Below are 47762 nucleotides of genomic sequence, written 5' to 3'. Positions count from 1 at the left end.
ACTCAGAAGTGAAACCTCTTAGCGCTGATGGTAGTGTGGCACTTGCCATGTGAGAGTAAGTCATCGCCAGCTTTTAAATCTAAACACCCCCAACCTAACCGTTGGGGGTGTTTTTTATTGCGCGGAAGGAAATGTGTGGTGGGAAATAGATTAAAATAAAGAAAATCTTCGACAAATCTTAATTTATGACTAATGTATATATTATTGGCTCTGGTAAATTAGCGAATGAATTACTCAAAGGACTGGATTTTAATCAAGAATATAAAGTCTTCGCTTGGGCTGATCGAAATAATAATGAAGCTGAGATAGCGATTGTCGTACATGCTGGTTCTGGCAGAGAGCTAAATGAGGCAGTTCCTTATTGTAAACAAACAGGTTCTACGCTTATTGAGCTATCAACGGATATTGATTACAAGCAAGATTATTTGGATATCCCAGTCGTTTTATGCCCAAATACCAATATATTAATGCTTAAATTTATGAATATGATTGAAAAAATTGGGAAAAATTTCAGCCAATATCAAGTAAGTATCATTGAATCTCATCAAGCAAATAAAACCTCTGTACCTGGAACAGCGGTGGCGATGGCCAAGTCACTCAGTATGCAGGATGATGCAATTGAATCCGTACGTGATGTGAAAAGACAGCAATTTGAGCTTGGGATTCCTGAACAAAATCTAGCTCGACATGCATATCATCGTATTCAAATATCAGATGATAAATCGTGTTCAATTGTTTTGGAAACAAAGGTTTTAGGTGATTCACCATATGTAGATGGGGTGAAAGACATTATTTGCGCTGTAGGGAATAATCACTTAGAAAAACGGTTATATGATGTCATGGAGCTCATTGATAATCATTGGATTTAGATAAGGTCTGAAGAGGCTATTTGAGTAATACGACATCCCAAGACGTTTATCAATGAATTAAGGTATTTTTCAAAGACAAAATCTAGCATGCTATAACAAATCGTTTTGCCAATATTTTATGCAAGAAAGACCCTATATTCGAGCTGTGAAGTTTAAAGCACCTGAGTCCTTGGATTGGGCCAGTTATCCTTATGTCGTTCCTGCTGTTAATGATCTAGAAAGTATTGAGTTCCATCCAGAGGTAACCTTCTTTGTTGGAGAAAATGGTTCAGGAAAATCAACCATTCTTGAAGCTTTAGCACTTGCTTTGGGTTTTTCAGAAGAAGGCGGAACGCGGAATGTACAATTAAATACTGCAACAACGGCTTCTGATTTGCATCAGGCGATTCGAACGATAAAAAGTTATAAGAAGCCTCAAGATTATTACTTTTTGCGTGCAGAGAGCTTCTATAACGTTGCAACCTATATGAAGCAAGTGGACTATTTGGTGGAGTATGGGGGAGATATACACTTACGCTCGCATGGAGAGGCTTTCTTAAAATTATTAACAATGAAATTAAAAGGTAAAGGTTTATATCTTTTAGATGAACCAGAAGCAGCTTTGTCTCCAACAATGTTGATGACAACTTTGTCGGTTGTGGATCGTTTATGTCAGGAGCAATCTCAATTTATTATTGCCACCCATTCTCCTATTTTATTGGCTTATCCAAATGCCAAAATTTATCAGTTTTCCGATTCAGGGATTAAAGAAATATCTTATGAAGAAACAGAGCATTTTCGGGTAACAAAGGATTTTTTAAATAATTATCAAAAGAGAATCCAGCAGTTGTTAGGGAAAGAATAGACAAAAAGAAGCCCCATCATCCTGACGGGGCTTCTTCATATTCAGTTTATGTCGTTGATATCCTATTAACGACCACATCCTGTGTCTGTTCTTATTCTCAATGAGACTTCCTGTCTCTCTATGCTTCATATATTAGCGATCAAGCCAGAAATGGAACAGACGTAAATCGACCTAATCAACGTACGCTTAGGCGTACAACTAAGCGATATGATATTTCTGTAATTTGGCAACGAGAGCCGCTAATCCTTTCACTTCAAACTCATTGGCTTCAAAGTTCTCGTCTTTATTACGTTTAAAGATGTCGCGAATTTCAATCACTGCATTCGGATCAACAATACCTAAGCTAGAGGTCACTTGGCGGATTTGACTGATTGAACGGGAGCCATTGGTAGAGCCATAACCGATAAAAGCTGCTGGTTTGCCTTGCCATTCTTTCCCGACATAATCCAAGGCATTCTTCAGTGCTGGACTATAACCGTGGTTATATTCAGGGCTAATGAAGATAAAGGCTTGTGCCTGTGCGATTTTATCCGCCCACTGCTGTTGTTTCGGCTGATCATAAATGCCTGTCGCAGGTGGATGAGAACCTGCAAATAGCGGTAAGTCCCATTCCTTAAGATCAACAACTTCGGTTTGAATATCTTTTAATGCGAGTTCAGTTGTCGCTTGCTGTACCCAATTAGCGACTTTGATCGCTGTGCGACCTTCCCGAACACTACCAACAATAATATAAATCAGCATATTTAAATTCCTGTGTGTTATTGCTTTGATTTTAAAAATGAATGCTTTTAAATGATCTTATACTTTTTTTCGGATATAAAAAAAGCTCTCATTTGAGAGCTTTTTTGTTACATCAATTTGATGCCTTGCTGACCAGCTGGGGTGACTTTGAATATTTCCACTTCAAAGGTGATATTTTTGCCTGCCAGAGGATGATTAAAATCAATCTCGGTAATGTCATCATTGACCGATTTTACGATGCCGAACAAAGTTGCTTTGGCCTTGTCTTCAAATTCAATCATATGACCAACAATTGGGCGTTGTTCAAATTTGACGGTGTCGAAGGTCTGAATATTTTCAGGATTCCACGGACCAAAAGCATCTTCAGGTGGTAAATGTACGGTGCGACGATCGCCTGCACGTAAACCAAATAATGCCTTCTCAAAATGTGGTAGTAAGTTACCATCGCCAATCACAAGGCTAACGGGTTCTTCACGACCACGGGTGTTATCAATTTCAACACCATTTTCAATAGAGACAGAAAAGTGCAATTCGACTTTTGAGCCATCCTGAATACGAATTTCTTCGTTTGGTTGAATAATTTCAGTCATGTTATGCATCCGCGTTTTGGTTACGTTTCTTCTCAAGGAAGAAAGTATCGATCAGCAGCAAAATAGTCCCTAAGGTAATGGCGCTATCAGCAAGATTGAAGGCTGGAAAATGGCTGTTTTGATAATAAACATGAATAAAGTCGACCACATAGCCTAAGCTAACACGGTCAATCAGATTGCCAATTGCTCCACCAAGAATCAACGCAATTGCCATTGGTAATACAATCATTTTCTTAGGCATACGCATTAGCCAGAAAACAAAAATCACCGAAACGAAGCCTGCTAATGAGGTAAAGAAGTAGCGTTGCCAGCCACCTGCATCAGACAAAAAGCTGAATGCTGCGCCATAATTATGCAGCAGTGTCCAATTTAAAAAAGGCAGAACAGGAACAGGGTCCGCATAGTTTAAATGCGAACTTGCAATCCATTTGGTCCATTGGTCCAGCACAATGGCAAGGACTGAAAGTCCAAGCCACATTAAGTTGTGCGGGTAAAATTGGAATAAGCCTTTTTTTGTTGGGCTTGTTTGCACAGAATTATGCATATTTTCTCACTTCGCCACTGCCAGTGACATTGATAATACAACGAGCGCATAAACCAGCATGACCAACGTGTGTATTTACATCAGGCAATACATGCCAGCAACGTACACACTTTTCACCGTCTGCCGCCGAAACTTGCACACGCAGACCTTCGAGGTCTGTGCTTTCGCCTTGTTCAGCATAAGGGTGAACGATGACTTGAGAGGTAATCAAGACAAAACGTAATTCATCAGCCAATTGGTTTAACAATGTTTGTAATGCTTCATCTGCCCAAAGTTCAACTTTAGCAGATAGGTTACTACCAATGAGTTTAGCGTTACGTGCTGCTTCAATCTGTTTATTTACTGCTGATTTTACGCTAATCAATGTTTGCCAATCTGCTTCAGACAGTAAGTTTGCTGTTGATGCAGTTGGGATATCATACCATTCAGCGGTAAATACATATTTTCCAGTTTGTTCTGGAATCAATGGCCAAGCTTCTTGTGCGGTAAAGCTGAGGATAGGTGACATCCAGCGAACAAAAGCTTGCACGATATGATACAGCGCAGTTTGCGCAGAATGACGTGCCTGTGAATCTGCTTTAGTGGTGTACTGACGATCTTTGATGATGTCGAGGTAGAAACCACCCAAGTCATTAATACAGAAGCTTGTTAGCGCATTCGTGACGATATGGAAGTTCATCTCTTCATAAGCTTGCTGAATGGTTTTTTGAACCTCAGCAGCGCGTTGCAAGATGTATTGATCCAATGCAATCAATTGGTCGACTGGTAACGCATCTGTTGATGGTTTGAAGCCATTCAAGTTTGCCAACAAGAAACGTAAGGTATTACGAATACGACGATAACCATCTGACGCGCGGCTAAAGATTTCTTTACCAGCTGTCATTTCGTAACGGTAGTCGGCAGATGCAATCCAGAAACGTAAGCCATCAGCGCCCATATCTTTGATAATGTCTTGTGGGGTAATGATGTTGCCTAATGATTTAGACATCTTACGGCCTTTCTCATCGACCACAAAACCGTGGGTGAGTAAGCCTTTATATGGCGCACGTTCATTGATCGCGATCGAAGTTAACAACGACGATTGGAACCAGCCACGGTGTTGATCTGAACCTTCAAGATATAAGTCTGCTGGATCTTGTAGATCATCACGTTCACGAAGCACAGCGTAGTGTGTAGTTCCAGAGTCAAACCAAACATCTAAGGTATCGCGTACCGCATTATATTGTTCTGCATCGGCACCGATGAACTCACTCGCTTCACGGTTATACCAACCATCAATACCTTCTTGTTCGATCAGTTTAGCCACTTCTTCGATCAATTCAGGCGTACGTGGGTGTAATGCATTGGTATCTTTGTGTACAAAGAATGGGATTGGTACACCCCAAGTACGTTGACGTGAGATACACCAGTCTGGACGACCTTCAATCATCGACTGAATACGGCTTTGTCCCCAATCAGGCACAAATTCGATCTCATTTTCAATTGCATTCAAGGCATTTTGACGCAGACCATTGGCATCCATGCTGATAAACCATTGTGGTGTCGCACGGAAGATAATCGGGGTTTTATGACGCCAGCAGTGCGGATAGCTATGTTTGATTGGCTGATGCGCCCATAGACGGCCAACTGCACCCAATGCCTCAATGATTTGAGGATTGGCTTTATAAATATGTTCCCCTGCAAAAATTGGCGATGTTGGTAAATAAACACCATTGCCACCGACAGGGTTTTCAACTTTTAATTGGTACAGCAAACCGACTTTATAATCGTCTACACCATGGCCGGGTGCGGTATGCACTGCACCTGTACCACTGGTTGCAATCACGTGCTCGCCTAAAATCACAGGGACTTGACGATCTGCCAACAGTGGATGTTGCAAAAGAAGGTTCTCAATTGCAGCACCTTTGAAATCAGCGAGTACAACTGGATTTTCCAGTTTGTAACGTTCGATTGCTGATTCAACCAAGTCTTTGGCCAGAATAAAGTTTTGCGTACCACGCTCGGTAGTCACTTGAACCAATTGATAGTCGATATCAGCGTGGAGCGCGACCGCTTGGTTAGCAGGCAAAGTCCATGGTGTAGTGGTCCAGATCACGATATCCGTGGCATCTTGAACATCAACATTCAAACGTGTGCTGAGATCTTTAAGGTCAACAACCGTGAAGCCAACATCAATCGCATCAGATTTTTTATCTTCGTATTCAACTTCTGCTTCAGCCAGTGATGAACCACAGTCCATACACCAGTTCACTGGTTTTAGACCCGGCTCAATATGACCTGCTTTGGCAATGGCACCCAAGGCACGGACGATGTCAGCTTCTTGCTTGAAGTTCATGGTGAGGTATGGATTGTCCCAATCACCAAAAACGCCCATACGCACAAAGTCTTTTTTCTGTAATTCGACTTGCGTATACGCATATTCACGGCAAGCCTTACGGAAAGTTGAGGCATCAACTTTAACGCCTACTTTACCGACTTTTTCTTCGACCTTCAGTTCGATTGGTAGGCCGTGACAGTCCCAACCCGGTACATACGGTGCATCGAAGCCATCTAAAACGCGGCTTTTAATAATGATGTCTTTTAAGACTTTATTGACGGCATGACCTAAATGGATTTGACCATTGGCATATGGAGGGCCGTCATGCAGTACATATTTTTTCTTGCCAATACGCGATTCACGAATCTGCTGATAAATGTTGTCGGCATACCACTCTTCTAACCATTTGGCTTCACGCACAGCCAAGTTTGCCTTCATGGCAAATTCAGTCGCTGGCAAATTGAGTGTGGCTTTATAATCCACTGCATTTTCAGGAGTTTGCTTATCGCTCATGCAAGTTTTCTTCCAGTTTGATCAGTTTGTAAACTGACATGTTTTACATTTTAAATTTAAAAAGGAAATTCAGCTGTGCTAGTACGATAGTCTCGTAACTTTTGCACATCATCATCAATTCCGGCTTTGAGGGCTTCAAGCGAAGGGTAATTCAGTTCACCATGCAAATAGTGAAGAAAGGTTACCCGCATCAATAAGCCATACAGATTAGCAGAAACATCAGGGAAATGTACCTCTAATCGCCATTCTGGCTGGTCTTGTTTGATGGCTGGGCGTGTCCCCACATGACCTGCACCAAACAAACTGTCAGCTTGATAGCCTGTAATCCCGTTGAGGGCAGGATCTGAATGTTTTACTTTGGCAGTCAATGATGCATTTTCACAGACCACATCTACCGCATAAATCCCATTTAAACACGGTTTGTGACGGTTTAAACGCACATTAATGGTTGGAAAATCAAGGGTGCGACCAATCTGATCGCCATATTGCACTCGGCCTGTGATGCTATAAGGACGACCCAATAGTTTGGCCGCTAATGCCAGATCACCCTGTTGAAGGACCTGACGAATACGAGTTGAACTGACACGTTCACCATTTAAAGCTACCGTATTTAAATTGATGACATCAAAACCGTAGTCGCGTAAGAATTCACTGTTGCCTTGGCGGTCTTTACCAAAATGAAAATCATCACCCAGCACCAAGCTTTGCGCATTGAGTTTTAATTTGAGTAGGTCGGCAAATTCAGTGGCATTTAAACTTCTAAAATATTGGTCAAATTTCGCAACTGCAATATAGTCCACACCGAGCTCAGTTAAATATTCTACTTTTTCTCTGAGCGAGCTGATGCGAGGAGGTGCATCATAACCTTTAAAGAATTCAAGTGGTTGTGGCTCAAAAATCATCACCAATGTTTTTAAGTCTTGCGCTTCAGCCAACGTTTTGAGTTGAGCAATCATCGCTTGATGGCCAAGATGGACACCATCAAAATTGCCAATCGTTACCGCAGTTGGGGGTAACTGAAAATCTGGCGATAATGCGTTGAGACGAAGCAACTTCATGGGCGTTAAATACAGTGATTTTGCAAAGGCTATATATTGCCATATTCTCAGCGTTTCGTCTTGTTGTTGTGTTTTTACACAGAAAAATTTCAATATTTAAAGTCTTTATATCAATTAAATTGATTCGATAAATAAAAATAAATCAATTTTTCTTATTTATAAATTAACCTAAAATAGCTTCATAGTCGCTTGATATTGAGAAAGAGATGAAAAAGCCGTTTTATCAGCTAGAGCAGAGCACCGATGTGATTCGCCATTTTACCCCGAATTGGTTTACTGCAACCATGGGAACGGGTGTGGTGGCGATGATTTTAGCACAGTTGCCTTTTGCCTCATCTGTCTTATTTATGCTTGCGACCAAATTATGGCAATTTAATATTTTGTTATTTAGTACTTTTAGTGTGCTATATATCTTACGCTGGATTTTATTTCCAACCGAAGCCAAGCAGATTTTTACTCACTCCAACATGAGCTTATTCCTCGGTGCGATTCCAATGGGCTTAGCGACGATTGCTAATGGTTTTCTCAGTTTCGGTACCCATTTATATGGCGATATTGCCATTCAGATTGCCACTTACCTTTGGTATATCGATGTGGTTCTTGCGGTAGTGATTGCGTGGGTGGTGCCATTTTGTATGTTTAGCTGCCAAGATCATCAATTACAACGGATGACTGCGGTATGGTTACTCCCGATCGTAGCGTGTGAGGTCGCTGCCAGCTCTGCGGGGCTGCTATTACAGCATTTAGCAGCCGATCAACATGCATTGACGATTTTGATCACAGGCTATGTATTGTGGGGTATTTCTGTACTACCTGCTTTTGCGATCTTAACGATTTTAATGTTACGTTTAGCTTTACACCAGTTACCTGAAAAAGAAGTCGCGATTTCTAGCTGGTTATGTTTAGGACCGATTGGAACAGGGGCATTAGCGTTATTATTACTGGGTGAACAAGCTCCACGTATTATGCAGGCGATGGGCTTTGAAGGCTTAGCGACATTACTTCCAGCCTTGGGTATTGTGGCAAGTTTGGTGCTATTAGGTTTTGGCTTATGGTGGTTTGGGATTGCGATCTTGACCACACTGCGTCATATGCGTACTGGCATTCCATTTAATTTAGGATGGTGGGGGCTAACTTTCCCATTCGGTGTATTTATCTTGGCGATCTTCAACTTGGCGCATCAATTACATATCGATTTCTTACAGTATGCGGCTGTGTTTTTAAGTCTGTTGTTGGTTGGCCTATGGGCATTGGTGATGAAGAAAACGTTGGCAGGGGCGTATAGCGGTCAATTATTTTTCTCTCCTTGTTTGGTCGCCTTACAGCAGAAGATGCAATAATATCGAGGTGTGCCGAAGCACACCTTTTTTGTGTCTCTATTTTGATTTGAACGAGTCTTTTTATGAATGCTGATATTGCTCTGATTATGGCTTTGCCGAATGAATCCAAAGGGCTGTTTGAACAAGCTGGAATTAATGTTCATTACAGTGGCATCGGCAAAATTAATGCAGCATTCAAGGCTTTTGAAGTGATTCAAAAAACGGGGTGCAAAACACTAATCAATTTAGGCAGTGCAGGCAGTTCACATTTTGATGCGCATAGTTTGGTTGAGGTGATTACTTTTGTGCAGCGTGATATGGATGTATCGCCTTTAGGTTTTGCCGTAGGCGTGACCCCAATGGATGATGAGATTCCTGCGGAGATCCATACTCAGCCACATTTTGAGATTTTACCTAAAGGGGTCTGTGGAACGGGTGATTCTTTTGAAACAGGGATTCCTAAAGTCAGTTGTAACCTCGTGGATATGGAAGCCTATGCCTTAGCTAAAGTGTGCCAAAAGCTTGGGGTGCGTTTGATTTCAGTTAAATATATTACAGATGGTGCCAATGATACGGCACATCTGGATTGGGAAGAAAATCTGCTGCTTGGTGCACAAAAATTATTGGCGCTGTATCAAGCCCATTTTTAAATGCAAAGGTCTAACGTTGTAGTTAGTATGGATAAACATTGTTTTGTTTATAAGATATTGAAAATAAATAATGGTTTTGTGGTGAATTCGCAAGAGGACCATTATGTTAAATACCTCTAAGTTTTTTATCTTTATAAAGTATTATTAATAATTTAAAGAATTAAATGTAACTCTAATTTAAAGGCAGAAAATGAAAATTTTCAAACTTATCGTTATTGCTTGTGGACTGGTCTTTTCTATGGGAAGCTTAGCAAATCCAACGCTCTCAAATGATTTATTAAGAAAAGCTGAAAATGGTGATGCGCTAGCACAATATAACCTTGGATGGGTATATGCAAATGGCCAAGGAGTTATACAGAATTATGAGAAAGCATTTGAATGGTATAAAAAATCAGCTGTTCAGGGAATTGCTGCTGCACAATATAATCTTGGATTGCTGTATCAGAATGGCCAAGGTGTAGAAAAAGATGATAAAAAAGCATTTGAATTATACAGTTTAGTAGCTAATCAAGGATTTGCAATGGCACAAAATGCTCTTGGATTTATGTACTATAGCGGTCAGGGTGTAGCCAAAAATGATAAAAAGGCATTTGAGTGGTATGAAAAATCAGCTATACAGGGAGATGATGTTGCACAGACTAACCTTGCGTTGATGTATGACAACGGTGAAGGTGTTGTACAAAATTATGAAAAAGCATTTGAATGGTACGGCAAAGCGGCTAATCAAGGTAATGCTCAGGCACAATATAATCTTGGATCGATGTATCAGAATGGCCAGGGTGTAGTACAAGATGATAAGAAGGCTTTTGAGTGGTATAGCAAAGCCGCTAATAATGGGCATTCACAAGCGAAATTGGTGCTTTCAGGACTTTAAAGTTTCCTAAAATTAATATAATACAGCTTGAACGAAATTATTAATTTTTTATATTTAATATCATAATCTTTATTAATGTTGGTTCAGTTTTCTGCATATTGGAATGGTTTGTCCGTAATTTTTCACATTCTATAATTTTATTTAGGTAAACTTAATAAAATTCTCAAGCACTTAATAGAAAAAAGCGACTCACAAAGTCGCTTTTTAAGTGTACGTCAATCGCTAAAATTAAGGCTTTTAGAAGAAAATTTAGCGTGGTAATACGCCGTATAACATCATATGCACAGTATGCTCAACCGTGCGTTGAAACATGCTACGGTTACGCAAAGTTTTGCCTGTGACCATTTCCATTTGCGTCGAAAAATCAGCGTAATTTTGAGTGATCGCCCAAATGTTGATAATCAACAATTCTGGGTCAATCTCTGCCGACAATTTACCTTGTTCTTGCCAAGTTTGAATCACTTTGGTTTTACGCTTAAATAGCTTTTTCAAAGGGCCTTTTAAGATTGGCAAAATATGCGGCGCACCTTGAATAATCTCAAGAGCAAATAAACGTGATGCTTTAGGTTGATCACGTGAGCTTTCAATTTTTTGAATTAAATAGTGGGTCAGGGCTTCAGTAGGCTCAAGCTCAGACTCTAGGGTTTGCAAGGGTGCAAGCCACTTTTGTAATACCGTGGTGAGCACTTCGACATAAAGCGACTCTTTATTTTCATAGTAGTAGAAAATATTCGATTTATGCATATTTGCCAGTTGCGCAATCTCATCCAGACTGGCACCACTAAACCCATAGACGGAAAAAACATCTAGGGCAGCATTCAGCAGTTGATTGCGCTTTTGTGTACTTTTTTTCTGTTCCATCTGCGAGCTTGATTCAAAAAATGTCATTGACATTGTAAGATAAATTGTCGGATTTGTGCACAATAACAAATTTTTTTTATCGAAAAAAATAGACTTTTTGGGCCAGTGTTGAGGATGTATTTGATAATTATTGAAATCTAAAAAAGCTTATACATATTTTGTAAATAATTCATTTTCAATTGATTAAATCAGACAGGTAATTTTTGCTTAGTTTTATGTTTTTTCAATACTTGCTCAAGCGGCTTTAGGTGGCTAAAACCGCATCGAGGACTTGTTGCTCGAGTTGAGCGAATGCAATACTTTTTTTACGTGGACGTGGCAGATTCACCTGAAAATTATGGGCGATATGCCCTTGATCCAAAAGAATAATCCGATCAGCCAATTGCACCGCTTCACTGACATCATGTGTGACCAGAATCGCGGTAAAGCCTTGCTCTTTCCAAAGCCGTTCAATCAAGCTCTGCATTTCTAAACGGGTCAATGCATCTAAAGCACCGAGGGGTTCATCTAACAACAAAATACGGGGTGTATGGGAAAGCGCCCGCGCAAGCGCTGCGCGTTGGCGTTGACCGCCAGAAAGCTGAGCAGGCCATTGTGTCGCCTTGTCTTTTAAACCGACTTTCTCCAGCAACGCTTCTGCAAGCAGATGCTGATTTTTAGGCAAACCAAGCTGAACATTGTGTAAAACACTTTTCCAAGGCAATAAACGTGGATCTTGAAACATGACACGGATATCATCGTTGGTAATCCCTTCACGAAAATTGCGGGCAGACTGGAATTTGATTTCGCCATAACTGGCTTTTTCGAGTTGGGCAATCAAACGGAGCAGGGTACTTTTACCACAACCACTACGGCCAACAATCGCCACAAATTCACCCGCTTGGATATTCAGATCAAGGTCTTCAAGGACTTTGACCTCACCATAAAATTTATACAGCTGCTCAATCAGAATATGAGCGCCATTGTCTGATGTGGTTACGGCTTCTGGTTCGGCAACTGGCTGAATCAGGTTGTTATCGTAGAAGTTTAAATTTAAGTTACTCATCTTGATGTCCTTATTATTTTTGATAACCTGCATGCCAACGCAGTAGATAACGTTCCAACACTTGAGCCAATACATCTGCTAGTTTTCCGAGCAAGGCATACAGTAAAATACCCACCAAAACGATATCTGTTTGCAAAAACTCACGTGCATTCATGGTCATATAGCCAATCCCCGCTTGTGCAGAGATTGTTTCTGCTACGATCAACAATACCCAAACCAGACCTAAAGAGAAACGTAGCCCAACTAAAATTGAGGGCATTGCACCGGGTAAAATAATATCTCTATATAACTGCCAACGATTCAGTCCGTAACTTTTTCCCATTTCAATCAATTGTGGGTCGACCGAGCGGATACCATGATAGGTATTGATATACATTGGAAAAAACACACCGACGGCCACTAAAAATAACTTGGCAGTTTCATCAATCCCAAACCATAAAATCACCAGTGGAATCAGTGCTAGTGCAGGGATGTTACGGATCATTTGCAAGGTGGTATCGAGCAAGGTTGAGGCAATACGGGATGAACCATTTAATAGTCCCAAAACTAATCCTAAGCCACCACCAATCAATAAGCCGAGTAAGGCGCGACCAGCACTGACTTTGACATGCTGCCAAAGTTCACCACTGATGAGTAAGTGCCAGAAGGCACTCACGACAGCAGTTGGAGCTGGCAATACTCTGCTTTGCAATAAGCCAGAGCTTGAAGCTGCTTGCCAGATCAGAATCAGCAGAATTGGAAATAGCCAAGGCAGCAGCCCTTTGCCTATTTTTTTTGTTCCACGTGAAACATCATTCAAAAAAGGTTTTGCACTCATGCATCCTCCTTGATCAAGGTTTTAGCTTGCTTGGTTTCAGGGACATAGTTATTGGCAATAATTTCTCCGAAAGGTCCAGTTAAATGTGGTTGCGCCAGTTTTTCACGGGTTTTGAGTGGCAGTAAAGGGAACACCAATTCGGCAAAGCGAATTGACTCTTCCAAATGTGGGTAACCTGAGAAAATAAAGGTATCAATACCCAAATCCGCATATTCTTGAATTCGTGCAGCAACGGTTTCTGGGTCACCCACCAGAGCTGTCCCTGCACCACCGCGGACTAAGCCGATGCCAGCCCATAGGTTCGGTGATACTTCAAGTTGATCTTTACGACCGCCATGTAAAGCAGCCATACGTTTCTGACCCACTGAATCCATTTGTGCAAATTTCTTCTGTGCAGCGGCAATGGTTGCATCATCTAGGTATTGAATTAGCTCATCTGCAGCGGCCCAAGCCTGTTCATTGGTCTCGCGTACAATCACGTGTAAGCGAATACCATAATTCAAGGTACGACCTTTGGCCGCCGCTTTGGCACGTAAGTATTCAATCTTTTCTTTCACTGCAGCAGGAGGTTCACCCCAAGTCAAATAGGTATCAACTTGCTCAGCCGCAAGTTCGGTTGCGGCTTCTGATGAGCCACCGAACCAAAGCGGTGGATAAGGTTTTTGTACGGGTGGATAGAGCAGTTTGGCATCATCCACACTGAGACGTTCACCGTGAAAGCTAAACGATTCACCCGTATGTGAGCGAGTGAGAATTTCGCGCCAGATTTTGACATATTCAGAGGCCGTTTGATAACGGGTACTGTGATCTTCATATAGTCCATCACCTTTTAATTCCTGTTCATCGCCACCAGTGACAAGGTTGAGCAGGATACGGCCATTAGAAAGACGATCAAAAGTTGCTGCCATACGTGCAGCAAGTGCTGGTGTGGTAAGCCCTGGACGAAGTGCGACTAAGAACTTAAGCTGGGTCGTTGCATCAATTAAACTGGCTGCTGTAATCCAAGGATCTTCACAAGAGCGTCCTGTTGGAATGAGTACGCCTGCATAACCCAGATTATCCACGGCAACTGCAATCTGTTTCATATAAGCATGATCGACCTGACGAGCACCCTTGCTGGTGCCTAAATAACGACTGTCACCATGAGTGGGGATAAACCAGAAAATATTCATGTCGATGTTCCTTATGAAAATGAAATCAATGTTTATTGGGCAGACCAGACACTGTGCTGAATATCGATTTGCGCAGGAATGAGCTGCTCTTGTTTAAATAAGTCGGCAATTTGTTGCTGGCTTTTAATCACTTCACTGTTGAGTGCATATACAGGTGAAGGTTTAGGACGTTTGTTGAGTACTTGTTTAGCTACAGGGATGCTGAGACCTGTACTTTGTGCATAAATCTGTAAGGCTTGATCTTGGTGTTGCACAATCCATTGATCTGCGTTATTCACGCTGTGAATGAATTTCTGCGCTGAATCGGGATGATTTTTAATAAAATCAGGATTACCAATATAAAAAGAATAAGTGGTCGGAAAAGCAGAGCCATCGACCAAGGTTTTGGTATGACCTTGCAGTTCTGCTGTCCCTAAGTAGGGTTCCCAAATTGCCCATGCATCAACGGCCTGTTTGTCAAAAGCTGCACGTGCATCGGCAGGAGGTAACCAGATTGGTTGAATGTCTTGCCAAGATAGACCAGCTTTCTGCAAGGTTTTTGCCAAAAGTTCGTGAGCACTGGAGCCTTTTTGTACTGCGATACGTTTGCCTTTTAAATCTTGAAGGCTGTTTATTTTATCGTTGCCATGTACCAAAACAGCCTGTCCTGTTGGCGCAACGACTTCATATGCCACATAGCTCAACGGTTTAGCTGCAGCCTGAGCAAAAATCGGTGGTGTATTGCCGACATAACCGAAATCTACGGCACCCACTGCAAGTGCTTCAAGCATTTGTGGGCCTGCTGGAAATTCTCGCCATTCAATTTTGGCATTCGGAAATGCTTGCTCAAATAGCTTTTGTTGTTTGGCAACTAATAAATTGAGGGAGGACTTCTGGAAGCCAATGGATAGGGTTTTGACAGCCGTATTTTCAGTTGCTGAAGCCGCTTTCTCCGTCGTTTGCTCTGGCTTCTGGCAACCACTCAGTGAAAATGTAGAGATCAGTAGGCCCAAAACAGAAACTTTAGATAACAACTTCATGGTGATCCTCAATTATTTAACATCGTTCTTTAATACGGCATCTTGGATCACAAGCTGCTTCGGAATCAGTTTCTGCGCAAAGAAAGCATCGGCTACATATTGCTGTTCTTTTGCGACTTTTTCAGAAATTGGTTGAACCCCAAAGCCCATACGCGAAATTGAACTTTTTAGGACATCAAACTCAAGTGCAGTTGGTTTTTCGAGTAATTTGGCTGCATCGTCTGGATGTGTTTTGACCCAATCTGTTGTTTGATTGAGTGTACTGACCAGCGTTTTTAGTGCTTCAGGATGACTTTCGGCAAATTGGCGATCGGCTAAATAAAATTGGTGATTACTGACTAAGTGTTCACCCGTTGCGATTACGCGCGCATGAATCTGATGTTCTGCTGCAGCGAAGAATGGATCCCAAATCACCCAAGCATCTACTGCACCTTTCTCAAAAGCTGCACGTGCGTCCGCAGGCGGTAGATAAACAGGTTGAATATCTTTCAAGCTGAGATTGTTCGCTTCTAATAGTTTGAGCAACAGGTAATGAACATTCGAGCCTTTATTCAGCGCGACACGTTTACCTTTCAGATCTTGGATTGATTGGATTGGTGAATCTTTTTGTACAATTAAAGCTTCCGCATTTGGTGCCGCAGGTTGGTTGGCGACATAAACTAAATTGGGGTTAGCTGCTTGTGCAAAGATCGGCGGTGCTTCACCTGCCTCACCAAAAACCACACTACCGACATTTAAGCCTTCTAACAGCTGTGGACCTGCAGGAAATTCAACCCACTTAACATTTACGCCTTGAGCAGCAAGATTTTTTTCTAATTCACCCTTTGCTTTGAGAATCGGCAAGATGCCATACTTTTGAAAGCCGATATTTAATGTTGTGGTTTCTTGTTTTGTTGTCTCTTGCTGCTCTGGTTTTTTTGCACAACCTGCAACACCCATCAGGCTAGCAAGACTTGCTGCGATGATGCTATATGTTGCCCATGAACGATTGATTGAAATGGCCATGTTGGTTGTGCTCCCCGACAAATCAAAAGATTTAAATAAGATGAGCAACTAAACTAAAACTTTTTTTATTGCATAAAAAATAAGTAATCGGGCTTTGCTTATGCTGAAAAGTGCAAAATAGAAAATTGCATAATCTTATCGATAGATTGAATAAGTGTTGAATAGTTTTTTTTGAATAAAATATTGTTTTTAATTAGATTATTTTTTATTTTGTCGATTGGTGTATTTATTCTTCATATTCACTTAAGCAGAGATAATGATGAAGTAGAGATATCTTTATCAAAAATAAAAATATCTCCTTCAGTATCCGTTGTGATGACTACAATGCTTTTTTAAAAACGAGAGAATTACGTTGATAGTTATACAGTGCTTGGCGGGCATTGGGTAAATCATCTACGCTGGCAGGGCTAAAGCCTTGCTCTAAAAACCAGTGAGCAGTTCTAGTGGTCAGCACAAACAGTCGCTGAATCCCTTGCTGTTTGGCTCTACTTTCCAAAAATTGCAAAATTTGGCTACCACGATTGGATTTTCGATAACTTGAGTCCACTGCGACGCAGGCAATTTCAGCAGAGCGAATTTCATCTGATCCTGCGGGAATTGGGTACAGTGCTGCACACGCTAAAATCATACCGTCGCGTTCAATCACTGCAAAATGCTCAATTTCACTTTCAAGGCGTTCGCGAGAGCGATAAACCAGAATTCCTTCCTGTTCCAGCGGACGCAGAAGACTAATCAAACCACCAACATCGTGAATATTGGCAATTCGAACTTCTTCATAGTGAGCATCTGTGATCAAGGTACCAATACCATCGCGAGTGAATAGTTCTTCAATCAGTGCGCCGTCATAAGCATATGAAATCAAATGTACACGATGTACGCCAGATAAAGAGGCCTGTTGCGCTTGTTTGAGGTGTAAGGCAAATTCTGGGTATTGTTGTTGGTTTTGTTGAATATAGGGTTCTAGCTGGCGTGGACTTAATTCACGTAATAACTGTTGCTGTTCATTCATCAAGCCTTGTTTTTCGCCCAAGAAGATCAGTTTATCTGCTTTTAAGGCTGTCGCTGTTTTGGTGGCGACGTCTTCGGCCAGTAAATTAAATACTTCACCTGTGGTCGAATAACCTGTTGGTCCAAGCAAAACAATATTGTGATTGTCTAAATGACGTTGAATGGCATCGGTATCAATGGAACGGACTTCACCTGTCAGTTGGAAGTCGATGCCATCGCGAATCCCATAAGGTTTTGCTGTCACAAAATTGCCAGAAACGACATCAATGCGAGCACCATACATCGGTGAATTTGCCAAACCCATGGAGAGTAGGGCTTCAATTTCTAGACGAATGGAACCAACCGCATTCATGACACCGCGTAAGGATTCGCGTGTGGTAATGCGACGACTTTGATGGAAAGGTGTTTCAATATTGCGTTCAAGCAGATTTTGATTAATTTGCGGACGTGCGCCGTAAACTAAAATTAAACGAATCCCTAAAGAATGTAATAGGGCAATATCATGGATGATGTGTTGGAAATTTTCGTGTTGGACTGCTTCACCAGAGAACATCAAAACAAAGGTTTTATCACGGTGTGCATTGATATAGGGTGCGGAGTGGCGAAACCAATGCACATAATCTTTTGTTGTACTATGTGAATTTTCAGTCATTTGCTTCGCCATGTTGATCTCAGATATGCAGCACTTGCTCTGATTCTAACGAAAAAAATCAAAAGATAAATCAATTCCTAAAGCAACGATTCAACTTTAATTCTGACAAACCAGCAAAAAGGACTTAGAAGCCCATGATTCGGATAATACTGTTGTCATCGGAGTTGACTAAAATATAGTCATTATTGATCTTGTACCACTGTTCGTTACGACCAGGGCGAGGCAGGTTGCTGTCTTTATAATCGACTTTATAGCCGTTACCACGATAGTGTTGTGGCATGACGTAGCCTTCCTGCCAACGATGTTGTTTAAGGCGTTCTACACCACGTTCTTCGCGCATACGGCGTTCACGTTGACGATTCTCACCATCTGGGCGATCAAAGTTACGACCACCTTGCCAGCCGCCACCGCGCGAATCATCGTCACGATCATGCGGGCCCGCAAAACTCCCCATACTACTAAACAGGACTGTCGAACCTAAAACCAAGATAATGAAAAATTTTTTCATGATGCACCTTATTGACTTCGGATGTCTCTCATGTGAAAACTGTACCTTAAAAATGCAGAGAAACTGTGAAGATCGATTCATTCTTCCATTAAAAAAATGAAGATACACCACACATTTCTCTCAAAAAATCAGCTTTAAGGTCAGTGTTCAATGTTATTTAGAATTATTGTAAGGGTTGAATTAAGCTTGAGCATCAATACTTTGGCCATTCATATCTAAACTGTCATCACCCATCAGATAAAGATAGGCAGGCATAATGCTGTCAGGTGTCGGTAAGACTTTTGGATCTTCCTCTGGATAGGCTTTCGCACGCATGGCTGTACGAGTACCACCTGGATTAATGCAGTTAAAACGAATGTTTGGATAGGTGTTTTCTGCCGCAAAAATTTTGCTCATGGCTTCGGTTGCCACTTTAGACACTGAATAAGCACCCCAAAGTGCACGTGCTTCACGGCCTACGCTTGAACTGGTAAACACCACTGAGGCATGTTCAGATTTTTCCAGTAAAGGCAACAGGGCTTGAGTGAGGGCAAACGGTGCACGCAAATTCACTGCGAGTACATCATCCCAAACATCGACAGGATAATGTGCCAGTTCCACTCGATCACCGAGCATGCCTGCGTTATGCAAGATACCATCCAAACGACCAAACTGTTGCTCCAGCGTACTTACGAGCAACTCATAATCATGTGTTGATGCAGTCGACAGTTGTAGCGGCAAAATTGCAGGTTGTGGTGCGCCTAAGCCTTCAATTTCATCATAAATGACTTCAAGTTTATTCAAGGTGCGACCATGTAATACAACGGTTGCACCATGCAGGGCATAACTCATCGCAGCAGCACGACCAATCCCATCACCAGCGCCTGTGATCAGGATAATACGATCTTTCAATAAATCTGGACGAGGTTGATATTCTGAGTATTTCATTGTTATGCCTCCTATTCTTATCTTAAAAGTTTAATTCATCATACCCTGATTTTCTGACAATACAGTGATTTTCTGTTTGATCAGTTGATGCAGTTCAGGAATGGTTTGAATAATGGCATCGGCTTGCCAAGCTGCAAGATCATCGCGCGATTCGACAGGCAAATAACCGTAAGCAGCCAAAATGGTATACATATCGGCATGACGACCTGCGTCAATATCGCGTGGATGATCACCGACATAGATAATCTCTTTCGCATCAAGCTCGAGTTGCTTTGCAGCCAAATACATCGGTTCTGGATCAGGTTTAGTTTTGCTGACATCTTCTGGGCAAACTAAGACTGCACAACGCTCAGTCAGATCCAGTTTTGCCAATAGAGACTCACTTAAACCACGAGGTTTGTTGGTGACAATGCCCCATGGAATTTGATGTGCTTCCAGTTCTTCAAGTAATGGGTACATGCCGACAAACAGGTCGGTATCGACCACAATATTGTCACCATATACATCTAAAAAACGTTGGCGATGTGCCAAAAACACGGGGTCTGTGACGTCTAATTCAGGATAAACCAGCTTCACCATGGCACGAGCACCTTCCGATACTTGAGTACGAATGGTATCCGCATCAACTACAGGTCGTTGTTCATCGCGACACATTTGTTGAATGATACGAATGAAGTCTGCGGCAGTGTCAATTAATGTGCCATCTAGATCAAATAAAACCGCTTTCATTAGGCACCTGTATTGGTGGTATGCACCATGTAATTCACTTCAACATTGGGTGCTAACCAATAGTGTTTGGTGATTGGATTATAATGTAGACCAATCATTTCTTTCAGCGTTAAACCCGCATTGCGGATATCATGCGCCATTTCTGAGGGGCGGATGAATTTATGATAATCATGCGTGCCTTTAGGCAATAAACGCAGGATGTATTCCGCGCCAATAATCGCAAATAAATACGATTTAGGATTACGGTTAATGGTCGAGAAGAACACATGACCGCCTGGCTTCACCAAGGTTTGGCAGGCTTTCACGATTGACGCTGGATCAGGCACGTGTTCCATCATTTCCATACAGGTCACTACATCGTATTGACCTGCTTGTTCTAGTGCCAATTGTTCAACGGGAATTTGACGATATTCAATGTTTTGTACATTGTCTTGTTCTGCGTGCAAACGCCCTACAGCAAGGGGTGCTTCGCCCATATCGATGCCAAGGACATCTGCTCCGCGACGTGCCATGCTTTCAGCCAAGATGCCACCACCACAGCCGACATCCAGTACTTTTTTGCCAGCCAAGCCACCGACACGTTCATCGACCCAATTTAGACGTAAGGGATTGATTTGATGCAGCGGGCGGAATTCTGAATGTTGATCCCACCATTTGGCAGCCAATGCTTCAAATTTTGCGATTTCTTGTGGGTCAACATTCAATTGCGACATGGTGTCACCTCTATATTAGGATGATTATTTCGGTTTAATCTGTTGGTAGTGTAGCGATTCTGGCAAAAAAAGCGATAAATCCAATAAAAAACTTCACAGAAGCAAAACGAATTGCTCGTGTTTGTTTTATATTTAGCATATAAACTTACGAAAAATGCTTAGAGGAAAAGCAAAGCCAATGAAAAAGTTAGTATTAGGTGGTTTAAGTGCAGTTGCGTTGGCATTCTCAATGAATGCGATGGCAGCAGATTTTGTGGCCGGTAAAGACTATACCGTGATTGCCAACCCAGGCAAAACTTCAGCACCTGCTGGACAACTCGAAGTACGTGAGTTCTTCTGGTATGGCTGCCCGCACTGCTTCAAGCTAGAACCACATATGCAAACATGGTTAAAGCAAATTCCAAAAGATGTTTATTTCTTACGTACCCCTGCGGCGATGAATAAAGTCTGGGAACAAGGTGCACGTGGTTATTACGTTTCAGAAGCACTGGGTGTACGCAAGAAAACCCATATTCCATTGTTCCATGCGATTCATGAAGGCGGTCAGCAAATCTTTGACCAAGCCTCTCAAGCAAAATTCTTTGCGCGTTATGGTGTACCTGAGCAGAAATTTAACAGCATGTTTAATTCCTTCCCAATTACGGCAAAAATTGCTGAGTCGAATAAATTGGCGCAGCAGTATCAGTTGACGGGTGTCCCTGCTGTAGTTGTGAATGGTAAATATGTGGTGCAGGGTGAAGATGGTAAAGTAACCCAAGTAGTTGATTACCTATTGGAAAAAGAGCGTAAAGCCAAATAATTTACGTCGACCTGCAATAAAAAAGGACTGTAGTGACAGTCCTTTTTTTCATTTAGCTTTGGTCAATCTGAAGATCTTTTAAATCGATCTGCACTTTCTGTGTCGGTAGAGACAAAGCTTGGTTCACATAAAGATTAATCAACTTCTCACGCGAACCAATCGAGCGCTGGTAATAGCTTGAGTTTAATAATAATGCTGCACCATAGGTCAAAGACCAGATATAAGACAGGTAATCACGAATCGACATATCGTAATTCTGTGATTTTAAATATTTTTCAGTCATATCTTTCAATGAAACAATACGCTGCTGACGAATCGCATAAAGCTCATCAAACAAATGTTTTAACTTCGACTCAGTCATGGTCAGATGTTCTTCTAGCTGGTGCAGCAGAATGGTACGACTAGGTGAGGTTAGATGATAAAGCATATAACGCGGTGCGTATTCTTTGACATCGGTGTTGTATTTGTCTGAAATTTTTAAGATTTCTTTTTCATTTTGAATAATCAGTTCCAGCAACAGCTCATTCTTGCTACGGAAATGTTTATATAAGGTGCCCTTGGCAATATCCAGTTCAGCAACCAGTTCATCTAGGGTCATTTCTTGGTTGTTTTCTAATAATAGCTTTTCCGCAACCTGCAAAATTTTTTCTTTACGAATTAAGAACTGAGTATGACGATCAGGATTCATGATGCTTATAAGCTCCTCATAGTGTTCTAGACTGCGTTTGCATTAGTGTCTAATGCATCATAACGCTAAGCAATGCTTTTATATATCAAACTTTGGTTTGGATCAGGTCAAGCGTTTTGTGGTTCCCAGTTAGAAATGCCACTGAAGAGTAAACGGACTTGAGTCGCTGCATTGTCGATAAATAAGTTTTGTTGTTCGAGTAGATGATCAATTGTGAATTGTTTTGGCAAATTGATCCACGTCATTGCCCATGTAAACGACATATTAATCAAAATTGTAGACAAGACTTGCAAGTCTTTGGCTTCTTTAATGTGTTTGAAGGTTTCGAGCTTGCATAGATCAATGGCGAGATCTTCAATCAGAAACTCAATTTCACGTGCAATTGCAATGCGTACTGTTTCTGATCCACCCCAACGTTCTGCAATCATAAATTGCCACTGTTGTGGGCTATGATTCACGGCCTGCACAAACAACTCAATACTGGTACGGGTTTTGGCACTGCCACTATGTTTCAAATAACTCTGTCCTAATTGATGGATTAGGCTTTTTAAATGTAAAGAGACTTGATCAACCAATTCTTGGCCCAGTGTATCCATATCTTGGAAATGACGATAAAACGCTGTTGGGACTAAACCCACCTCGCGAGCAACTTCACGCAAACTAATACTACTAAATGAGCGCCCAGCAGTGCTGAGATGAAGTGCTGCATCCAGTAGAGCCTGCCGACTCTGTTGTTTTCGTTCATCTCTAATCGACATGAATAAGATCCCTTAAAACCGTACAACAGAGTCTAGCAAAAAAAACAGAAACTTTTTAGTCTTCGTCCATTGCTAAATGCAAGTGTTTTTGATCTTTCGTCCATTCGTGTATGCATGGGGCGAGCTTAATACATAAGATAGTTTCTTTATTTTTTCCTCGTTTTTAAAGGCTTATTAAAAAGTATAAAAATTATTCAAAAAATTAGTGAACAAGTGTTGACTCAGTGAACACAAATAAATATAGTGTACACATGTTCACTACACGAACATTTGTTCACTCAAAATAAATAGCCAGATACAAAACGAGGAACGTATGAACGCAGAGTTAAGTTATCAGCCACATTGGATTCGAGAAGATTTTGTTGATTTTATTTTGCAAAAAATAAAGCCAACCTTTGCTTGGAAACGCATTCTTGCAGAAGTGACCGCCGTACAGCCTCTCAGCTCGAATATGGTGTTATTGACTGTAAAGCCAAATCATAATTTTGATTTTAGCCAAGTCCAAGCAGGTCATAGTGTTTTGATTACCTTGATGATCAATGGGGTATATCAACAACGTAGTTACTCAATTATTGATATCACGCCACAGGGCGAAATTCGTCTTGGGATTAAAGTCCAAGGTGTAGTATCGAAAGCAGCACAACAATTGCGTGTAGGTGATCGTTTCGAGATCTCGCAGGCACAAGGTGACTTCGTCTTACATCAAGGGCAGCAACCAGCATTACTGATTGCTTCAGGTTCAGGGATTACCGCGATTTACTCTTTATTGCAGCAAGCGCTACAACAGCAGCTTGAACAGGTTCATGTGGTTTATTTTAACCGTGCCGAAGTATTGCATCAGGACATCTTAGCTTTGGCTGAGCAATATCCACAGTTGCACTATCATTTCTTTAATACCGCAGAGCAAAAACAGCATTTAGATACAGCATTGTTAGAGAAATTGGTCCCAAATTTTAAAGAGATGCAAGCTTATGCGTGTGGTCACCACAGCATGATGCGCCAAGCGCAAGACATTTATACACAACAGGATGCAGCTGGAAATTTTCATCAAGAGTTTTTCCAACCGATCCAGATTGAGCATTCAAGTGCAGCTCAACCGGTTAGTTTCCGTCGTGCGCAACAGAATTTTATTGCAACGACCAATCTATTAAGTAGTGCAGAACAAGCAGGTTTACGTCCACAACATGGTTGCCGTATGGGTGTATGTAACCGCTGTAGCTGTACCAAAGTCAGTGGTGTGACGCAGAACGTGATCACCGGCGAAATTGATGATCAACCGAATCGTCCAATCAAGTTATGTGTGAGCCAGGCCTTAAGCCCAGTCACGATTGACCTATAAAAACAAAGATATTTGAGGATTAGTACAATGAATATGGCATTAGAATTTAAAACCGTATCAAAGTCAGCGCATTTAACGCCAGAACAAGTCGAAGAGTTTGGTCGCCGTGTTGAGCAAATACGTTTAGACGTGATGCAAAATCTCGGTGAGCAGGATTCAAAATATATCTATAAAGTGCGTAATTTCGTACGTTATACCGAAATCGCATCGCGCGGCATGTTGATGTTCGGTGGCTGGATCCCACCGGTATGGTTGTTGGGGACAGCCATGCTGGGTGTGTCTAAAATCGTCGAGAACATGGAGCTTGGACATAATGTGATGCATGGTCAGTTTGACTGGTTGAATGACCCAAGCTTGCGTGGCGAAGACTACGACTGGGATAACACCTGTTCAGGCAATGACTGGCGCTATACCCATAATTATATGCATCACACCTATACCAACATTGTTGGAAAAGACCATGATGTCGGTTATGGCATTTTACGAGTAACAGAAGATCAAAAATGGGAAGTACGTCATTTGGCCAATATTCCGTTGGCTTTACAGTTGATGTTCTTTTTCCAATGGTATGTCGGGGTACAAAACCTGCATTTGGAAGATGCGTTAGTGTATAAAACCAAAACTTGGAAGCAGGTTTGGGCGGATGCATCTGATTTTCGTAAAAAAGCGACACGTCAGGTGTTAAAGGACTATGTGTTTTTCCCTGCAATTGCAACGATTAACTTTATTCCAGTATTGGCTGGAAATGCAGTTGCAAACATCATTCGTAATTTATGGTCGTCAGCCGTGATTTTTAATGGTCACTTTACTGAAGATGCGGAAACCTTTGAAGCAGACAATACTGAGAATGAGACCAAAGCGCAGTGGTATCTGCGTCAGATTCGTGGTTCGAGCAACTTTACTGGTGGTAAATGGATGCACTTTATGAGTGGTAATTTGAGCCATCAAATTGAGCATCATTTGTTCCCAGATATGCCTGCCAATCGTTATGAGCAAGTTGCACCACAAATCAGAGCTTTATGTGCTGAATATGGCGTGAACTACAACGAAGCTAACTTTATGAAGCAGTTCTGGACGGTTTGGGTTCGTTTAGCAAGATGTTCTTTACCGAATGATATGGCCGCACACGTGGCGCAAACTTGGACGAATTTCAAATCGAAGTTTAAGTTTGCTTAAGCGATGACTAATTCTGTGAATTGTAACGAATAAGTAAAACTGGAAGGGCGTGTAATTGAGATATACTATGGCGCAATGATATTTGTGCCATAGTTTTAAGGAATCGTTATGCGTATTGACCAAAGAACATTAGACCAATTACGTGAGGTCAAAATTACCCGTAACTTTACTCGTTACGCAGAAGGCTCAGTTTTGGTTGAGTTTGGTCATACTAAAGTGTTGTGTACCGCAAGCATTGAGAACTCAGTACCTCGTTTCTTGAAAGGTCAAGGGCAAGGTTGGGTGACGGCTGAATATGGCATGTTACCGCGCTCAACGCATACTCGCAGTGATCGTGAAGCAGCACGCGGTAAACAAACGGGTCGTACGCAAGAAATCCAACGTTTAATTGGTCGTAGCTTACGTGCCATGGTGGATTTGAAGAAATTAGGCGAGAACACCATCACGATTGACTGTGATGTGATTCAAGCGGATGGCGGAACACGTACAGCAGCAATTACAGGCGCAGCAGTGGCTTTGGTTGATGCGATGAATGTATTGCTCAGCAACAAGAAAATTAAACAGGATCCATTAAAAAGTTTAGTCGCAGCAATTTCAGTCGGGATGTATCAAGACGAAGTTTTACTCGATTTATGCTACGAAGAAGATTCAAATTGCCAAACCGATTTAAACGTGGTGATGACACAAGCGGGCGAATTTATTGAAATTCAAGGAACGGCAGAAGACAAACCGTTTACGCGCCAGCAGTGTAATGCCATGTTAGAGCTTGCAGAAAAAGGAATCGCGGAATTGATTCAGAAGCAACAGCAGGCACTCGGTTGGTAAGTTCCAGTTGATAGTGCGGGCGGTCTGGTTTTTTTAGACCGCCTTTTTTTTATTCATTTTTTGTCATCGAATTGCGATCAAATCATCATCGAATTGTCATTTAGATTGTATTGACTATCTGCACTGATATTTAACGGATAGTCAAATGCGAAATTTCCTTTTAGCGTTGCTCAGCAGCAGTTGCTTGTTACTCAGTGCCTGTAACGACAGTGATGGCGATAATAATAATGCTACGCCAAATCCAAAGCCGCCAACATCCACATGCAAAATTCACTGCGCGCCATAAACAAGAACAATAAGGAAATAAACCAATGAATCGTCGTGATTTTTTATTAAATTCAACCAAAGCCTTATTTGGTACAGCAGCACTCACCAGTTTCCCAATGAGTATTCAAAAGGCACTTGCGATTGATGCCAAGGTAGAAACAGGCACTATCAAAGACGTGAAACATGTGGTGATTTTGACCCAAGAAAATCGTTCTTTTGATAATTATTTTGGGACGCTAAAAGGTGTTCGAGGTTTCGGTGACCGTTTTACCATTCCTTTAAGCCAAGGTCGTAAAGTATGGGAACAGTATGATGCCAATAAGAAAAAGGTCTATCCGTATCACTTAGACAGTAGTCGCGGTAATGCACAGCGTGTCCGTGGTACACCGCACTCATGGACTGATGGTCAATATGCTTGGGATCATGGTCGAATGGGCAGTTGGGTGCAGTATAAAGAACCGCAGTCGATGGGCTATTACAAGCAACAAGAAGTTGAATTCCAGTTTGCTTTAGCCAATGCCTTTACCCTGTGTGATGCTTATCACTGTGCGATGCATACAGGCACTAACTCAAATCGTATGTTTATCTGGACGGGCACCAATGGTCCAACAGGTGCTAATGTTGCCAGCGTGGTGAATGATCTGGATGCAATTGGCCCATCGACCACAGGTTATGACTGGACCACCTATCCAGAGCGTTTACAGCAAGCAGGCGTAAGTTGGAAAGTTTATCAAAACATGCCCGATAACTTTACTGATAATCCCTTAGCAGGATTTAAAAAGTATCGTCGCGCCAATGAGTTATCAGGTAAACCAGTCAATAACAGCACCATTTGCCCAGCTTATGATCCAGCAATTGATGCCAGTCAACCTTTGTATAAAGGTATTGCCAATACCATGCCAGATGGTGGTTTCTTAGGGACATTTAAAGAAGACATTGCTAAAGGTCAATTACCGCAAGTAAGTTGGTTGGTCGCACCCGCAACCTATAGTGAGCATCCAGGACCATCAAGCCCAGTGCAGGGGGCATGGTACATCCAAGAAGTTCTCAATGCGCTGACTGAGCGTCCTGAGCTGTGGAGCCAAACCGTTTTCTTGATCAATTTTGACGAAAATGATGGTTTCTTTGACCACGTACCTTCACCAAGTGCACCTTCAATGGATGCATCAGGCATGGTATATGGCAAATCCACGCTCAGCAAAGAACAGATGTCCTATGAGTATGCGACGCATGCTAAAGCATCGAATGGGCAGCCTAATTTCACCGATCCAGAAGTCAGTAATGGCGTTGGGGTCTATGGACCGGGTATTCGTGTGCCGATGTATATCATTTCACCGTGGAGTCGTGGTGGTTGGGTCAATTCTCAAGTGTTTGATCACTCTTCCGTGATCCGATTCTTGGAGCAATGTTTTGATGTGAAAGAACCAAATATCAGTCCCTATCGTCGTGCAGTATGTGGTGATTTAAGCTCGGCATTCAATTTTAAAACACCGAATGTCTTACCTTTGCAGGACTTATCGGGCAAGAAGACCAAAGCAGAAGCCGATGCGATTCGTAAAGCACAAGAGGGGTTGGCACAGGTCAGCCGTCCTTTAAGCCAGACGTATCCTGTTCAGGAGATGGGGATTCGTCCATCGCGTGCACTACCCTATATTTTGCATACCAGTGCTAAAGTCGATGCTGTGGCTAAAACTGTGAAATTGATATTCTCAAATACGGGCACTCATGCGGCCGTCTTTCATGTCTATGACAAATTGAATTTAGAAGAAGTTCCACGCCGCTATATGGTTGAAGCAGGCAAGCAACTGGATGATGTTTGGCAAAGCAAAGACACTCAATATGATTTATGGGTACTGGGACCAAATGGTTTCCATCGCAGCTTTACGGGTAACCTAACGCAGACAGCACAAATTCAAGCACTTCCAGAAGTTCGTGTCTGTATGGAAGAGTGTGATCCAAAGATTTTCTTAAAAGTCCGCAATGACGCTACACAAACAGCAAAACTAGTGGTGAAAGCCAATGCCTACTTACCCAATAAGACTTGGCAAATTGAAACTGCTGCAACTGAAAAAGAACTGAGCTGGGACATGACTGAATTTGGTGGTTGGTACGATTTTACCGTTACGATTGAAAATGATCCAAGCTATAGCCGTCGCTTTGCTGGACGTATTGAAACCAATGAGGACTCAATTTCTGATCCTTATATGGGCTTTTCGGGTAGCTAAAACTTTTAAATGCTAACGCTAAATCAGCAGTCTAAGTAAATCTTAGGCTGCTTTTTATGGGTTGAAAATTATCGTAGTAAAAACCAGTAGATACATAGAAATATCAATATGAGCAGCGTGATAAAACCGACGACAAATACTTCAGTGCTGTCAAAATCTACCGGCTGTCCAAGGCGATAGCAACGTACAACTCCATAACCAATGCTACGGATCAAGCCTTCAAAAATAATTTCAAAGATCAGGTCAATGAATAGAAAACGGAACAGCTTAAACAGCAAATGAAATACGGCTTCGAATACGGTATCCATATTTATTATTTTAATAAATTGAGCTGCTTAGCATTTTAAGCTTACATAGATTGAAATGAAAGTAGACACAAACACATCATCGTCAACAATAGCTCACTGAGCATTTACATGCCTATAACACAGCCCACCGATTTGGCTCATGTTGCTTTGATAGATTGGATACAAATTAAAAGTAAGAACTTTTAGGGGAGAACGATGTTACAAGTATTTCTGGTTTTGCTCACCGCAGTGACTTTTGTCTTAATGGCGGCTGACCCTCGTCCAACTGATTCGACCGAAGCCGAATCAGCGTGGCAAGTTGAAACAACACAATTGAATGGTGTAGAGGCTCTAGTAGAACATAAGCCCGTGAAGCAAGAAAAAGACTTTGATCAGGCTTAAGCGTTAAAACGCATGGATAAATCAACTGCGCGTACGTCTTTGGTCAATACGCCCATTGAAATATAATCCACGCCAGTGCTTGCGACTTCACGTAAATTTTCAATGGTGATATTGCCAGAAGCCTCTAATTTACAACGGCCAGCCACATGTTTGACCGCATCAATCATTTGTTGCTGACTAAAGTTATCCAACATGACAATATCAGCACCTGCTTCAAGTGCTTGATTGAGCTCATCCCATGTCTCAACTTCAACCTCTACAGGTTTACCGGGTGCAATGGTGTGCGCCTTGGCAATTGCTTGGGTAATTCCACCCGCTGCCATAATGTGATTTTCTTTAATCAAAAATGCATCAAATAAACCTAAACGATGATTTTGACCACCGCCGACAGCAACCGCGTATTTTTGTGCAATACGAAGACCTGGCAAAGTTTTACGGGTATCGAGTAGTTTAGTGTGTAAACCATCAAGCTGTTGGACATAGCTAGCCGTTTTGGTTGCTACGGCTGAGAGGGTTTGCACAAAGTTTAAAGCAGGGCGCTCTACGGTGAGTAAACTACGTGCAGAACCCGCAAGTTTTAAGAATGCTTCATTTGCCGCAACATGTTCGCCTTCTTGCTTGAGCCATGTGATTTGAACCGTGCCGTCATAGGCTTGAATTAACGCATTGACCCAAGGTTGACCCGCCAACACCATATCTTCACGTGTAATAATGGTTGCAGTGGCTTGTTCATCTTCAGGTGTGAGCATGGCGGTAATATCGCCGTCCCCAATATCTTCTTGTAATGCTTGTTGAATATTGATTTGAATAGATTGTTCAAGCAAAGATTGAGGGATACTCATACCATTTCCAGTATATTTTTGACTAAAAAACTTGTGCGTTATATTAGCACTCTACTCATAAAAAATAAGTATTTCATCTCGATTATTCGTGATAAAGCATGTCAGAATGGGCAAGATAAATATTAAATTGCTGATTCGAGTCACCATGCAACAATCTAGATTTACTCAAGTTCAAGATGGGATATTGGCAGGCGCAACACAAATTTCATCGCCTAATTTTAATGTCCGACCTACAGATACCGATATTCAACTAATTGTTATTCATAATATTAGTTTGCCTCCTTCACAGTTTGGTGGTGGCTATATTCAACAATTCTTTCAGAATCAGCTGGATTGGTCATTACACCCTTATTTCCAAACTATTGAGGGGATGAAAGTTTCAGCGCACCTATTGATTTTGCGTACAGGTGAAGTGATTCAGTTTGTGAATTTTAATGACCGTTCGTGGCACGCAGGCCGTTCTAGCTATTTGGCATTGAAAGAATGCAATGATTATTCGATAGGGATAGAGCTGGAAGGAAGTGATGATCTCCCTTTCGAATCTGAGCAATATCAGGCATTGGTTGAGGTTGTGAATACTTTACGCCAAGCATATCCAAAAATTCAAAATCATATTGCAGGTCATTCCGACATTGCGCCAAAACGAAAAACCGATCCTGGCTTATATTTTGATTGGCAATTGTTTCGGAACTTATTGTCCCAACAAAAATTCGCCCAAAAAACATTGTCGGATTTATAATTTCACAACGAAATCTATTCGGACTTTCATTACAATAACGCTTTTTAAAATATAAGCCGTAGGTGGATGCGATGGCATTGTGGCGATCGACTGTAATTGTCAGTGCAATGACGATGTTATCTCGAGTGTTGGGCTTAGTACGTGATGTCGTGCTACTCAATGTGTTTGGTGCAGGTAAGGATTTCGATACCTTCGTTGTCGCCTTTCGTATTCCCAACTTTTTCAGGCGCTTATTTGCAGAAGGGGCATTTTCTCAAGCCTTTATTCCTGTCCTGACAGAATATAAAACCAGTCGTGTCCATGCCGAAGTCCAGATTTTAATTAGTCGGGTGTTTGGCTGTTTGCTTACAGCCATGTCGTTATTGACCTTTGTTGCTATGGTGGCTGCACCTGCGATTATTTATTTATATGCACCTGGTTTCCATAATGACCCAGAGAAATTTGATCTCGCTGTCGATATGTTCCGCCTAACTATTCCATATCTGATGTTTATGTCGTTGACGGCTTTTGCCAGCAGTATCTTAAACAGCTATGGCTCATTTGCTTCACCTGCTTTTTCTCCAGTATTGCTGAATGTGGCGATGATTGCAGGGGCGTGGTGGTTAACGCCGTATATGGCAGAGCCAATCATGGCTTTGGGCTGGGCTGTGGTTGCTGCGGGTGTTTTACAGCTGGCGATTCAGATTCCTGAATTATGGAAAAAGAACTTATTGATTCCACCGAAAGTAGACTTCAAACATGAAGGTGTGGATCGTATTTTAAAACTGATGCTGCCTGCTTTGTTTGGGGTATCAGTGACTCAGATTAACTTATTGCTCAATACAATCTGGGCATCATTTATGCAAGATGGTTCAGTGTCATGGCTATACAGTGCTGAGCGTATGACTGAGTTGCCATTGGGATTGATTGGTGTGGCGATTGGTACGGTGATTTTACCTTCGCTTTCTGCACGTCATGCAGAGCAAGATCAAGCCAAATTTAGAGGAATGATTGATTGGGCTGCGAAGATTATTATGCTGGTCGGTATTCCAGCAAGTATTGCATTATTTATGCTATCGACACCAATTATTCAGGCCTTGTTCCAGCGCGGTGAATTTACGGTGGAAGATACGCGAATGACAGCATTGGCGCTTCAATGTATGAGTGCAGGGGTCATCTCATTCATGTTGATTAAAGTCTTCGCACCAGGTTTTTATGCGCAACAAGATACCAAAACGCCAGTCCGTGTAGGTTTAATGGCCGTCGCAGCCAATGCGATTCTAAACGTAATCTTTATTGGTTTATTTAAACTGATCGACTGGCATGCCGAGCATATGGCACTCGCATTAGCATCTTCTGGTTCTGCTTTGGTCAATGCGGGAATGCTGTATTTCTATCTGCATAAACGTAATATTTATCGTTTTGGGACTCATTGGAAGAAACTGGCATTGCAATATGGGGTTGCCAATATCACCATGATTGCAGCACTTTGGTACGGTTTAACATGGTATCAAGGCGAGATTTCACAATGGCTACGTATTGCTGAAGTGGCTGGTTTATGTGTGCTTGGTGTGGTGGCTTATGTGGTTGGATTGTTGGTTATGGGCTTCCGTCCAAGACATTTAAAAGCTTAAACGCATGGAAAAATTAAACCCTCCAACTGGAGGGTTTTTTATCATTTAACTTCGAGTAATTCGATATCAAAAATTAAAGTGCTGTTGGGCCCAATCGCATCACCCGAACCGACATCACCATAGGCTAGATTTGCTGGAATAAAGAAACGTGTTTTACCACCTTCCTTCATGGTTTGAACACCTTCGGTCCAACCCGAAATTACTTGACTCAGTTTAAATTCAAGCGGATGGTTACGTGCAATTGAACTATCAAATACGGTGCCATCAAGTAGACGACCTTCATAATTGACTTTAACTGTAGAGCTTGCTTTCGGAGACTTGCCTTTACCTTGTTCTAGCACTTGGTATTGTAGGCCTGATTTCGTGGTCACGATATCTGCTTTCTTGCCATTTTCAGCTAAAAAAGCTTTACCTGCTTGATCATTTTTTTGTGCTTGTTCTTGAAACTCAATCAGTTGCTTGGCTTCTAGGCGTTTTTTATATTGATTTAGAACATTGGTCATTTCTTCATCGGTTAATGATGCCGTTTTACCCTGTACAGCTTCTTGTAAACCTTGTGCAAAGGTTTCAATATTCAAATCTTTTAAGGTTTCGGCATTACCTCTACCCATGAAATAACCGTAACTATAACCGAGTTGATCTTTTTGTGGACTTTTTAGTGTAATGGGTGCTGCTTGAACCGTTCCGATGGTTGAAGCAATTAAAATGAGACCTAATCTTTTCATTCTTTTTTCCAAAAATAAAGGAGAGCATAGGCTCTCCTTAAGATCATTTACTTAACAGCGATTAATTCTACATCAAAAATTAATGTGCTATTTGGTGGGATCGAACCAGGGACGCCCTGTTCACCATAACCTAAGTTTGCTGGAATATAAAAAGTTGCTTTGCCGCCTTCTTTCATCAATTGTAAGCCTTCAGTCCAACCAGGAATCACTTGATTCAGTGGGAATTCAATTGGCTCACCGCGGTCATAGGAGCTGTCAAAAACTTTACCATCAGTAAGTTGGCCTTTGTAATGAACTTTCACAACAGAGGTCGCAGCAGGTTGTTTACCTGTGCCTTCTTTGGTGATTTTATATTGCAAGCCTGAAGCGGTTGTTTTCACACCTTCTTTTTTCGCGTTTTCTGCTAAAAAGCTGTTGTTGGTTGCTTCAGTTTTTTTTGTTTCAGCGATTTGTTTTTGTTGTTGCTCTTTTTGGAACTCAACATAAGCTGCCTGTAACTCTTCTTCTGTATAGGCAGCAGGTTTTTGTGCATGTGCATCACGGAAGCCTGTGATAAATGCGCTGGTTTCTAATTCGGGTGGTGTTTGTTTTGCAACTTCATAGCCTAATGCATAACTGATTTTTGCCACGGGTGCTGCATTTTTGTCAGCTTTGGCACCAAGCTCAGTTGTTGGGTTTTTAGTGGCGTAGTAAATAGGAACGAGCGCTGCGCCACCTAAAACGGCTGCAACAACGAAAGGTAAAGCTTTACTCATGAGATGTACCAAAGCGAGATTTTAATAAAAAATATGGCATTGATCTTAGCATGTATAGGTTAATACATTGAATAATTAACAGCAAAAATGCGTGTGTTTTTTATAAGATTTATGTTTTTAACAATAAAAAGCCAGATCTAATAATCTGGCTTTTTATTCATCAAAATGAAGCGTGTTTAATCATCTTTATGGGCTTTATAGGCATATGAATAATTATATCCATATCCGTATCCTGCGCTTGTACGCTGAATATCGTTCAAGATAAATCCATTAACTTTTACATTGGCTTGCTCAAAACGATTCAAACTCAGTTCAAGCTCTTTCATTTGTGATTTAGCATAACGAGCAATGATTAAATTTACACCCGCGTATTGAGAAATAATAATACCATCAGTGACTGCCAAAATTGGTGGCGTATCAATAATGATGTGATCGTATTGTTGACTCAGTTGTTCCAATAACGATTTGAACTGTTCGGAACCAAGCATTTCAGAGGGATTGGTTGGGTTTTTACCACGAGTAATCACACTTAAACCAGAAATATCTGTTTGGTGTATCACTTGCGTCAAGTCTGCTTGATGACTTAAATATTCAGACAAACCAGGTTTGACCTCTATATTAAAGTATTTATGCATATAACCACGACGCATATCGGCATCAATCAGTAATACTTTCTTATTACTTTGGGCAAAAATTGTGGCTAAGTTGGTCGAGATAAATGATTTACCGACTTCAGGCGAAGGACCAGCAATCATAATGATATTGTTCTTGGCATTCGCCAACGCAAAGTGAATTGCGGTACGAATACTGCGCAAGCTTTCTACAGCAATATCATCATTATGTTTAACAGCAAGAATAGGAATAGATTTCTTCTTCTTCAAGATACTGATACGGGTTTCTTGCACTGGAGAGCGTGGCACAGTCGCGTAAACTGGTAGATCAAACTCGGTTTCGATTTGAGCCGAATCTTTCACGCCTGTACGAAGCATATTACGTAACAATGCAATCAGAGTTCCTAAAAAGCCACCTAAGAAAATTGAAAGAATTAGGATTTGCAATTTTTGGGGTTTAATCGGCTCTACAGGTTCCACAGCAGTATCAACAATACGGACATTGCCAATTTCACCTGCTTTGGCAATACGCAGCTGTTGATAGGAGTTCAATAAAGCTGTATACAGTTGGGCTTTGACTTCAACTTCACGATAAAGTTGTAGATATTGTCTTTGAATGTCAGGCAACTGTTTTAAGGTACTATTTAAATCGGTAATTTGTTTATCAATTGCTGCAATTTGAGCATTGATCTCACGCATTGCTGGATGCTGAGTCGTATATTTGGCAGCTAAATCAGCCTGTTGTTGTTGCAATTCAATCTTTTTGGTTTCTAGGGTAATACTTTGGGTTAAATACAGCTCTGATTCTTTAGTGACATCAACAGTGTTATATTTTTGACGGAATTTATTGAATTCGCGCTCTGCATCATCCAGTTGCTTTTTCAGATCAGGCAACTGTTCATCTAGGAATTTTAAGGTTTGTGCCGTTTCGGCAGAACGACGTTCTACATTTTGTGCACTATATGCTGCTAAAATTGCATTTAAAACTTTAGAAATATGCTCTTTGTCTTGGCCTTGGTAGCTTAATCCCAAAATTCCTGTGAGTTTACCTCTTTCAGCTACTGAATAATTGGCATTAATTTTTTGTACAGCAGCAGGTAAAGAACTTTTTGTAATAAAATAGTGGGTGTCAAAGGTATCTTTACTAAAGATTGCAATTTTCCAAACACCGAATCGAGTACTTAGTTGATTTAGCTTATTTAGTGGTGCGGTTAAAAGTACTTCATCAGTTTTCGGATCGGTTAAGCTAAAATTATGATCTTTAAAACTAAGACTGAGCTTTTTATCTACATAATAATTTGGGACATCAAATTGATTGATATCAAAAGATTTTTTCTCATCGTGAAAAGTAACTGCTTTCGGGTTATATTCAGTCGTATAATCAGCTTTGTTAAATAAACGATGAGAAAAAGTATTTTCTGGACTAGAAATATTAAGATCTAAATGAAGCGCCTGAATAACGGACCCTAAAACTAAGCGTGACTTTAAAATCTCGATTTCAGATTGGGCTGGTGATTTTTGCTCAATCATTTGAGAAAGATCACCTAGTAAAGCAGCAGATGCTCCTTTACTATCTTCGACTTGAACTAAGGCATCGACTGAGTACGTGTCAGGTGTTGTACGTAGGTAGAGTAAAGCAAGCACCAAGCTCAGAATAATACACAGTGCGATGAGCTTCCATTGTGCAATCAAAGCAAAGAACAGCTCTTTCAGGTCAATTGTGTCTTCAGTATTGGTATTTTGGCTCATAATCTTAATCTAAAAAGTTAAATATAATTTTTCCAGTCAGTAACACACTGTTGAATCAGCTGACAGGTATTATCAAAAAAGGTCTGATCATGTTGGTAGGGATCAGGTACGTTTTTGTTTTGCCAATGTCCTAGACGGAAAACCTTCCCTTTCGCAAATGGCCATGTTTGCTCAATATGCTTTTGCTGATTATTGCTCATCACTAAAATCAGGTCCGCCTGTTTAAGGAGTTCAGCATTGAGTTTTTTGGCAACATGTGCACTCATATCAATATTTAAACGTTGCATACACCGCTGTGCTTTATCATCCGCTGCATGTCCAGTTAGCCCTGAAATACCTGCAGATTCAATCTGCAGCTCTGGGTGTTGTTGTTTCAGTAAATACTCTGCCATTGGGCTACGGCAAATATTGCCGACACAAATAACTAAGATGGTTTTAATATCCATTACAATTATTGTCCTAGACGATCAAAGTTATATAATGCGCTTGAGAAAGGAATAATCTGATTAATAACACGTTGCCAGCGAGTTAGGCCAGTGGCATCGACATAGACGATATCATTACTACGCAGTCGAAATTGATTGGCAAGTCCAAAATCTCCCAAGCTCATTAAATTTAGATGATAGAGTTCGGTATGACGATCATTGGGATTCGTTCGTAAAACATAAATACGGCTAGCACTTGCGGATAAGGGGTTAAGCCCTAAACTTTCACCTAATGCATCACTTAGGGTCATTCCTTGGTCGCGCATAGGTAAGGCCTGATTTTTACCGGATTCGCCCATTACGTAGATTTTTTGGTTTTCCTTGGTACTCACGTAAATCGTATCATCCGGTTGAACCAAGAGCTTATTTAGAGAATAACCAGATTTTTCTAGTGCTATGGTATTGAGATCATACGTAATACCATTACGAATCAGTTGTATAAATGTATTATCACCTTTATCTGTAACTCCTCCTGCCATACCTAAAGCAGTGTAGATGCTAACTGGTCGATCATTCAGGAAAAATTGACCACCTTTGATCACGCTACCCTGAACCGAGTATCGTTGTCCTTGATAAGAGAGCACTCGTACAATTACATCTGGATTTTTAAGATATTGAGCAAATTGGTTGCGTAAGTCATTATTGAGTTGTACCAGTGTCTTGCCTGAGGCTTTATAACGACCAACCAAAGGAACCTGTACAAAACCATTATAATCAATTGGATAACCGTTGGCTTGAATTGATTGATCATTGGTTAAGTTGTTGACTGGTGGCGTGATTTCAGGATACGCCCATAGTTGAATAGAGAGCACATCTCCAGAGCTCAGGCGATAGGCTTGTTGTTGTTGTTTAAAAAGCGTTGAATAATTATTTCGATAATCTATTTGAGCAGGTTGAATAGCGGGTAAATTATCTTGAGTGATTTTTATAACATTGACATCAGTTCCCTGGTCTGTGGTGTAAACGCCTTCACTTGGAATATCATAGGTTTGTAAGCCAGAAGTAACAGCACAGCTTGTAGCACTAATACTAATCGCAAGAACGGAAAAAAGTTGATAATGCTTCACACTCGACCCTTGAATAGTTATATCTGTTGTCACACAACAACATATCTTTGGACTTAGAATTGGGCTAATTCTAGCTGAAAAATTTTAAAAAAGCATTGAAGAATCATTTCCGTTTGTATGCAAAGTATATAAAAGCTGTGTTGTAATCTTTTTTTAAGATGATGAAAGCATCTTGGTTTAATTCAATTTCGATGATCTAAATTTTTCTTTCAATACGTTTCCTGAATTGTAAATGTAGTCATACAATTTCAATACGGCGCTTAAAAAAATTCTGGTATAGTGGGGCCAATTAAAGTCTGTGATTTAGCCAGATTTTTTAAAACTAACTTTAAAACTTATTTGATGGTTGATGAAAAGAAGGCAACTGCTTTAAGAGTAAAGTTTCGATTTTTATAATTTTTGGCCAAAATACAACCGATATTTGTGTATGGAATACGTTTTTTTGAATAGGGTTGAAAATGTCTATAGATAACCATCAATTAGAATTAATCGGTAGAAAACAAGAGCTTTTTGTTGAAGATATTCAACATTGGAACGATAAGTTAATTGAAATTGTTTCAACCTCGAAGTTTCTAGTTCTAGGTGGTGCTGGTTCAATTGGACAGGCTGTTGTCAAAGAAATTTTTAAGCGCAATCCTTTGAAGTTACATGTGGTTGATATATCAGAAAATAATCTAACTGAGGTTGTTCGGGATATTCGAAGTTCCTTGGGTTATATTGATGGTGATTTCCAGACATTTGCATTGGATATTGGTTCTATAGAATATGATGCTTATATCCAGAATGATGGTGACTTTGATTACGTTTTAAACCTTTCTGCTTTGAAGCATGTACGTAGTGAGAAGGATCCATTCACTCTCATGCGTATGATCCATGTCAATATTTTAAATACTGAAAAAACCATTCAACAATCGATTGAAAAAGGCGTGAAAAAATATTTTTGCGTTTCAACAGATAAGGCTGCAAACCCTGTCAATATGATGGGTGGCTCAAAACGTATCATGGAAATGTTCCTTATGCGCCAAAGTCAGCAGATTGATATTTCAACTGCCCGTTTTGCCAATGTTGCATTTTCCGATGGTTCTTTATTACATGGTTTTAACCAGCGTATTCAGAAAAATCAGCCAATCGCTGCGCCAAATGATATCCGTCGTTATTTCGTCACGCCTAAAGAATCTGGTGAGTTATGTTTAATGTCATGCTTACTAGGTGAAAATAGAGATATTTTCTTCCCTAAGTTGAGTGAACATTTACACTTGATTACTTTTGCAGACATTGCGGTTAAATATCTGAATAATCTTGGATATGAGCCGTACTTGTGTGAGTCAGAAGATCAGGCCAGAAGCTTGATTGAAACCTTGCCAAAACAGGGTAAATGGCCTTGTCTATTTGCAGGAAGTAATACAACGGGTGAAAAAGACTTTGAGGAGTTTTTTACAGACAATGAAGTGTTGGATATGCAACGCTTTAACAATTTAGGTGTAATCAAAAATGCACTCAATATTGAAGAAGATAAGCTGCATGTATTTGAAGAAAAAATTAATATAATGCTTTTAAATAAACAGTGGAATAAAGAAGAAATCGTCGATCTGTTTAACTATATGATGCCTAATTTTGGACATAAAGAAACAGGTTTATATTTAGATGGGAAGATGTAATGGATACTTCTAAATTTAATCAATTTGTACGAGATGTTTATCGTACAAATAATTTTATCCCATTACATGAACCTCGTTTTCTTGGTAATGAAAAGAAATATGTACTAGATACAATTGATAGCACTTTTGTCTCTAGTGTTGGTGCTTATGTAAATGATTTTGAAGCTAAGGTTCAACAGTTTACAGGTTGTGTTAAAGCCATTGCGACTGTTAATGGAACAGCGGCACTACATATCGCTCTATTGTTGGCTGGCGTAAAGCGTGAAGATATTGTTATTACACAGGCTTTGACTTTTGTCGCAACATGTAATGCTTTATCTTATATTGGTGCTGAACCATTATTTATTGATGTTTCATTAAAAACCCTAGGCTTATGTCCGAAGGCATTGGATACTTATTTACAAGACAATGCTTTTATTGATGATCAAGGTATCTGCAAGCATAAAACTACGAATAAGCGTATTTCTGCAATTGTTCCTATGCATACCTTTGGCCATCCGGTAGAACTGAATGAACTCCAGCAGGTCGTAACAAAATGGAATATTGCCTTAGTTGAAGATGCTGCTGAAAGCTTAGGGTCTTACTATAAAGGTAAGCATACAGGTACATTTGGGTTAGTATCGGCGCTTAGTTTTAATGGTAATAAAGTCATTACCACGGGTGGTGGTGGCATGGTGTTATGTCAAGACGAAGAGCTTGGTATAAGAGCGAAGCATATTACGACAACCGCCAAGCTGCCTCATCCGTACGAGTTCTATCATGATGAGAATGGATTTAACTACCGCTTACCAAATCTCAACGCTGCTTTGGGTTGCGCGCAGATGGAAGGTCTAGAAGGCTTCCTTGCTAAAAAGCGTGATTTAGCCCAGCAATATCAAAACTTCTTTAAAGATAGTGATGTTTCATTTGTTGTGGAGCCTGAAGATTGTCAATCTAACTATTGGTTAAATGCCATTCTTTGTCAGGATAAAAACCAACGAGATTTAATATTGGCTGAAACTAATTCAAACCAAATCATGACTCGTCCAATCTGGACACTGATGACTAGATTGCCAATGTATCAAAATGCGTTACAAGGTGATCTAACAAACTCTTTATGGTTGGAAGAGCGCGTTGTAAATATTCCAAGTTCGGTTCCTCTGGAGTAATTTAGATGAAAAAAATAGCTGTTTTTACAGGAACTCGAGCTGAATATGGTTTGCTGTACTGGTTGATGCGAGATATTCAGCAAGACCCTGAACTGGAATTACAAATTCTGGCAACGGCTATGCATTATTCTCCTGAACATGGTGAAACGTGGAAAACGATTGTACAAGATGGTTTTGAGATTACTGAATCAATAGAAATGCTCTTGTCTGCTGATACCTCGTCTGCAGTCGTGAAATCGATGGGCGTTGGTCTGCTTGGATTTGCAGATGCACTGAAACGTATGCAACCCGATTTGTTAGTTGTTTTAGGTGATCGTTTTGAAGCTTTGGCTGTAACGCAAGCTGCTTTAATCATGCATGTGCCTGTTGCACATTTGCATGGAGGTGAAATTACTGAAGGTGCATACGATGAGTCAATTCGTCACGCCATTACTAAAATGTCCAATATTCATTTTGCAGCAGCGGAAGAATACAAAAAACGAATTATTCAGTTGGGCGAGCAGCCAGAAAAGGTGTTCAATGTTGGTGCGCTTGGTTTAGATCATATCCAACGTACAGTATTTAAAAACATTGCAGAACTGAGTGAGTTATATGATTTTGATTTTTCAAAGCCATATTTCCTAATCACGTACCATCCTGAAACCAATTTGCTAGAAGAAAATGTCGCACCTTTATTTGATGCACTTAAGCAGATTAAAGATGTCAATTTTATCTTTAGTTATCCAAATGCGGATAATGGCAATACCAATATTGTGAAGGCAATGCTGGATTTAAAAGCACAGTTACCTGATCGTGTCTTACTTGTGAAAAGCTTTGGTATTCAGAACTATTTAAGTGTTTTGAAAAATGCTTTAGCAATGGTAGGTAACTCATCAAGCGGATTATCAGAAGCTCCAGCTTTACAGGTTCCAACAGTCAATATTGGTGATCGTCAGAAAGGACGCTTGCGTTGTGAATCTATCCTTGATGTTGGATTAGATGAAAATGAAATTTTAGACGCATTGCAAAAAGCGATAGATTTTCCAGATGACCAATTGAGTCAAGTTGTTCCACCTTTAGGGCAGGGAAATACTTCTCAGAAAATAATTGAACTCATTAAAACGATTGATTTTAAAAAGAAGGCGCCATTTTATGATCTTTAATCAAGACGAAGTTTATGTTATTGCCGAAATTGGTGTAAATCATAATGGCTCTGTCGAATTGGCAAAAGAGCTTGTTTTAAAAGCCAAAGATTGTGGTGCAAATGCAGTTAAATTTCAGACCTTTAAAGCGGATAGTCTTTTGTCTGACCAGACTGAAATGGCGGCATACCAAAAGGAAAATACAGGCTCTAGTCAGAGTCAGTTAGAGCTTGTGAAAAGTTTAGAGTTGACTTATGAGCAAACAGAAGAAATAAAAAAATTCTGTGATGAACACAAAATTACGTTTATTTCGACACCTTTTGATTCAGATAGTTTGCAGTTTTTAGTCAATGAAATTGATGTTCCTTACTTAAAAGTATCATCTGCAGATATTTCGAATTTACCGTTTCTTTATGAAATTGCTTGTTCAAAAAAGCATGTCATTTTATCTACAGGAACAGCTAGCTTAGGTGATATTGAACAGGCCTTATCAGTATTTGCATTTGTTATCGATAAGGGGACAGATGTTCGACCATCTCAGCAGTTATTTAGAGAAGCTTATTCTAAAATTTCAGTACGTAAACAGTTGAAGCAACAGGTTTCTATTTTACACTGCGTGACTCAATATCCAGCATTATTTGAAGAAAGTAATCTTAAAGCCATTTCAACTTTAAAAAATGTATTTGATTTGGCAACAGGATTTTCTGACCATACGCTTGATGAATATGCCGCGGTTATCGGTGTAAGTCTTGGTGCTCGTATTTTCGAGAAGCATATTACATTAGATAAAACGATGGCTGGCCCAGACCATGCAGCATCAATGGAACCAGATGAATTTAAGCATTATGTCGAAATTTTGCATAAAACACATGCAGCTTTAGGCGACGGTATTAAATTTATGCTAGAGCAAGAAAGCGATAACTATTACCTAGTACGTCGTAGTATTGTAGCTAAAACAGATATTGCGGAAGGGGAGCTTTTAACCTCTGACAATGTCACAACAAAACGAGCAGGTCGCGTTTGTTTAGAACCAAATAAGTATTGGGATGTTGTTGGTACAAAAGCAAAACGTAGCTTTAAAAAGAACGACTTTATTGAAATTTAAATGAAAAAACTGGCAATTTTTGGTTCAGGTGGCTTTGCAAAAGAGCTAGTAGATTTAGCAATAGATCAAGGCTACCGCGATATATTTTTTTTAGAAAGAAGTGCCAAAGATGGCGACACCTTACTTGGTTTCCCCATTTTGCCTGAATCAGGAATACCGGCATTAAGGGATACGGTATATGCAATAGGTGTTGCTGATCCAAAGATTCGTAAAAGAATATATGAAGCTTATCCCGATTTACCTTATCCCAATTTGATTCATTCTCAATCATCACTTGGGTATGGCATTCGAGAATTGCTAGAACATAGTAAAGGTGTGGTAATTGCGGCTGGAGCGCGGATTACAAATTCATGTCGTTTTGGTGATTTTATTATAGTAAGTTTTAACAGCACAATTGGGCACGACTGTATTCTAGAAAACTATGTTTCTGTCATGCCAGGTGTTAATGTGTCTGGTTGTATTCATTTGAAGCAAGGCACTTACATTGGAACAAATGCTGCTATTTTGCCGGGCAAAAGCCCAGAGCAATTGAAATATTTAGGTGAAAACTCTGTTATAGGTGCGGGTACTGTGGTTGTGAAACATACGGAACCGAATAAGGTCTATATTGGATCACCTGCTAAGGAATTAAGTCGTGACTAGAGATGTTAATAATATAATTTTGCATAAAAATGATTCAATTCTGAAAGCATTAGAACTTCTGGATTTATATGCTTTAAGAATTGTTTTGGTAGTTGATGATCATAATCAATTGATCGGAAGTATTACAGATGGCGATATTCGTAGGGGTCTCTTAAAAGGCCAAGATGTGCATTCGGCTGTTGAAACAATCATGCATACGAATCCTTATAGTATTGAGGAAGGTAGCTTAAACAATCGTCAGATTTTTGAGATCATGCGTGAAAAAAGTTATCTAGCATTACCAGTAATTAAAAATCATCAACTCGTTAATATTATTACGCTTGATGATTTGATTCGCAAAAAACGTAAAGAGAATCCAGTTTTTATTATGGCTGGTGGTTTTGGTACGCGTTTGCGCCCACTCACAGATACATGCCCGAAACCGATGTTACCTGTTGGCGGTAAGCCCTTACTAGAAACCATTATCTCAAGCTTTAAAAATCAAGGCTTTTACAAATTTTATATTTCTACCCACTATTTACCAGAAGTAATTAATGAACATTTTGGTAATGGTGAGAAGCTGGATGTACAGATTCAATATGTACATGAAACAGATCCACTTGGAACTGGTGGTGCATTGAGTCTATTGCCAGCGTCAGATATTAAATTACCATTCATTGTGATTAATGGTGATGTATTAACAAATATGAATTTTGAAAAGTTATTAGATTTTCATGAAAAGCGCGATGCAATTGCAACAATGTGTGTACGAGAGTTTCAATATCAAATTCCTTATGGCGTAGTTAATTCAGAAGATAATGAAATACAAAGTATGACTGAAAAGCCAAGCTATTTCTTTGATATTAATACAGGTATTTATGTTATATCGCCTGAATTATTGACACAAGTAGATGCTCAGTTTATTGGCATGCCGACTATCTTAGAACAGCAAATGGAAAAGAAGAATAAAGTCTTAAGCTATCCTTTACATGAATACTGGCTCGATATTGGTCATATGGAAGACTATAACCGTGCGCAAAAAGATATTCATATGCTAGGTCTAGAATAATATGAAAAATATTGCTGTTATTGGTTTAGGTAATATTGCTACCCGACATCGTCGTAACCTTAAAATGCTTTTTCCTGAAGCAAAGTTAATTGTGATGTCTGCTAGTGGTCGTATTCCTAAAGAGCCAGTAAGTGATAGTGATCATATAGCAGAAACTATTGGGGAAATTATTCAGTTGCAAGTTCAGTTTGCAATAATTGCTTCGCCAGCTCCTTTTCATGCCCAACATGCAATACCGCTTATTAAAGCTGGTATCCCTGTATTAATAGAAAAACCAGTTTCAGTTACGCAGACAGATGCTCAAGCTTTAATTGATGCAGAAGCCCAGTATAAGACACCTGTCGCAGTAGGTTATTGTTTGCGCTATTTACCTTCAGCGCAGCAAGTACGACAAATGATACAAGAGGGTGTCATTGGAAATTTATATAATGCATTTATTGAAATTGGACAATACTTACCAGATTGGCGACCTACTAAGGATTATCGCGAAACAGTTTCTGCTAAAGCTGAATTAGGTGGGGGAGTCCTATTAGAGTTGAGTCATGAGTTAGATTATGCTCAATGGATTTTAGGCTCACTTACTCCTAAACACGTCATTTTGCGTGCTTCAGAAGAGCTAGGACTAGACGTCGAAGATAATGCCGATCTTTTAATGACAACAGCGAAAGGCGTTGTTGTTAATATCCACTTAGATTTCTTGCAGCGTAAAGCACATCGTAAATGTCGCTTTATTGGTAGTGAAGGATGTATTGAGTGGGATTTAATTCGAAATGAAGTTGTGCTTATTAAGGCTAAAGAGCAACAAGAAATTTATAGCGCCCCTGAGTGGGATAAAAATCAAATGTATTTAGAAATGGTTACCGATTTTATTAGAAAAATAAACGGACAGCCAAACCAATCTATTAGTCTACAAGAAGCTGAAAGAACAGTAGGTCTAATTGTAGAGATGAAAGAATTTGTGACGAAAGGATGAGGCTGCTTATATGAGAAATTTTGCATTTATTTTTGCTAGAGGCGGCTCTAAGGGTTTACCAGGGAAAAATATTAAACCACTGGCAGGTAAACCGTTATTACAATATTCAATTGATATAGCTTTAGCATCGGATTTGATTGAACAAGTTTTTGTTTCAACAGATGATCAGGCTATTGCTGAAGTCGCTGTAGAAGGTGGAGCAATTCTTATAGAGCGACCTGCTGAACTAGCAACTGATCAAAGCCCAGAATGGTTGTCTTGGCGTCATGCGGTTGAATGGGCAACTGAGAACTATGGCTCATTTGATGGGTTTGTTAGTTTGCCTGCAACGAGTCCACTACGTAGTCAAGAAGATGTAGAAGCTGCAATTGTGAAAAGACAATCCGAGAATGCTGATATTTGTATTGCGGTTACATCTGCAAGTCGTAGCCCATATTTTAATATGGTGAAATACAATGAAGCTGGTTTTGTTGAGCTTGTAAATCAACCTGAGGGTGAGGTGTCACGCCGTCAAGATGCTCCAAAAGTTTTTGATATTACAACAGTAGTCTATGCGACAACGCCTCAGTTTGTGTTGAATAACTATGGTTTATTTGCAGGAAAAGTTGCGAGTGTTGAAGTGCCAAAAGCAAGAGCTGTAGATATTGATGATATTTACGATTTTCGTTTAGCTGAAGCTATTATTAAAGGTGAATAATTGATGCAAAATTTATTACAGAATAAAACCTTTTTAGTAGCTGGTGCTGGTGGGTTATTAGGCACGCGTTTAGTGGCGGCTATATTAGAACAAGGTGCAAAAGTTATTGCAGCTGATATAAACGTTGAAGCTATGGAAACTCGATTAAGTAGTGTAGGAGTTAATCCTACAAATGAAAAGTTATCGTTGGTTTCCTTAGATATAACAAATGAAACAAGCGTAAAGTTATTTTTTTCAACAGATCTTAAAATTGATGGGGCTGTTAATACAACATACCCACGGAATAAGACTTATGGTTCGCATTTTTTTGATGTAACTCTTGAAAGCTTTAATGAGAACTTATCACTACATTTAGGTAGTATGTTTTTGTTCACTCAGCAATGTGCAAAATATTTTACACAATGCCAGACTCCTTTTTCGCTTGTGAATATTTCATCTATTTATGGAGTAGTTGCTCCAAAATTTGATATCTATAACAACACGAAAATGACGATGCCTGTTGAGTATGCTGCAATTAAATCAGCAACACTTCATTTAAACAAATACACAGTTGCTTATGTCAACGATAGTCGGTTCCGCATTAATTGTGTAAGTCCAGGTGGTATCTTTGATCATCAACCTGAACCATTTTTGGAAGCATATAAAAGCCATACCCACGGAGCTGGTATGTTGGATGTTACAGAAATCATAGGCTCAGTTTTATTCTTGCTTTCTGAACAGTCCAGATATGTAACAGGCCAAAATATTATTGTAGATGATGGCTTTAGTCTCTAATTTTTAAGGATCACCGCAATGATTAATATTTTAAAGACTATTGTAAATTATGTTAAGCCCTATAAATCTAATCAAATAGAAAATGAGTTCACCGAACTCAACTATCAATATTGGAAAAAAGAAAACTCATCTGTTGCAGAAAATAGTTATTGCCTAATAGAGGGCCAGATTACTTGTCCAGCAAGTATTATGGATAAAGCACGAATCGGTAAGGCAGTTCAAGAAGTTACAGGAGCTAAGCCTGTTGTTTTTTTAAGAGGTTTTTACGAAGAAAGTAATGATGTAGCTCATATTTATAAATCTTTTAATATAAATAACTTCTATATGTGGTGGAAAGGATTCTTAAATCCTTTAGTCTTTATCCCTGCATTATTTGCAACATTAAAAACAGTTTTTTTATATAAGGATGGTAATGAGTTAGCAAATCTTACACATAAGGGTGTTGAGGTGGGTGAACTTATTTATGATA

48 protein-coding genes (1 of these 48 cut by a window edge) are annotated in these 47762 nt (G+C 40.2%); 23 read left to right on the top strand and 25 right to left on the bottom strand.

Annotation, left to right across the window (positions count from 1 at the left end):
* Positions 1-185: 185 nt before the first annotated feature.
* A complete protein-coding gene (locus F3J02_RS16835) occupies positions 186-869 on the top strand; it encodes a dihydrodipicolinate reductase C-terminal domain-containing protein (protein WP_167251116.1) in 684 nt (227 codons plus the stop codon).
* A gap of 118 nt (positions 870-987) precedes the next feature.
* Positions 988-1713, top strand: a complete 726-nt coding sequence (locus F3J02_RS16830) for an AAA family ATPase (RefSeq protein WP_167251114.1) — start codon at positions 988-990, stop codon at positions 1711-1713.
* 198 nt (positions 1714-1911) lie between these two features.
* Here the strand turns inward: F3J02_RS16830 and F3J02_RS16825 are convergent, their stop codons facing one another.
* The 5 genes from F3J02_RS16825 to ribF all read right to left on the bottom strand — a co-directional run bounded on the left by F3J02_RS16825 (position 1912) and on the right by ribF (position 7476).
* Positions 1912-2454 carry an NADPH-dependent FMN reductase gene (locus F3J02_RS16825; protein WP_167251112.1) on the bottom strand — a complete coding sequence of 181 codons (543 nt, stop codon included), beginning with the start codon at positions 2452-2454 and terminating at the stop codon, positions 1912-1914.
* Positions 2455-2561: 107 nt separating this feature from the next.
* A complete protein-coding gene (locus tag F3J02_RS16820) occupies positions 2562-3044 on the bottom strand; it encodes an FKBP-type peptidyl-prolyl cis-trans isomerase (protein ID WP_167251110.1) in 483 nt (160 codons plus the stop codon).
* A gap of 1 nt (position 3045) precedes the next feature.
* Positions 3046-3588 carry a signal peptidase II gene (gene lspA / locus F3J02_RS16815; protein ID WP_167251108.1) on the bottom strand — a complete coding sequence of 181 codons (543 nt, stop codon included), beginning with the start codon at positions 3586-3588 and terminating at the stop codon, positions 3046-3048.
* A complete protein-coding gene (gene ileS / locus F3J02_RS16810) occupies positions 3581-6418 on the bottom strand; it encodes an isoleucine--tRNA ligase (protein ID WP_167251106.1) in 2838 nt (945 codons plus the stop codon). The genes lspA and ileS overlap by 8 nt, the downstream gene beginning before the upstream one ends.
* Positions 6419-6474: 56 nt before the next feature.
* Positions 6475-7476: a riboflavin biosynthesis protein RibF gene (gene ribF, locus F3J02_RS16805; RefSeq protein WP_167251104.1), complete on the bottom strand. Its 1002-nt coding sequence runs from the start codon at positions 7474-7476 to the stop codon at positions 6475-6477.
* Positions 7477-7682: 206 nt separating this feature from the next.
* On the opposite strand from ribF, the gene F3J02_RS16800 reads away from it, so the two are divergent.
* The 3 genes from F3J02_RS16800 (at position 7683) to F3J02_RS16790 (ending at position 10319) form a co-directional block, all read left to right on the top strand.
* Positions 7683-8816 carry a TDT family transporter gene (locus F3J02_RS16800; RefSeq protein ID WP_167251102.1) on the top strand — a complete coding sequence of 378 codons (1134 nt, stop codon included), beginning with the start codon at positions 7683-7685 and terminating at the stop codon, positions 8814-8816.
* 62 nt (positions 8817-8878) lie between these two features.
* The gene (locus F3J02_RS16795; RefSeq protein WP_167251100.1) at positions 8879-9445 is read left to right on the top strand and encodes a 5'-nucleosidase; all 567 of its coding nucleotides are present in this window, start codon (positions 8879-8881) and stop codon (positions 9443-9445) included.
* A gap of 190 nt (positions 9446-9635) precedes the next feature.
* Complete coding sequence (locus F3J02_RS16790; protein WP_167251098.1) at positions 9636-10319, top strand: tetratricopeptide repeat protein; 684 nt, start codon at positions 9636-9638, stop codon at positions 10317-10319.
* Positions 10320-10568: 249 nt separating this feature from the next.
* Here the strand turns inward: F3J02_RS16790 and F3J02_RS16785 are convergent, their stop codons facing one another.
* From F3J02_RS16785 to ubiG, 11 genes are all read right to left on the bottom strand, one after another.
* Positions 10569-11180 (bottom strand): TetR/AcrR family transcriptional regulator, encoded by a 612-nt coding sequence (locus F3J02_RS16785; protein ID WP_005200942.1) that lies wholly within the window; start codon positions 11178-11180, stop codon positions 10569-10571.
* 244 nt (positions 11181-11424) lie between these two features.
* A complete protein-coding gene (locus F3J02_RS16780) occupies positions 11425-12225 on the bottom strand; it encodes an ATP-binding cassette domain-containing protein (protein WP_167251096.1) in 801 nt (266 codons plus the stop codon).
* Between the two features lie 13 nt (positions 12226-12238).
* Positions 12239-13042 (bottom strand): aliphatic sulfonate ABC transporter permease SsuC, encoded by an 804-nt coding sequence (gene ssuC, locus F3J02_RS16775; protein ID WP_167251094.1) that lies wholly within the window; start codon positions 13040-13042, stop codon positions 12239-12241.
* A complete protein-coding gene (gene ssuD / locus F3J02_RS16770; protein ID WP_167251092.1) occupies positions 13039-14214 on the bottom strand; it encodes an FMNH2-dependent alkanesulfonate monooxygenase in 1176 nt (391 codons plus the stop codon). Before ssuD ends, ssuC begins: the two co-directional genes overlap by 4 nt.
* Positions 14215-14246: 32 nt before the next feature.
* A complete protein-coding gene (locus tag F3J02_RS16765; protein WP_167251091.1) occupies positions 14247-15233 on the bottom strand; it encodes an aliphatic sulfonate ABC transporter substrate-binding protein in 987 nt (328 codons plus the stop codon).
* Between the two features lie 12 nt (positions 15234-15245).
* Positions 15246-16238 (bottom strand): sulfonate ABC transporter substrate-binding protein, encoded by a 993-nt coding sequence (locus F3J02_RS16760; protein WP_167251089.1) that lies wholly within the window; start codon positions 16236-16238, stop codon positions 15246-15248.
* 319 nt (positions 16239-16557) lie between these two features.
* A complete protein-coding gene (gene argA / locus F3J02_RS16755) occupies positions 16558-17910 on the bottom strand; it encodes an amino-acid N-acetyltransferase (RefSeq protein WP_167251087.1) in 1353 nt (450 codons plus the stop codon).
* A gap of 112 nt (positions 17911-18022) precedes the next feature.
* Positions 18023-18406 carry an RcnB family protein gene (locus F3J02_RS16750; RefSeq protein WP_005186388.1) on the bottom strand — a complete coding sequence of 128 codons (384 nt, stop codon included), beginning with the start codon at positions 18404-18406 and terminating at the stop codon, positions 18023-18025.
* Between the two features lie 180 nt (positions 18407-18586).
* Complete coding sequence (locus F3J02_RS16745) at positions 18587-19333, bottom strand: YciK family oxidoreductase (protein ID WP_004656765.1); 747 nt, start codon at positions 19331-19333, stop codon at positions 18587-18589.
* A gap of 30 nt (positions 19334-19363) precedes the next feature.
* A complete protein-coding gene (locus F3J02_RS16740) occupies positions 19364-20062 on the bottom strand; it encodes an HAD family hydrolase (RefSeq protein WP_159885629.1) in 699 nt (232 codons plus the stop codon).
* The gene (gene ubiG / locus F3J02_RS16735; protein ID WP_167251085.1) at positions 20062-20775 is read right to left on the bottom strand and encodes a bifunctional 2-polyprenyl-6-hydroxyphenol methylase/3-demethylubiquinol 3-O-methyltransferase UbiG; all 714 of its coding nucleotides are present in this window, start codon (positions 20773-20775) and stop codon (positions 20062-20064) included. The genes F3J02_RS16740 and ubiG overlap by 1 nt, the downstream gene beginning before the upstream one ends.
* 178 nt (positions 20776-20953) lie before the next feature.
* On the opposite strand from ubiG, the gene F3J02_RS16730 reads away from it, so the two are divergent.
* A complete protein-coding gene (locus F3J02_RS16730; protein WP_005186400.1) occupies positions 20954-21574 on the top strand; it encodes a thiol:disulfide interchange protein DsbA/DsbL in 621 nt (206 codons plus the stop codon).
* Between the two features lie 52 nt (positions 21575-21626).
* Here F3J02_RS16730 and F3J02_RS16725 read toward each other — a convergent pair whose 3' ends face one another.
* Entirely contained in the window at positions 21627-22262 is a 636-nt protein-coding gene (locus tag F3J02_RS16725) for a TetR/AcrR family transcriptional regulator (protein WP_167251083.1), read from the bottom strand.
* A 107-nt stretch (positions 22263-22369) separates the two neighbouring features.
* Positions 22370-23020: a TetR family transcriptional regulator gene (locus tag F3J02_RS16720; RefSeq protein WP_004801762.1), complete on the bottom strand. Its 651-nt coding sequence runs from the start codon at positions 23018-23020 to the stop codon at positions 22370-22372.
* A gap of 313 nt (positions 23021-23333) precedes the next feature.
* On the opposite strand from F3J02_RS16720, the gene F3J02_RS16715 reads away from it, so the two are divergent.
* The 4 genes from F3J02_RS16715 (at position 23334) to F3J02_RS16700 (ending at position 28852) form a co-directional block, all read left to right on the top strand.
* The gene (locus tag F3J02_RS16715; RefSeq protein ID WP_167251081.1) at positions 23334-24359 is read left to right on the top strand and encodes a flavin reductase family protein; all 1026 of its coding nucleotides are present in this window, start codon (positions 23334-23336) and stop codon (positions 24357-24359) included.
* Positions 24360-24392: 33 nt separating this feature from the next.
* Complete coding sequence (locus F3J02_RS16710; protein ID WP_171526168.1) at positions 24393-25535, top strand: fatty acid desaturase family protein; 1143 nt, start codon at positions 24393-24395, stop codon at positions 25533-25535.
* 108 nt (positions 25536-25643) lie between these two features.
* Entirely contained in the window at positions 25644-26360 is a 717-nt protein-coding gene (gene rph, locus F3J02_RS16705) for a ribonuclease PH (protein WP_004801766.1), read from the top strand.
* A 311-nt stretch (positions 26361-26671) separates the two neighbouring features.
* Positions 26672-28852: a phosphocholine-specific phospholipase C gene (locus F3J02_RS16700; RefSeq protein WP_167251077.1), complete on the top strand. Its 2181-nt coding sequence runs from the start codon at positions 26672-26674 to the stop codon at positions 28850-28852.
* Between the two features lie 68 nt (positions 28853-28920).
* On the opposite strand, the gene F3J02_RS16695 is transcribed toward F3J02_RS16700, so the two are convergent.
* A complete protein-coding gene (locus F3J02_RS16695) occupies positions 28921-29160 on the bottom strand; it encodes a hypothetical protein (RefSeq protein ID WP_167251075.1) in 240 nt (79 codons plus the stop codon).
* Between the two features lie 195 nt (positions 29161-29355).
* On the opposite strand from F3J02_RS16695, the gene F3J02_RS16690 reads away from it, so the two are divergent.
* Positions 29356-29541, top strand: a complete 186-nt coding sequence (locus F3J02_RS16690; RefSeq protein ID WP_167251073.1) for a hypothetical protein — start codon at positions 29356-29358, stop codon at positions 29539-29541.
* On the opposite strand, the gene nadC is transcribed toward F3J02_RS16690, so the two are convergent.
* A complete protein-coding gene (gene nadC, locus F3J02_RS16685) occupies positions 29538-30383 on the bottom strand; it encodes a carboxylating nicotinate-nucleotide diphosphorylase (protein WP_167251071.1) in 846 nt (281 codons plus the stop codon). The two genes, F3J02_RS16690 and nadC, sit on opposite strands and share 4 nt — an antisense overlap.
* Positions 30384-30528: 145 nt before the next feature.
* Here nadC and ampD point away from each other — a divergent pair, with 145 nt between their 5' ends.
* On the top strand, positions 30529-31122 hold the full coding sequence (ampD, locus tag F3J02_RS16680; protein ID WP_167251128.1) for a 1,6-anhydro-N-acetylmuramyl-L-alanine amidase AmpD: 594 nt from the start codon (positions 30529-30531) through the stop codon (positions 31120-31122).
* A gap of 62 nt (positions 31123-31184) precedes the next feature.
* A complete protein-coding gene (murJ, locus tag F3J02_RS16675; RefSeq protein WP_323127328.1) occupies positions 31185-32735 on the top strand; it encodes a murein biosynthesis integral membrane protein MurJ in 1551 nt (516 codons plus the stop codon).
* A gap of 41 nt (positions 32736-32776) precedes the next feature.
* On the opposite strand, the gene F3J02_RS16670 is transcribed toward murJ, so the two are convergent.
* The 5 genes from F3J02_RS16670 to F3J02_RS16650 form a co-directional block, all read right to left on the bottom strand.
* On the bottom strand, positions 32777-33460 hold the full coding sequence (locus tag F3J02_RS16670; protein WP_167251067.1) for an FKBP-type peptidyl-prolyl cis-trans isomerase: 684 nt from the start codon (positions 33458-33460) through the stop codon (positions 32777-32779).
* Positions 33461-33507: 47 nt separating this feature from the next.
* A complete protein-coding gene (locus tag F3J02_RS16665; RefSeq protein WP_167251065.1) occupies positions 33508-34215 on the bottom strand; it encodes an FKBP-type peptidyl-prolyl cis-trans isomerase in 708 nt (235 codons plus the stop codon).
* 176 nt (positions 34216-34391) lie between these two features.
* Positions 34392-36575: a polysaccharide biosynthesis tyrosine autokinase gene (locus F3J02_RS16660; RefSeq protein ID WP_167251063.1), complete on the bottom strand. Its 2184-nt coding sequence runs from the start codon at positions 36573-36575 to the stop codon at positions 34392-34394.
* 17 nt (positions 36576-36592) lie between these two features.
* Positions 36593-37021, bottom strand: coding sequence for a low molecular weight protein-tyrosine-phosphatase (locus F3J02_RS16655; protein ID WP_167251061.1), 429 nt, complete (start codon positions 37019-37021; stop codon positions 36593-36595).
* Between the two features lie 5 nt (positions 37022-37026).
* On the bottom strand, positions 37027-38127 hold the full coding sequence (locus F3J02_RS16650; RefSeq protein WP_167251126.1) for a polysaccharide biosynthesis/export family protein: 1101 nt from the start codon (positions 38125-38127) through the stop codon (positions 37027-37029).
* A 458-nt stretch (positions 38128-38585) separates the two neighbouring features.
* Between F3J02_RS16650 and F3J02_RS16645 the strand changes: the two genes are divergently transcribed.
* The 10 genes in view from F3J02_RS16645 to F3J02_RS16600 are tightly spaced (at most 18 nt apart) and all read left to right on the top strand, a layout consistent with a single transcriptional unit that may run on beyond the window.
* Positions 38586-39785: a UDP-N-acetylglucosamine 4,6-dehydratase gene (locus F3J02_RS16645; protein WP_167251059.1), complete on the top strand. Its 1200-nt coding sequence runs from the start codon at positions 38586-38588 to the stop codon at positions 39783-39785.
* Positions 39785-40933, top strand: coding sequence for a LegC family aminotransferase (locus F3J02_RS16640; protein WP_167251057.1), 1149 nt, complete (start codon positions 39785-39787; stop codon positions 40931-40933). The genes F3J02_RS16645 and F3J02_RS16640 overlap by 1 nt, the downstream gene beginning before the upstream one ends.
* Positions 40934-40938: 5 nt before the next feature.
* The gene (gene neuC / locus F3J02_RS16635) at positions 40939-42075 is read left to right on the top strand and encodes a UDP-N-acetylglucosamine 2-epimerase (RefSeq protein WP_167251055.1); all 1137 of its coding nucleotides are present in this window, start codon (positions 40939-40941) and stop codon (positions 42073-42075) included.
* Positions 42065-43159, top strand: coding sequence for an N-acetylneuraminate synthase family protein (locus F3J02_RS16630; protein WP_167251053.1), 1095 nt, complete (start codon positions 42065-42067; stop codon positions 43157-43159). Before neuC ends, F3J02_RS16630 begins: the two co-directional genes overlap by 11 nt.
* Entirely contained in the window at positions 43160-43801 is a 642-nt protein-coding gene (locus F3J02_RS16625) for a sugar O-acyltransferase (RefSeq protein ID WP_167251051.1), read from the top strand.
* Positions 43794-44849, top strand: coding sequence for a nucleotidyltransferase family protein (locus F3J02_RS16620; protein WP_167251049.1), 1056 nt, complete (start codon positions 43794-43796; stop codon positions 44847-44849). The genes F3J02_RS16625 and F3J02_RS16620 overlap by 8 nt, the downstream gene beginning before the upstream one ends.
* A 1-nt stretch (position 44850) precedes the next feature.
* Positions 44851-45822, top strand: coding sequence for a Gfo/Idh/MocA family protein (locus tag F3J02_RS16615; protein WP_167251047.1), 972 nt, complete (start codon positions 44851-44853; stop codon positions 45820-45822).
* A gap of 10 nt (positions 45823-45832) precedes the next feature.
* On the top strand, positions 45833-46519 hold the full coding sequence (locus F3J02_RS16610; RefSeq protein WP_167251045.1) for a cytidylyltransferase domain-containing protein: 687 nt from the start codon (positions 45833-45835) through the stop codon (positions 46517-46519).
* A gap of 3 nt (positions 46520-46522) precedes the next feature.
* Positions 46523-47293, top strand: a complete 771-nt coding sequence (locus F3J02_RS16605) for an oxidoreductase (RefSeq protein ID WP_167251043.1) — start codon at positions 46523-46525, stop codon at positions 47291-47293.
* An 18-nt stretch (positions 47294-47311) separates the two neighbouring features.
* Positions 47312-47762 carry the 5' end (the start) of a hypothetical protein gene (locus tag F3J02_RS16600; RefSeq protein WP_167251041.1) on the top strand. 1130 nt of this gene lie beyond the right edge of the window, so the window shows 451 of its 1581 coding nt (coding positions 1-451); the start codon lies at positions 47312-47314; the stop codon falls past the right edge of the window.

Source organism: Acinetobacter sp. Tr-809 (genome assembly GCF_011753255.1).
Taxonomy (GTDB): Bacteria; Pseudomonadota; Gammaproteobacteria; order Pseudomonadales; family Moraxellaceae; genus Acinetobacter.
Note: the sequence above shows the minus strand (reverse complement) of the source record. Positions and strands in the feature narration are given on the sequence as shown.

Coding starts and splice junctions, on each gene's coding strand:
- ssuC (WP_167251094.1), bottom strand. CDS start 13,042: ATGAGTGCAAAACCTTTTTTGAATGATGTTTCACGTGGAACAAAAAAA.
- F3J02_RS16800 (WP_167251102.1), top strand. CDS start 7,683: ATGAAAAAGCCGTTTTATCAGCTAGAGCAGAGCACCGATGTGATTCGC.
- F3J02_RS16655 (WP_167251061.1), bottom strand. CDS start 37,021: ATGGATATTAAAACCATCTTAGTTATTTGTGTCGGCAATATTTGCCGT.
- F3J02_RS16780 (WP_167251096.1), bottom strand. CDS start 12,225: ATGAGTAACTTAAATTTAAACTTCTACGATAACAACCTGATTCAGCCA.
- F3J02_RS16835 (WP_167251116.1), top strand. CDS start 186: ATGACTAATGTATATATTATTGGCTCTGGTAAATTAGCGAATGAATTA.
- F3J02_RS16690 (WP_167251073.1), top strand. CDS start 29,356: ATGTTACAAGTATTTCTGGTTTTGCTCACCGCAGTGACTTTTGTCTTA.
- F3J02_RS16745 (WP_004656765.1), bottom strand. CDS start 19,333: ATGAAATACTCAGAATATCAACCTCGTCCAGATTTATTGAAAGATCGT.
- F3J02_RS16630 (WP_167251053.1), top strand. CDS start 42,065: ATGATCTTTAATCAAGACGAAGTTTATGTTATTGCCGAAATTGGTGTA.
- F3J02_RS16625 (WP_167251051.1), top strand. CDS start 43,160: ATGAAAAAACTGGCAATTTTTGGTTCAGGTGGCTTTGCAAAAGAGCTA.
- F3J02_RS16710 (WP_171526168.1), top strand. CDS start 24,393: ATGGCATTAGAATTTAAAACCGTATCAAAGTCAGCGCATTTAACGCCA.
- F3J02_RS16750 (WP_005186388.1), bottom strand. CDS start 18,406: ATGAAAAAATTTTTCATTATCTTGGTTTTAGGTTCGACAGTCCTGTTT.
- ssuD (WP_167251092.1), bottom strand. CDS start 14,214: ATGAATATTTTCTGGTTTATCCCCACTCATGGTGACAGTCGTTATTTA.
- nadC (WP_167251071.1), bottom strand. CDS start 30,383: ATGAGTATCCCTCAATCTTTGCTTGAACAATCTATTCAAATCAATATT.
- F3J02_RS16740 (WP_159885629.1), bottom strand. CDS start 20,062: ATGAAAGCGGTTTTATTTGATCTAGATGGCACATTAATTGACACTGCC.
- F3J02_RS16640 (WP_167251057.1), top strand. CDS start 39,785: ATGGATACTTCTAAATTTAATCAATTTGTACGAGATGTTTATCGTACA.
- ribF (WP_167251104.1), bottom strand. CDS start 7,476: ATGAAGTTGCTTCGTCTCAACGCATTATCGCCAGATTTTCAGTTACCC.
- F3J02_RS16795 (WP_167251100.1), top strand. CDS start 8,879: ATGAATGCTGATATTGCTCTGATTATGGCTTTGCCGAATGAATCCAAA.
- ampD (WP_167251128.1), top strand. CDS start 30,529: ATGCAACAATCTAGATTTACTCAAGTTCAAGATGGGATATTGGCAGGC.
- F3J02_RS16645 (WP_167251059.1), top strand. CDS start 38,586: ATGTCTATAGATAACCATCAATTAGAATTAATCGGTAGAAAACAAGAG.
- F3J02_RS16760 (WP_167251089.1), bottom strand. CDS start 16,238: ATGGCCATTTCAATCAATCGTTCATGGGCAACATATAGCATCATCGCA.
- F3J02_RS16660 (WP_167251063.1), bottom strand. CDS start 36,575: ATGAGCCAAAATACCAATACTGAAGACACAATTGACCTGAAAGAGCTG.
- F3J02_RS16715 (WP_167251081.1), top strand. CDS start 23,334: ATGAACGCAGAGTTAAGTTATCAGCCACATTGGATTCGAGAAGATTTT.
- F3J02_RS16790 (WP_167251098.1), top strand. CDS start 9,636: ATGAAAATTTTCAAACTTATCGTTATTGCTTGTGGACTGGTCTTTTCT.
- F3J02_RS16830 (WP_167251114.1), top strand. CDS start 988: ATGCAAGAAAGACCCTATATTCGAGCTGTGAAGTTTAAAGCACCTGAG.
- F3J02_RS16695 (WP_167251075.1), bottom strand. CDS start 29,160: ATGGATACCGTATTCGAAGCCGTATTTCATTTGCTGTTTAAGCTGTTC.
- rph (WP_004801766.1), top strand. CDS start 25,644: ATGCGTATTGACCAAAGAACATTAGACCAATTACGTGAGGTCAAAATT.
- argA (WP_167251087.1), bottom strand. CDS start 17,910: ATGGCGAAGCAAATGACTGAAAATTCACATAGTACAACAAAAGATTAT.
- F3J02_RS16730 (WP_005186400.1), top strand. CDS start 20,954: ATGAAAAAGTTAGTATTAGGTGGTTTAAGTGCAGTTGCGTTGGCATTC.
- ileS (WP_167251106.1), bottom strand. CDS start 6,418: ATGAGCGATAAGCAAACTCCTGAAAATGCAGTGGATTATAAAGCCACA.
- ubiG (WP_167251085.1), bottom strand. CDS start 20,775: ATGTCGCAATTGAATGTTGACCCACAAGAAATCGCAAAATTTGAAGCA.
- lspA (WP_167251108.1), bottom strand. CDS start 3,588: ATGCATAATTCTGTGCAAACAAGCCCAACAAAAAAAGGCTTATTCCAA.
- F3J02_RS16785 (WP_005200942.1), bottom strand. CDS start 11,180: ATGGAACAGAAAAAAAGTACACAAAAGCGCAATCAACTGCTGAATGCT.
- neuC (WP_167251055.1), top strand. CDS start 40,939: ATGAAAAAAATAGCTGTTTTTACAGGAACTCGAGCTGAATATGGTTTG.
- F3J02_RS16610 (WP_167251045.1), top strand. CDS start 45,833: ATGAGAAATTTTGCATTTATTTTTGCTAGAGGCGGCTCTAAGGGTTTA.
- F3J02_RS16605 (WP_167251043.1), top strand. CDS start 46,523: ATGCAAAATTTATTACAGAATAAAACCTTTTTAGTAGCTGGTGCTGGT.
- F3J02_RS16725 (WP_167251083.1), bottom strand. CDS start 22,262: ATGAATCCTGATCGTCATACTCAGTTCTTAATTCGTAAAGAAAAAATT.
- F3J02_RS16615 (WP_167251047.1), top strand. CDS start 44,851: ATGAAAAATATTGCTGTTATTGGTTTAGGTAATATTGCTACCCGACAT.
- F3J02_RS16700 (WP_167251077.1), top strand. CDS start 26,672: ATGAATCGTCGTGATTTTTTATTAAATTCAACCAAAGCCTTATTTGGT.
- F3J02_RS16665 (WP_167251065.1), bottom strand. CDS start 34,215: ATGAGTAAAGCTTTACCTTTCGTTGTTGCAGCCGTTTTAGGTGGCGCA.
- F3J02_RS16720 (WP_004801762.1), bottom strand. CDS start 23,020: ATGTCGATTAGAGATGAACGAAAACAACAGAGTCGGCAGGCTCTACTG.
- F3J02_RS16820 (WP_167251110.1), bottom strand. CDS start 3,044: ATGACTGAAATTATTCAACCAAACGAAGAAATTCGTATTCAGGATGGC.
- F3J02_RS16765 (WP_167251091.1), bottom strand. CDS start 15,233: ATGAAGTTGTTATCTAAAGTTTCTGTTTTGGGCCTACTGATCTCTACA.
- F3J02_RS16825 (WP_167251112.1), bottom strand. CDS start 2,454: ATGCTGATTTATATTATTGTTGGTAGTGTTCGGGAAGGTCGCACAGCG.
- F3J02_RS16670 (WP_167251067.1), bottom strand. CDS start 33,460: ATGAAAAGATTAGGTCTCATTTTAATTGCTTCAACCATCGGAACGGTT.